Origin of the sequence: Sphingomonas glacialis, assembly GCF_014653575.1 — a bacterium.
Lineage (GTDB): Bacteria > Pseudomonadota > Alphaproteobacteria > Sphingomonadales > Sphingomonadaceae > Sphingomonas > Sphingomonas glacialis.
Map to the genome: position 1 here is coordinate 229,554 of NZ_BNAQ01000006.1, position 56,496 is coordinate 286,049.

Consider the following 56,496-nt stretch of genomic DNA (forward strand, 5'->3'; position numbering starts at 1 on the left):
GTTTGGCGCGCAACAGACGATAGCCCGCATCCGCGCCGGTCACGAGCGCACTTTCAATCCGACCCTGTGCGATATCCGCGCAGGCCGTCGCGATCAGCGACTGTTGTAGAACACCGACGCTCGACACGATGGTCTTAGCGTGCAAGGCGCCAATCGCGCGTGCAATTTCTCCGGCGGGATTGCGGTAGCGCCAGCGTCCCCGTGGTACTGCGATCGTGTCGATATCGGCCAGCAAGGCAGGCGTGCTGCAATCCTCACCTGCGCAGCGGACCGCCTCCAACATTAGGTCAATCGGCTCAACCGCGATCGCAGGATCCTCCTCTCGGCGCATTGCGACGCCGAGGCCGACCAACACCGGTGTACAGGGATCGACACTCACGCCGCCCGCTCCGACATAGCCGCCGTCGTTAGCCGCGCCGCTCGTTCACGTAGGTCAGCCTTTTGAATTTTGCCATTGGCGTTGCGCGGCAACGGTGTCGTCCCCACTATCACCTCACCCGGCACTTTGTAGTCTGAGAGACGTTGTACGCACCAATCATGCACGACGGCGGGCGTGATGCTATCGCTGTTGACCGTGACGAATGCGACTACCGCTTCCCCCAGCATCACATCATTTCGCCCTACCACTGCCGACTCAATCACGCCCTCAAGACCTGCGATCACGCTTTCAACTTCCGCCGGGTAAATTTTGAAACCGCCGCGGATCACCATATCCTTTTTGCGATCCGCAATGCGGACGTACCCGTTGGCATCGATATTGCCGATGTCGCCTGATTTCCAAAAGCCGCCGGTAAATGCCGCCGCAGTCGCCTCGCGGTTTTGCCAATAGCCAGGACTGACCATCGGTCCCGCAATCCACAATTCGCCGTCCGCGCCCGGCGGAACTTCACGACCCTGCTCGTCCATCGCCCGCACGTCGCCGCACACGACGACTTGCCCAATACTGTCAAGATGCATTAAGCCTTCACCCGGTGGCATAATCGTTACCGGCGAACTAGTCTCGGTCGCGCCGTAGGCATTGCACATCGCGACGCTTGGTACCGCGGCAGAAAAGCGCGTGATCGTCGGCTCAGGCATCGGCGCACCTCCATAGGCCGCAATACGCCAGGTGCGCAGATCGAACTCGGCAAGGTCAGGTTCGAGCAGGCACAGCCCGTACATCGCCGGGACCATCAGCGCATGGGTGATCCTTTCATGGACAGCCATTTTAAGCGCCGCACGCCGTTTAAACTCGGGTAACATCACTAGTGTGGCGCCGAGATACAGGAATGGCATCACCACGCCGCACAGGCCGCTGACATGGGCCCACGGCACGCACATCAGCGTTCGGTCCGATTCATCAAGTGCAAAGGCATCGCGCCAATGGAGGCAGGAGTGGATCGCCCCTAGATGGGTAAGCATCGCACCCTTAGGGCGCCCCGTCGTACCCGACGTGTAGAGGATGGCGAATAGCGAATCTTCGTTAATGTCTGGGACCGGTGCGTCAAACGTGTCGTCCGTCATGGCCGCAAGCCAGTCCTTGCCCGAGACGTCATAGCGGATCGCCGGCAACGGCTCCGCCTGTTCAACCACGTCGGCGAACTCGTGCCCATGAAGAATCGCGACGGGGGTGCAGTCCGCGAACACGTAGGCAAGCTCCGGGCTACGCGATCGCGCACTAACCGCAACTAGCACTGCGCCAAGTCGCAGGATCGCGAGAATTGCTCGAACAGCATCAACCCCGTTCGCAAGCATGACCGCGACCCGGTCTCCTGGCGCAACGCCGCGCCGCGCGAGAACCGCCGCTATTGATGCCGCCTGCCGGTCGATCTCTGCGTAGCTAAACCGCTGCTCGCCTTCGATCACTGCGATCGCGTCGCCTCGGCTGGCCACGACTGCTGCCATCCGCTGACGCAAATCTGGTGCGCGATCGGTATAACACATCATAACGCGGTCCCAGTGTACCTCAGCGCGCAGCATTGGCCCTCTCCGAAAAGCGGCGCGTTTTGCGCCTTGTAGTCGTCTCAATCCGCCTGACGTGCCCAGTTCGACGCCGTCACCGCCGCTTCCAGCGCTAGCGCATAGGCTTGAACGTCGCGTTCGACACGCCGGCGCGCGAGCTCGGCATCACCTAACTCGATCGCTTCGAGGATACGATGATGGGCGCGGCAAACGCGCTGCCGAACCTCAGCAGTCGCAAAATTCGCGAGTTGTGACGCCTCAAACATCAGTACGCCAACCGATGTCGCAAGCGTGCCAAGCAACGGATTATGGCTCGCCGCAGCCAGCGCATCATGCCAGTTCGCATTTTCTTCGAGAAAAACGGCAGGATCGGAGTCCGCCGATTTATCAAGCCGTGCCGAGATCGCCCGCAGCGATATAAGATCCGCTTCGGTTCGGCGCTCCGCTGCAAGAAACGCCACCATCGGTTCCAGCGCTAGACGTACGTCGACCAAAGACTGCAGAGGCACACTGCGCCCCTTGGCGTAATGGCTGATATGGTTAGCAAGGTGATCGTCGGTCGGCTGCGAGACCGTCGTTCCGCCGTACCGTCCAGCGCGCGTGCTTACGAGCCCCTGTGCCTCAAGCATACGAAGCGCCTCTCGCACCGAACCCCGGCTTAGCCCTGTCGCCGACACAAGCTCACGCTCGGTTGGTAGCGACGCACCCGGCGGATAGGCATCACTGAGAATTTCCCGCCGCAGCCGGTCGGCCAGCACATCGCTTGATTTTGGGACTTTAAGGCGGGTCAATCCCTCAAGCATTGCGCCCACCTGCGGGCTTGGCAGGGGCTGGCCTATCGGCGGCAAGCCCGGTTCGAGGGAAGAATCTGCGGTTGTCATAAGAAATCCTAACGCTACCATCTAGACAGGTCAATTGTTGGACCATAGAAAAAGCCAAAGCTGGAGAACAAAGCCGTGGCGAGAGAGGATGAGGAGCCCGAGGGGTTCAAACCGTTGGATGGGATTCGTGTACTTGATTTCACGAAGATTCTCGCTGGCCCTCTGTGCACACAGTACTTGGCCGACCTTGGCGCGGACGTCATCAAGGTTGAGCCGCTTACAGGCGACGACACCCGCGACTGGCCGCCATTCGAGGACGGCGTTGGCGCGATCTTTATGGCCGTTAACCGCAACAAGCGAGGCATCGCTCTCGACCTCCGCAAGCCCGAAGGCCTCGCGGTAGCCCACCAGCTGGCGCGAGCTGCGGATATCGCGATCGAGAGTTTCGGACCCGGCGTGGCCGATCGCCTGAATGTCGGATGGCAGGCGTTGTCGTCGCTGAACCCGCGCCTCGTATATGCTAGTATCTCAGGCTACGGAACGCAGGGGCCTATGAAGGATGGCAAGGGCTATGACCTGATCGCCCAGGCTTTTACCGGTATGCTGTCACTAACTGGCGAACCGGGCGGCCCGCCCGCGCGCTCGCCGTTCTCTCCCGTTGATCAAGCGACCGGCTTACATGCGGTGATCGGCATCCTAGGGGCACTACGCCAGCGCGACCGCAACGGTCAGGGTGTACGGATCGAGACTTCTTTGTTTGATTCGGCAGTCGGTTTCCTAGGCTATTTCCTGCAGAACTATTGGCAGCGTGGTACCGAACCTCAGCGACCGGGCTCAGGTCACGAATCCCTTTGCCCGTATCAATCCTTTCCGACCGCGGATGCGCCAATCATCCTCGGCATAGCCAATGACGCCTTTTGGCGCGCGTTCTGCGACCTAATTGACGAGCCGGGGCTTGCTACGGACGTGCGTTTCGCGACGAACAGCGAGCGTGTTGCTCACCGCGACACCCTAGTGCCAATGGTGGCGGAATTTCTCACCCGTCGAACGCGTGCCGAATGGCTCAGCGCGCTGACAACGCGCGGCATACCCTCGTCCCCGGTCCACACCTTGGGCGAACTTTCGGCGCACGCGCATACCGAACAATCCGGCATGATCCTGCACAATGAAGGGTTTCGAACTGTTGCGTCGCCGATTCGCGTCGATGGCGCGCGGCTGGATTTGCGGACGCGACCGCCCGCGCTCGGCGAACACAGTCGTCGGGTATTGTGCGAACTCGGTTTCACCAACGACAAGATCGACACGCTTATCGCGGAGGGCGTCGTCGGCTCCACAGCGACTACCGCACCATTAGATGTTCGGAGAGAGTCATGAGCGATACGGATACTGTCACGCGCGATTTCGACGCGCTGCACGACAAATATCTTGCAGAGCGCGACAAGCGGCTGCGCACCGAAGGCACAGCGCAGTATGTCCACGTCGAACATGCCTTTATCGGCGACGTCGATGATCCCTACGCCGGCGAGACGATTGCGCGTGACGCGGTCAGCGAGGACGTTGATGTCGTTGTGGTCGGAGGTGGATTTTCAGGGCTGCTCGCCGCGAGCAGCTTGCTCAAAGAGGGCGTTACCGACATCCGGGTAATAGAAAAGGGCAGCGATGTCGGCGGAACTTGGTACTGGAACCGCTATCCGGGCTGCCGTTGCGATGTCGACGCCTATACTTACCTTCCCTTGATCGAAGATCACGGTACTATGCCGACCGAGCGCTATGCCCGAGCACCTGAGATCCTGAACCACGCCAAACGGATCGCACAGCAGACGGGGATATATGATCGAACCTTGCTTCAGACCGGCGTTAGCGGAGCCACGTGGAACGAGGCGCACGGCCGCTGGATCGTCACCACCGATCGAGGCGACGAGATTCGTGCACGCTTCCTCTGCATGGCGAGCGGCATCCTAAGCCGTCCCAAGTTGCCCGGCATCCCCGGTGCGCGCGACTTTAAGGGCCACACCTTCCATACCTCACGGTGGGACTTCAACTATACCAACGGAGACTCCACCGGCGGCCTCACCGGTCTTTCGGACAAGCGCGTCGCGATCATCGGCACGGGGGCCAGTGCAGTCCAAGCGATCCCGTATCTCGGTGAATGGTGCAAACAGCTTTACGTTGTTCAGCGCACCCCCGCCGCGGTGGACGATCGCGAGAACGTCCCGACCGATCCCGAATGGTACAACAGCCAGGAACCCGGCTGGTGGGAACGTCGCGCACTCAACTTCGAGGGTTTCGTCAATTCAATCCCTCAGGACGAAGATCTGATCAAGGACGGCTGGACCCGGAACTGGGGAAAAATGACCGAGGCCATGTACAAGGGCAAGACGCCCGAAGAGATGGGCCGGCTGCGCCAGCTCGCGGACTTCGAGAAAATGGAAGCGATGCGCGCGCGGATCGGTTCGGTTGTCAAGGATCCGTCAACAGCCGAGGCGTTAAAGCCATATTTCAACTGGATGTGCAAACGCCCACTGTTTGTCGACAATTATTTCGAAACCTACAATCGGCCCAACGTAACGCTAATCGACACCAAGGGGCGCGGACTCGATCGGATTAGCGAAACGGGGATTGTGTTTGATGGTAAGGAGTATCCGGTCGACTGTATCATCTATGCGAGCGGCTTTGAGGTTGCCTCCCCGCCCGATCGCACCGCGGGCTTCGACATGAGAGGCATCGGCGGCATCACGTTGTCGGATTACTGGCGTGACGGTCGAAAGTCACTCCACGGCATCCTCGTTCACAACTTCCCGAACATGGGCGTGATCAGCGGTCTGAAACAGGCTGGTATCACCTGGAGCATCACCTTCATGAACCGTCGCCAAGCTGAGCATTATGCCGCGCTAGTGAAACGTAGTCTCGACCACGGCGTTAATTTCGATGTTACCGAGCAGGCTGAACAAGACTGGCTTGGCGTGCTCGCCGATAAAGCAATGAAGGACACGACATTCCTTCGCGAATGCACGCCCGGCTATTACAACAACGAAGGCCAGAACGAGCGCGATTCAATTTGGCTTAGCAATTACGGTGGTGGCCCGTTCGAATATATGGACGTGCTGCGCCAATGGATTGGCAGCGGCGACGCGGTAGAACATGACCTATCTCTGACACCCGCCAAATGAGCCTGTCGCAGGAAACCCAGGATCTCGTAAAGCGTGTCGAGACATTCGTGCGTACGATGATCGTACCTTATGAGCATGATCCACGCTGTGGCGAGCATGGTCCATCTGACGAACTCGTCGCTGAAATGCGCGGGCATGCGCGCTCTGCCGGGCTGATGACGCCGCATATTCACAGCGACGGCAGTCATTTGACCCAAGTCGAGACGGCAGCGGTGTTGCGGGCTTCGGGACTGTCGATGTTGGGGCCAGTGGCGCTCAACACGGCAGCACCCGACGAAGGCAACATGTTCCTGCTCGGCAAGGTTGGCAGCCCCGAACAGCAAGCTCGCTTTCTCACGCCGCTGGTTGCGGGTGACGCTCGATCGGCCTTCTTCATGACCGAGCCAGCGAGCGATGGCGGCGCCGGCTCTGATCCATCTATGATGCAGACGACCTGCCGGCGCGACGGAAACCACTGGGTGGTGAACGGTCGAAAGGCCTTCATCACCGGCGCCCTCGGTGCCAGTGTTGGCATCGTTATGGCGAAGTCAACCGAGGCGGATTCGGCGGACGGCGCGTGCATGTTCCTAGTCGACCTGCCCGATCCCGCAATCCATATTGAGCGGGTGTTGGAGACGATTGATTCCTCAATGCCGGGCGGCCATTCGGTAGTACTGATCGACGGGCTGCGGGTGCCTGCGGACCAGATGCTCGGCGCGCCGGGTGAAGGGTTCAAATACGCGCAGGTCCGCCTTGCACCAGCCCGGCTGTCGCACTGCATGCGCTGGCACGGTGCGGCGGTGCGCGCGAACGAGATCGCCACCGACTATGCCTGCCGTCGCCACGCCTTCGGCAAGCCGCTAGTCGATCACGAGGGCGTCGGCTTCATGCTGGCGGAAAATTTGATCGACCTGAAACAGTCCGAACTGATGATCGACTGGTGTGCCAGCGTGCTCGATACCGGCGCGCCGGGTACCGCGGAAAGCTCGATGACCAAGGTGTCGGTCAGCGAGGCGCTGATGCGTGTTGCCGATCGCTGCGTCCAGATGATGGGCGGCACTGGCGTTTCGCGCGACACGATCGTCGAACAGGTCTTCCGCGAGATCCGCGCCTTCCGGATCTACGATGGCCCGACCGAAGTGCATAAATGGAGCCTCGCCAAGAAGGTGAAGCGCGACTGGCGGGATCGGCAATCGTGACGGGTAGTGCCGATATCGACGTCGCCCGCCTTTCGGCATGGCTGGCGGAGAATGTCGCCGGTTTCGTCGGGCCGCTGTCGCTCAAGAGGTTCGCGGGCGGCCAGTCGAACCCGACGTTCCTGCTCACGACGCCGGACGCGCGCTACGTGCTGCGTCGCCAGCCATCCGGCCCCCTGCTGAAGGGTGCGCACGCGGTCGACCGCGAGGCGCGGGTGATGCGGGCGCTCGGGACGGCCGACTTTCCGGTCCCTCGGGTCCATGCGCTGTGCACCGATGCGGACGTGATCGGGTCGTGGTTCCACGTCATGGATTTCGCCGATGGCCGTATCTTCTGGGACGGTGGCCTGCCGGACGTGCCTAAGAACCAACGCAGTGCCTACCAGTCGGCGATGGCGGCGACGCTCGCCGATCTGCATTCGCTCGATCCGGAGGCGATGGGCCTCGGCGACTATGGTCGTTCCGGGCGCTATTTCGAACGCCAGCTCGAGCGGTGGACCGGACAGTACCGCGCCGACGAAGCCGCCGGACGCATCGCGGACATGGACGCGGTCGCCGAGTGGCTACACGCGCACGTTCCGCCCGATGTTACGACCTGCCTGGTCCACGGCGACTACCGGATCGACAACATCGTCTTCCACCCGACCGAACCAAGTGTGGTCGCAGTGCTCGACTGGGAATTGTCGACACTCGGCGATCCAATCGTCGACTTCGCCTATAACCTGCTGATGTATCGCGTTCCCTCCGCGCTGCCCTGGGGGCTGGCGGATCGCGATCTCATCGCGCTCGGGCTGCCCGACGAGCAGGCCTATGTCGCCGAATATTGCAGCCGCACCGGCCGCACCGACATTCCCAATCTCGACACGTACATCGTGTTCAACCTGTTCCGGATGGCGGCGATCATCCACGGCATCAAGGGACGGATGCTCCGCGGCAACGCAGCATCGGCCGAGGCTGGCGCGATGGTCGCGCATCTCGACCTGCTCGCCCGCACCGCCCGCACGATCGCCGACCGCGCACGCTAAGGAGATATCAGATGGCGACGAAAAGCATCGAGGCCGACACCGGCCCCTACGCAAAATGGCAACGCGTGGTCGCAGATCGCTACACCGACAGGTCGTTCGTCGCGCGTAACCGCTCGGGCGTCGAGGTCGATCCCGTGTATTCCGGTCTCGACCGCGATGGCGGCGAGGCAGAGATGCCCGGTCAATACCCCTACACGCGTGGCATCTACCCGATCCATTACCAGTACCAGCCGTGGATGGACCTCCAGATCATCGGCTTCGGCCTGCCGTCGCAAACCCGCGAGCGGATGGACCTGTTGCTCCAGGAGGGCGGGTCAAAGGGCTATTTCGGGCGCGAGGCGTATAACTTCATCTTCGATATGCCGACTTCGATGGGGTATGATCCGGATTATCCAGGCGTGCGCGGTAGTATCGGCGACTGCGGCATCTCGGTCTGCAAAGCGCGCGATTACGAGGTCCTGCTCGACGGCAAGGATCTGGAGAAGACCACCGTCTCGATGGTCCTCAACGCCGGCTCGCCCGGTATGCTCGGGTTGTACCTTGCCGCGGCGAAGCGGCGCGGGTTCGCGTTCGACAAGCTCGGCGGCAACGTCACCAACTATATCTGGGATTTCTTCGGTCATAGCGGCGGTACGAACTTTTCGCCTAAGGGCAGCTACCGCCTGATCGCCGACATTGCAGCCTATTGCGCGAAACACGTGCCGCTTTGGAACACGCTGACGATCAGCGAGCACAATATCTGCGAGGCCGGCGCCACCAACGTGCAGGCCGTCGCCTATTCGATCGCCGCAATTATCGCGGTCAACGAGGAGTGCGTGAAGCTGGGCATTGCGCTCGACGACGTCGTGCCCCGCTTCGGCTTCCACGTCCGCTACGGCGAGAATTTCTTTGAAGAGATCGCCAAGACACGTGCGCTCCGCCGGGTCTATGCTAAGGTCAATCGCGAGCGGTTTGGCTGCAAGAAGAGCAGCGCCCTGCAGGCTCGCATTCACGCACAAACCGCTGGTTCGCTGCTGACCGTTCAACAGCCGCTCAATAACCTTGTCCGCAATGCCTATGGGGCGCTCTCCGCCATCCTATCCGGTGTTAACGGCATGACGATCAACGCCTATGACGAGGCGCTAGGCCTACCAACCGAAGAGGCGGTGACGCTGTCGCTGCGGACCAGCCAGATCATTGCAGAGGAAACCGGTGCGGTCCATGTCTCCGATCCGATGGGCGGCTCCTATTATGTTGAGGCGCTGACCGACGATATCGAGCGCAAGGTGTTCGAGATCATCGCCGACATTGACGACCGTGGCGGACTGGTAGCCTGCATAGAGTCCGGCTGGATCAAGCAACAGGTGTCTGCCGCCGCCTATAATTGGCGGCAGGAGGTTGAGAGCGGCGCGCGGACGATGGTCGGCGTCAACAAATACGTCACCGACGAACCCGAGCAGTTCAAGGTGTTCCAACCCGACCCCGAGGCCGCGCGGCTCGCGATCGAGGATCTCGAACGCCACCGCCGCGAGCGCGACGACGTGCGGTGCACCGCTGCGCTCGCCGCGCTGCGCCACGCCGCCGAGCGGGTCCGCGATGGACACGACATCGGCTCAGTAATGGCCAGTCTCGTCGAGGCCGCGGACGCCGACGCGACGCTCGGCGAGATGCAAGCGGTGCTGCACGACGTCTTCGGCCGCAACAAATAGGATGCATATGCCCGATACCTCGCCCCAGCCCCGGATCCTGCTGACCAAGAGCTTCATCGACAGCCACGACCGCGCGATCGCAACGATCGCGCTCGCGCTGCGCGATGCTGCGATGGAGGTCGTGCTGATCGATTACGAACAGCCCGAGGACGTCGTGAACGTCGCCTTGCAAGAGGATGTCGACGTAATCGGCGTGAGCTTCATGTCCGGCGGCCAGGTCGAGACGACGCAGAAAATCTTCGCCGAACTGCAACGCCGCGAGGTCGCCGGCCTGCCTGTGGTGGTCGGCGGGACGATCCGCCCGTTCGACGTGCCGCCGCTAGAAGCGGCGGGGGTCAAGGCGATCTTCCGCGGCGGTGCGCCGATGGCCGATGTCGTCGAATCGTTCCGCTCGTTGTCGCGCGCCTATCGGGGGCTTGCTTGATCGCAGTGCGCGAGACCGATCTGGCGGGGCTGCTTGACCGCGTGAGAAGCGGCGACTCGCTGGCTATCGCGCGCGCGATCACCGCGATCGAGAACGCCACGCCGCTGGGCGCTGATCTGCGCCTTGCCGTGCGCGGTGCGAGCGGACTGTGCCAGACGCTCGGCGTGACCGGACCGCCCGGCGCGGGCAAGTCTTCGCTGGTGAGCGCATTGATCAGCATCCTGCTTGAGCAGTATCCGCGGATCGGCGTGCTGACGGTGGACCCGTCCAGCCCGGTCAGTGGTGGCGCGGTACTTGGCGACCGCGTGCGGATGGCCGCGCACAGCCGCGACCCGAACGTCTTCATCCGCTCGCTCGCGGCGCGCGGGCATCTCGGCGGCGTGACACGGACGACGCGAGGGGTGATCGACATACTTGCGGCGGCCGGTTTCGACCTCGTCATCGTCGAGACGGTCGGCACCGGCCAGTCGGAGGTCGCGGTCGCGGGGATCACCGACGTCAAGCTGGTCGTCTGTCCGCCAGGACTCGGCGACGACATGCAGGCGATCAAGGCCGGCGTCTTGGAGATCGCCGACCTGCTCGTCGTGAACAAGGCCGACCTGCCCGATGCAGGCCGAACCGCGGGCTATTTGAAGGCGATGCTGTACCACCGCGGCCATGATGAGACGCGCGCCGTTCTGCTCGCGTCGGCGACGACCGGGGACGGATTGAAAGAGCTTGCGGAGGCGGTCGACGCCCGCTTTGCGGCGCTAGGCGCGGCGAACCCCGGCGAGGCGCATCTAATCGTCACGCGTGACGTTCTGGCCGACGATGCCGCCGACCTGATCCGCGCGTTCATCCGCCATGCCGATATCGACAGGCTTTGCGGCACCGTCGGTCGCGGCGAGCTGACGCACCGCGAAGGTGCCATCGCCGCGGTGAACCTCTTCGTGGATAGTCAAGGATCGAAGGAATGAGCGCAGACCTGTTTTCGCTGAGCGGCAAGATCGCGCTCGTCACGGGGGCGTCGAGCGGGATCGGCCGCGGCCTCTCAAAGGGGCTTGCGGGGGCAGGGGCGCGTATCGTCGCGGTAGCGCGCCGCGCCGACCGACTCGCCGACCTGGTCCGCGAGATCACCGAGGCGGGCGGCGAAGCGATCGCCGCGAGCGCCGACGTCACCGACGCCGCTAGCATCGAGCGCGCCTATGACGAAGCCGAACGCGCCTTCGGGGTGGTCGATGTCATCGTCAGCAACGCGGGCATCAGTTCTGCGGGCAATTTCCTGAAAGTCGACGCCGAAAATCGCGACGCGGTCTTCGACACCAACGTCCGCGGGGTCTGGAACGTCGGCCAAACCGGCGCGCGCAGGCTAGTCGCGGCGAAGAAGCCGGGCGCGATCATCAACGTAGCGTCCGTGCTGGGATTGGGCGCGCAGCCCGGCCTCGCGAGTTACTGTGCGTCGAAAGGCGCGGTGATCCAGCTAACCCGGTCGATGGCGATCGATCTCACACGCTACGGTATCCGCGTCAATGCGCTCGCGCCCGGGTGGTTTAGGACCGAACTCAATACCGATTATTTCGACAGCGACGCTGGCCGTGATTACCTTGCGCGCATGCCGGCGCGACGGTTGGGAACGATTGAGGAACTCGTCGGTCCGGCGATCATGCTTGCGAGCGAAGCAGGATCGTTCATCAACGGATCGGTGCTTGTCGTGGACGGCGCACTCAATGCTGTAGTACTGTGGGAATAGTAGTTATTTCACAATTTAATTTAACAATACTATGTATTGCAGCATTCGCCATTCGATCACTACATAATTCGTTGATCCTAAATCAGATCATCAATGTTTTCTTGCCATCCGTTTGACTGCACCTAAAGATTGGAAACGCAACAATGCAGATGCAGAGTATCATCGGCAAGGTAGCTGTTATCACTGGCGCTTCTAGTGGCATAGGAGAAGCTACCGCCAGACTACTAGCTGCTGAAGGCGTTCATCTCGTGCTGGTGGCACGACGCGCGGATCTGATTGATAAGTTAGCGGTGGAACTGGGCGAGAACACGTTGTCATTCGCGGCCGATGTCGGCGATGCGGCTCAGGTTACGAGCGTTTTTGAACAGGTGGGCGCACGCTTTGGTGGGATCGACCTGCTATTCAATAACGCTGGCGTTGGTATCAGTGATCGGTTCGAAAAAAGCGACCCGAGTGACTGGAAGCGGATGATTGATGTGAACTTGTACGGGGTCCTAAACTGCACCCAGGCCGCAATACCTCTGTTACGTGGACGCCCTGGGGCGATGATATCCTCTGTATCTAGTGTTGGTGGCCGGTATGGAACGGAATCGTGGTCCGTTTATAGCGCCACCAAATTTGCTGTAGTCGGGTTCCACGATGCTCTCAGAAAGGAATTGGGCCAGGATGGCATTCGCGTTTCTGTCATTGAGCCGGGGTCGGTATGGACCGAGTTTGGCGCGAACGTTGCGGATGCGATGACGGAACGGCGGAAAAGCCTTGATGCGTTGCGGGCGGAGGATGTCGCGCAGGCACTGGTCTACGCATTTGCCCAGCCACCCCGGGTCCTAATCGAAGAAATTTTGATTCGCCCGGTTAAGCAGGTGATTCCTTAAGATCCCATGGCCGATAGTGAAAGTGACCTGCTCCCCAGAAATCATGCCATTGGTAAGTTAGCTCGTCAGATTGTGGATAGGCGTCGAAACTGGCCCCCCCGTTGAAATGCGGCTAAGTCGTTGTAGCGGAGGACAGAATAAATATTCTCGTGGGGTCCCGATCGGCGCCGATCGCCCCCCCTTAAACTTCGTAATATCTAGCCTTTCCAGTGGCTTTCCTGTCAAATAATGCGATCGCGTTTCGACGCCTATCCACACCCATCGACATCGTGAAGCCATTTTTGACATTGCCGGAGACTGCAGCGGACGCAAAGTCCAACGGTGAGGCTCGTGACAAGGCGCCACCGGCCGCCGTTACCCGACGCGCGCCGCGGCATACCGAGCCCCGTCCGATCGCGCCTGATACTATCAGGTGTCGCCGACGAAAGAATTTCGTCAGAAATATCAGCCGACTGGCGATCTTCAGATGGAAATCGCGATGTTTACAGCACAAGAAATCAAGCACGGCATGACGGTACGCGATACCCACGGTCTTCATGTCGGTACTGTGGATCAAGTAAAAGACTATGTCGTCGAGTTGACTCGCGAAGGGTTTGCCGACGGCCTCCACCATTTCGTGCCGCTTGCCGCCGTGACGAACATTGACGGCAACACGATGCTCGTTGATCCCGGCCATGCCACGACGATCGAAGCGGTGGAAGGTGCGGTCGCGTATGCGCGCGGGCACACTTCGATGGCTGATAGAGGCACCGTCGTCTTCGGGATCCCCGGGGATGATAGTGGGATGGGCGGCTGGGGGCGCCCGTTGACGCAGTGACTATGCTGGCTGGATGTAGTTCGACGCCAAAACGGCAAAACGGCAAAACCATGAGATCGAGCAAGGCATCTACGATCTCGCGTAGATCATCGGCTGACGAAGCCGGAAGCGACACAGCTCAACACGTTCCCAAGACAAGATATTTGCTCAAGCTTTCAACAGCTCCACCAATACTTCTTATAAGTTCGCTTATAAGTATGAGCAAAAGTACGACTCGGCATGTCGCAAATCGGTGCGACAGAAGAGAGAGACGTACTATGAGCAAAGACACCTCCAAGGCATGCGCCCCCGTCATCGTGCTCGGGAAGGCCAAGGCTGCCACGCGCGGCAGTATCGTCGGCGCGATTCCCGACGCCGAGAATCTGGTGCGCCCAGCGTTCGGTATCAGTGCAGACTGAACCTATCGGGGAGGTGCGGATTCAGACCCGCACCTCCTTGTTGGGAGGGACAAACCGCATGCTTTGCTTCCAATCGACGAATATGGCGGCGTGCGTCGTCTACAATCACGTCGTCTTTCTCGATCTTCCGCACGACCGATATTTCTGCCTCGAGCCTCGCCTAGAGCCTGCGGCGTTGGCAATCCTCCGCCGAACAGCCGAATTGGACACATCGTCATCGGAATTCGCTGCTACCCAGGTGCTACGCTCAGAACATTTCCTACCAGTGACAGTCGAAGCGATCACCGCATCAGCTATCGACTCCGCCCTTCCTCAACCCCCTGCGCGGTCGGTAGCCGAAGCGCTGTTCAGCAATGCTCGAGCTTTGATCGAGCTGAAATTCTGCTCGCTGAGCAAATCTATCGAGCGTGTTCGCCAGGGCGCAGGCACACACGGACCGGTCGAAGGCCGTAAGAACGAACCCCTTCCCGCGATCCTGGCCGCTCATCTCGCAGCACACCGACTCCTCTCTGCGCATGACCGATGCCTTCCGCTGTCGATCGGTTTGGCCAAACGATTGCGGCATGAGCGGCACGCCGTCGATCTGGTCATCGGCGTAAGAATGGACCCCTTTGCGGCGCATGCATGGGTCCAGCAGGGCAACGTGGTGCTGAACGACGATCTTGACCATGTTCGCGCCTTTCAACCCATCCTGGTTGCGTGATGGCGACGCGCTTCCTGGCCGTGATACCTCACGCCGGTCGTGCATCAACCACTTTTGCCCAGGGCCTGAGGAAGAAGACCGGCTTTGCGGTTGCGGTCGATGAGGACGCCCTGACCCTGCTTGTCGAGCATATCGATGGCGTCGTCACGACGGATCAAGACGGTTGCGCGGTCGTCGGCTGGTTGTTCGGACGCGAAGATTACCGCGTCCGCACCGTGGTCGACAGCCTCACGAGCCAAGCCATGGCAAACGCCGATTTTAAGCGTCTGCTGAACCACTACTGGGGCGGATATATCGCCTTCGCAAAAAGGGCGGGAGATCGGGCGATATCGGTCCTGCGCGACCCAAGCGGCGGACTTCCCTGCTATTATCAGCGGACACCGCATGCGACATTTTTGTTCTCCGACATGGCGACGTGGCGTGCCGCGGAGATTGGCCACACCGAGATCGACTGGACCGGGGTCGCTTGGCGGCTGGCGGCAGCAAACCTGCCGACGTCACGCACCGCCCTCGACCAGATTGACGAACTCGGCGCGGGCTTCAATCTGCTCGCGTCGGATTATGACGCTATTCCCCAGATAGCTTGGACACCATGGGAGCACGTGGATCCGCCGTCCGGACCTGCCAGCTCGGATCTGGCCGGAGCGCTCCGTGAAACCGTCCTACGCAGCGTCGCAGCCTGGGCAGTCCCCTTTCGCAACGTCCTGCTTAACCTTTCCGGCGGCCTTGATTCCTCGATCATCGCCGCGGGACTCGCCGAGCGCTCGAATCGCGCCGCCGCCCTTACTATGGCGACGCGAAGTCCATCGGGCGATGAGCGGCGTTATGCACGCAGTGTCGCCCACGCTACCGACCTCAAACTGATCGAAAGCTTTTATGAGGCGGACGACGTCGATATTGCTCTCCCTTCCCTGCCCGATCTTCCGCGCCCGACCGGTCGCATCATCGGCCAAGCCTTCGAGGCGGCCCGGCGCCGGACCGCGGCGTTGCGCGGTGCGGACGCCTTCTTCACCGGCTTGGGTGGCGACAATGTCTTCTGCTTCCTTCAGTCGCCGACCCCGCTCGCCGATCAGCTCAAGGCGCAAGGCCTGACACCCGCGCTTCGCGAAACCCTCGACAGCGTCTGCATGCAAACCGGCTGCAGTATCACGACCGCGCTCTGGTGGGCGGTACAGCGCGCCTGGATGCGCCCGCCACGCTATCGCTGGCAACGTCATGCGCTATTTCTGGATCCGGCCTGCCTGCCGCGGGCAAGCGACCTCACCCATCCTTGGCTCACAGCGCCCACAGGGGCCCTGCCCGGCAAGGCAGCGCATATTGCGATGCTGATGCGGGTCCAGGCCGAGCGAGATTGTTTTGCCCGCGGCAGCGCCATTCCGATCATCGCGCCGCTCCTTTCGCAACCGATCATGGAATTGTGCCTGTCGATTCCAACCTGGCTCTGGTCCGCCGGCGGACGCGATCGTGCCGTCGCCCGCGACGCCTTTGCAGGTCTTTTGCCCGCGATGGTCGTTGACCGTCGCTCAAAAGCGGGACCGGAGGCCTTTTGTTACGAGATCATCGCCCGCGATCGGGATCGGTTGCGCGCGCATCTCCTCGACGGGGAGCTTGCCGCCAACGGAATCCTCGATCGATCAGCGATCGAGAACGTCTTGCGCGAGCCCGCGCCACCTTCCGGTGATCACTTCCTGCGACTGCTCGAACTTGCGGATGCCGAAGCCTGGGTTCGGCACTGGTCACGTGCGTCCTGATTGTGAGCCTTGTCGGCGACATGCCACGCTGCGCCTTCCACGCCGACCACCGCTGATATTGCTCCGTATCAATTGGGTTTGGATCCTCCCGATCACGCAACCAGAAATCGAACCACTGAAGACCGCGCTGATAAGTCGCAAGCCGGTGAGCGGGTTGCCACTTGAGATGATATTCGTCCGGATAGACATAGAGATCGACCGGCTTGCGCGCCTCGCGCAGCGCCGTCACCGCGTAGAGCCCCGCCAGATATTCGTGATCGGACGCCTGGATCAGCAGCGGCGTGTCGAGATGCCCCGCGGAGGCCGAGACGAAATAGCCCTTGGCAAAGCCAGGCGCCGGACTGCGGAGCGAAGGATACCCTGCGGAGCGATAGAGGTCGGCCATCGCCGTAGTGGGCCAGACCATCGCGTCGCGATCGAGACAGCAGGACGAGGCAGCCGCAGCCGCGAACACGTGACTGTGCAGCAGCGCGAACTGCACTGTCACCGCCCCGTCGCTCAGCCCAGTCAGGCCGACCCGGCGCGGATCGACGACGCCGCGATCGACCAACAGTTGAACACCGCGCTCGAGCGACGACAGCACGCTCCAGCGGTCGGCGAAATCGCGCATATCGGCGCGGAAGAATGTCTTGATATCCTGCGTGCCGGTCAGCTCGCCATAGTCCTTGGGCCGCTGAAAACTGAGCACGGCATAACCGCGCGCTGCGAAGAGCTGAATCGGATAGTCGTGGCCCGTACCGCCGCGCAGGAAACCGCGGGTCGAATATTGCACAACGATCAGCGGCAGACGGGTGCCGCGACGATAGTCGGGTGGCAGGACCAGATCCCCAAGTGTCTCGAAGCCAAGCCTGTTGCGCCAGTGAAGACGCTCGACTGCCCCTAGCCGCAACCGAGCGAATTCCGGGTTGGGGTCGAAAAGCATCGTCCGCTGGCCCGTCATCGCGTCGATCCGCTCGATATGCCGCGGCGTTGTCGATCCCTCGATCGCGCAGGCAAGCGCGTTACCAGCAATTTCACATCCGACCAGGGCATCATCGGTGAGCATCAGCTGCCGCGGCGGCTGTCCCGGCTCCCAACGATACACTCCAGTCTGTGCCAACGCCCAGCCTTCACGACGCGCATAGAGCAACGCGCCGCCGCTCTGCGTCCACCACACATTGGTCAGCCTCCCGGTGCACAGGATGGACGCACACCGCACCGTTTGCCCGGCGGAATTCCTGACCCAGAGATGCTTGGCGACGGGCAGCGAGGATCGCGGTGCTGTCCACGCCATCTGGCCATCGCTGCTTTGCGCTGTCAGTTCGGCACCCGGAGGATCTTCACCCTGCCGATCCGGAGTGATCAGCTGCCGTTCCGCAGCGGTCGCGCCGCGCACGCGACCGGTCGCTAGATCGGCAACGTCGATCGCGAGCGGCCCCTGATCGAGCGCGAGCGGAAGCGGACTAGCGCTCGGATAGAAACGTTCGTCATAATGGAACCCCGAAAGCGCTTCTTTGGCCAGACTTGCTCGCGCTTGGGCGATGCCGGGGTGCGTCGCATATACGAAAGCGCGGCCATCGGCGGACCAAGCGAAATCCGTCACATCCGAGATGGCGTGCGTCACCGGCTCAGCACGCGAGCCGTCGGCCTTCGCGCGCCAGAGCTGGGTCACACCATCGTCGCGCCGAAGATACGCGATCCACACTCCGTCCGGCGACCACTCCGGCCTGATCGCAGCCGGATACCCGCTCGACAGGGACGCAGTCCGCCGCCCTGCCATCGGCAGCCGATCAAGCATGAACGAGCCGCCTTGGTCGACCATCGTCAGACCCCCTGCCGCATTCACACGGACCACGAACATGCCGAGGCAATAGGCATTGGCGGCGGGGACCGCGCGGCGCAGCTGGAAGGCGATCAAATTGCCATCGGGCGACACCGCGATCGGGCTTTCCGCCTCTTCGGGCGCCGCCTGCCCGATATCACGCAGCGCAACGAGATCGCTTGCAATAATGTCGCGTTTCGTATGTTCCAAGAATGCCGGTGGCACCAGGTCGCGGCAATCCGGCGCCACCGCGCTAGCGGAAGCGCTCCAGATCAACGCGACAAGTGCCGCCACCGAGCCGAGCAAGCGGCGTGTCACAGCGTCTTCGAGAGCGTCAGGCTGAGGAAACGACCGACGACCGAATAGTTCGTGGAATCGTAGGTCGGCTCGTAGGCGCCGGTGTTCCGGATGATCGCCGGCTTTGCGTTGAACACATTCAGGGCCGACACCGTAACATCAAGACCCGATTTTGCTCGGCCGCCGAGATGATAGCGCACCGTCAGATCCAGCGTGGTCATGTCGTTCACCAAAGGTGCTGGAGTGTACCGCGTATCGCGCACCGGCCCGACATAGTTGGTGAAGCCGGAGAGCGTCATCCGCGATGTCTCCCAGCTAAGCCCGGTGCGGGCGCGCCAATGCGGCGGTCGAAAGATCGTGCCAGCGAGATGGGTCGACGGCTGGCCCGCCAGCAGCGTCTGGCTGGATTCCAGATAGCTTGCGAGCCCGGTCGCGATCAGCTTTTGGCCGTCGCGCAAGTCGAAGCGATAGGATCCTGCAATATCCACGCCCTTCAGCGTCTGCGCCTCGGCGTTGCGCACCCGGTCATCGACGATCGCGACGACCTGCGCTGGATCGTACGTCCCGCTCGTATAATTGCGCAGCCCACCAGGCGTCGCGGCGATGATCGCCTGCAATTGGGCAGGCGTCGGCGCGTAGCTGATGAGGCTCGCGTACGTCGAATTACCCAGGATACCTGCAAGCGAGACGAACGGCTCAATGATGCGGTCGCGATAGGCTATGTGAAAGTATGTGATCTGCAGGTCGGCGCCCGGCAGAGCCCGCGGATGCAGGTCGAGCGTACCGGACCAGGTCGTCGCATGTTCCGGCGCAAGGATCGGTCGGCCACCGGTCAGCAACAGTGTCGTCGCGCTTGCTGGATACGGGCCGTTGGCAAAGATCTGCGCGCCGAGCAGCAGCGCTGTCTGCGCTTGGAATTGCTGGTACAAGGTTGGCGACTTGAAGCTGCGGCCCCACGATGCCTTTATGTCGAGATCGTCCGACGGCGCGTAGACGAACCCGAGCTTGGGCGTCGCCAGGCGCGCGATCGACGCGTAATCCTCATACCGGATCGCGCCGTTGAGCGTCAGGCGGTGGATGCCGGGAACGTCGAGGTCCGGCGACACGACCGGGATCGAAAGTTCGGCAAAGCCGTAGCGACTGTCACGCGTCGCGTGGCTGTCGGTCGACAGGGTTTCTACCCCGTTGGCGAGCGAACCGAGCCGGGTCGTCAGGCCGTTGCTGCGATACCCGCCGCCGATCGCCAGGCGCACGTCGCCAGCCGGTAAGCGCAGCAGCGGCCCTTCGGCGCCGAGTTCAACGCTGCCGAGCGTGTTGGCATAGCCGAAGGTCGCCGCGAGGTAGCGTTGTCCACCCGAGAACGCGTCGGATTCACCGCGAACACGGTCTTCACTATAGGTCCCCGTCAGGTACAGGTTCCAGCGATGCGCGACGTCCACCTCGATCCGCGGCGAGATCGAGAACGCGCTGTCGTGCGGGCGACTGAGCGATCCATTGACGTCATAAGCGGCAACAGTCGTGCTCGGAAACTGCGTGCGCGACGTCCGGTGGCTGTAATTGGCATCGATACTCGCCCGCACACCGGCGCCAAAATCCTGATGCGCGGTCAACACGGCATTTTGCTGGCTGATCGAGGGCATCAGCGTCGTCGTGCGGTCAAGGCTGCGCGTGTACGAGCGCTCATCGGCATAGACACTGCTGACGTGGCCGACCTCCCCGGCCAGCATGAAGCCGCCCCCTGACCAGCGCGCGCCCGCGACAAGGTCGTAACGCTGCTGCACATTGCCGCCATCGGTCGATCCGCCGAACTGAGCACTGCCGGTCAGTCCGTCATAGTCCTGCTTCAGGATAATATTGGCGACCCCGCCGACCGCGTCCGACCCGTACACCGCAGACGCGCCATCGGCGACGACCTCGATTCGATCGAGCGCGCCGAGCGGGATTTGCGAGACGTCCACCGACTGATTGGCACCGTTATACGCGACCCGGTGACCGTTGATCAGTGTCAATGTCGCATCCGACCCCAGCCCGCGCAGATTGATCGTCGAAGCCGAACTGACATTCTCATTGTCGCCGCCTTGCACACCGCCGCCGGCCACTCCCGGATTCTGACCGCCGCCGAACGATTGCGGGAGCGCCCGGACGACCTCGCCGAGCGAACTCTGGCCCGCATCGCGCGCGCTTCGCTCGGTCACGACGGTGACGGGCGAGGTGCGCTGTCCGCCGCGAATCCGCGAGCCAGTAACGATGATATCCTTCGTGGATGGCGGGTCCGACGATATTGGCGCGCCGCCCGCGTCCGATCGCCCCCGTATCAGGATCGCACCGGCCTCCTCGACAGCTTGGAGGTCGGTACCGGAAAGCAGCCGCTGCATCGCCGTCGCTGTATCGAAGGTCCCGTCGAGCGCTGGCGACATCCTGCCGGCGACCGCGTCGGCGGGAAACATCACGTCGCGCCCGACGATGCGACCGGCTTCCCGAAGCGCCGGCCCCAAAGCCTGAGCGCGGATATGATATTCATGGACAGGGTCCGCTGCGATCGCTGGCGCGGCGGTCAGCAGCAGTGCGGTCGCAATGGCCAGGGTGGTGGTGCAGCGTCTGTTGAAACAGGACATGATTTTCTCCCCCCGTTCCCGGTCAGCACGACCGGGTTCGAAAGGGGACGACGCATCGGATCCTCAGTTTATGGGGGCATCTGCAACTTTATTCAGTAGGCGATCCGCGTTCGAGCACGATCCGAGCGTCACCTTCAGCATCCGCGTGAAGGCCAAAGACCGTCGCCACGCGGTCGGCGAGTAGCTGGGGGGCATCGATCCGGAATGCGCCCGACACCTTGAGCCTGCCGAGATCAGGATCGGCGAGGACGATCTGGGTGCGCGTGTAGCGATTGGCGCGCGCGACGAGATCGGCCAGCGCCATCCCGTCGCAGTCCAGGACGCCCTCGGGCCAGCGATCATCGGGTGTGACGACAGCCTGCGCGGGTGGCAGGATCGACGTGCTAAACGCGACCTGCTGGCCAGGGGTGAGCCGGCGTGTCGTCGCAGAGGCTGACGATCGAACGATGCCGCTCACCGGTAACGCGACATCGACACTGCCGCGAAGCAGGCGGACCGTGACGGCGCCGCCCGGGGCGAGGCCCACGTCGAAGACGGTGCCGTGTGCGGTGACCGTTCCACGGCCAGCGGCAACGACGAAAGGCCTACCTTCATGAGCCACATCGAACCGGGCGCGCCCGCGCACCAGCTCCAGTCGACGGATATCGCGTCGATAGGTAAAGGACACTGCGCTGTCGGTATCGAGCGTTATCCGCGACCCATCGGCAAGCCGCACCGCGCGTATTTGGCCGACTTTCGTGATGATAAGCCCACGCCCGGACATGACCGGCTGTGATGCCATCGAGACAGCACTGTCCGGCCGATGCATGAGCACTGCCCAGCCACCCACGCCCATGAGCAGCACGAGCGCGGCGACCAAAGCTGCCTGCAGCAGCCGACTTGGCAAAGGTTGTACCGTTGGTAGCGGGTCCGGCTCGATCTCAACCAGTCTTCCCAGACTGAACACCTCCGCGATCCAGTTATAGGCTTCGCGGTGCGCCGCGCGCTCCGTCAGCCATGCCTCGAAGGCGGGTCGCTCGGTTTCGGCGTCAGGGCCACGCATTCGCGCGAACCACAACGCGGCTTCATCGGACAGCGCATCGTCGGGCATGCAATCGGTCCTCATTCCGCCTCGGCCAACGCTCGAGCCACCTGGGAGAGCGCCCTGACGATATGATATTGAACACCCGGCACGCTGATGCCGAGTTCGACCGCGATTTGCGCGTATGTCAGGCCGCGCTGGCGGTGCAGGAGGAACGCGGTGCGGGTCCGCGGGGGCAACCGCGCCAGCGTATCCTCGTAGATTCGCCGCACGTCAGCGGCTTCCAGGCCGAGCAGTTGAGTGGGGGCCATGACAAGATCGGGATGCTCGTCCGCCGCGACATGCATCGCGCGGTTTGCAACTCGCCGCGACCGATCGATCAGCAGGTTGCGCGCGATCCGCTGGAGAAACGCCGCCGGTCGCTCCCGCGGGACATCCGTGGTCGACGCCGCGAAACGGACAAAGCTCTCCTGGACCAGATCCGCGACGTCGTCGTTTCCCCTTACTCTGCCCCGAAAGTAGCGCGCCAGCCGCGGCGCTTCGGTGCGATACAGGCGATCGAGATCCTCCCCGCCGCAGGGAGCGCCCTCCCAAGGTCTCGGGGCCGCGCTCACCAGCCCGGCCTTTGACAGATACGCCTTGCGCGAACCCCGGGCGCGCGCCCTCGCTCCACATGCGCCATCGACGCGCCTCGCAGGCGGCGAACCCGCTTGCCGCATCGGGCAAACGGGGGAATGCGCGGTGTGTCTCGGTCCAAAGGAGCGGCGCGAGCGCCACTGCTGACCGTGGGACCGCCCGGCCGATTGGTTCGGGCGTGTTAATGCCAGGCAGGAATATCCTACAGCGCGGCTGCCAGCCATTCCCGCGCTGCATAACAATCATGACGGATCGAACGGCGCTCGGCAAGACCGGCTTTTCAGTGCCTTGCGAGGCGCGCCAGCTCGTCGATATGGACTGTGCAGATCGCATGGACCGCAACGCCGAGCGCCTCGACCCGCGCGCTGAGCCACGTCAGTTCCTCATCCGAGATGCTGTAGTGCTTCGAATACCGCGCCTTCACATAGGCGTCCTTCAGTTTCTCGAACATCGCGCGATCCTTCCGCATCTCGCGCGGCCAGACTTCGAAGAGCCGGCGATCGAGCCGTTCCGCCTGCGTGCGCAGGAAAGCGAGATTGTGGTTGTAGGGCGTGTAAAAGGTCAGCGTGAGCAAGAGGCAGTTGTAGAGCCGCTCGGTCGCCTGATGAAGGTCGAACGCCGCTTTTTTGGCGTCACCATCGTCAACCGCATGACGAAAGCCACGAAAAAAACTCATAGAACTTGAAAAGCAGTCCTCGAAATACTCCCGCGCCGCCGCCAGCGCTTCGGTCGGCGTCTTGGGGCGCGGCTGGTGCAGTTCGCGGTCGTCGCTTTCGTACAGCGCAATGCCGTCGCGCGCGATCTCGAGGAAGAAGGTCCGGCCGTGCGCGAGGCCGTCATTCACCTGTTGCAGCGAGTGCACGATGAAATTGACCGGCGTGCCAAGCGTCTTTTCGATAACGTGCTCACGGATCAACCGCTCCTCCGCCGCCGACCAATAGGTCGCTCGGTCGGTCAAGTCCTTCTGGTTGACGATGATCAACAGGTCGAAATCGGACTTATAGCGGTTTGCCGCCATTGGCGCGTCGACCCAGTCGTCGCGCGCATACGACCCGAACAATATGATCTTCAAGATACGCCCGCTCTTGCGCTTGCCGGTCGCTTCCGCCGTCGCCGCGCGAAAATCCTCGAACACGCTCGCCACGACGCGGTCGAGTTCCTCGCGCTTGTTCGCCGGGAGATGATCGAGGTCGGTTCGCATGGAATGTGGACTTTAGTCGGCACGAATGGAGATTGCCACTGGCGCGGCGCGGCGGCGGCACGAAGTCACTGGGCAAGCCGCACTTTTCGGCATCAATCCGTTCGTCGATCGAGCTGGTGCACTTTGTACACAATCGCCGAGGCCGTTCGCATGCGTCGACGCCTATATCGAGCGAGGCGCCGGCGCAGCGCTGATCGGTCCTCCGCCAGCACCGCGCGACGTAAGTCAGCAACCTCCTCCTCGACCCCGTCAAGGATGCCGAGTTCCGCCCGCCGCACGGGATGAAGGCGCAGGTTCATGCTTCCCATTGCCTCCCGACACTCAACGTTTCGCGCTGCATTAACGATCGCTTCGAAGAGTTCGCCGGTTGCCTCGACCGGCTCGATGTTTTCCCCCACCGGTCCTATCCGGCCAGCGCCCTGCAAACCAGCGAGCAGCAACTGCTGAACCCAGTCATAGCGATCGATCAGGTCGGCTTCGGTTAGCGACGGCATGCAAAAGCCGTCGCCATCGCCGTCCATCAATAATCGTTCGCCGCGTAGTCGATGCAAGGCGTCGCGCACAGGCGATGGACTTGCGTCCAGCAGGTCGCATAGCGCGGCCAATTCTATCCGCTGACCCGGACGCCACTGGCCCGCTGCGATGCGATCGCGGATCGAGGCGTAGACACGATCGAACACTGGCGCGGGATTCATCACCTCGTCACCGGCCTGCGGGCGGCCGGATCGCCCGCAGCTTTCGTAATGAAAAAGCAAAAGCGCTGAAGCCTTTCGCCAACACTGCAGCTCGGTGGCATAGCCCTGTCCTCCCACTATCCGAACGCAGGATGTAGGCGACGCGGCGAGACGGGCTATCCCGTGGACACGGGATGGCCAGCGTTTAATTCAGAAGGGTTGATGACGCCAGACGCGAGTGCGCAAACCACCAGCAAAAAGCTCTTATGGACACCGCACCGCTCGCGGGCATGTTTCAGATGATCGTTCACGGTCACCGGAGTGATGCGCAGCAGGCGCGCGATCTGCTTTTCCTGATATCCCTGTCCGAGCAGAAGGACGATTTCGCGCTCCCTTGGTGTGAGCTGGCAATGAAATTGGCGTCGTCCGCACGCTCCGATGAGCCGCCGCGCTGCGTCGAACGCGAAGATGCCAAGCCCCTGTGCCAACGGGATGAAAGATTTCGGAAACGTGATGCCCGGCGCCACCGCGAAGGAGCACGAGCCACTCGGTTCGCCTGCCATATGCACCGGAACCGTGTAGCCATCTCCGATACCGGCATCCTCTGCCCGGTCAAACAGCTCCTGGTCGGCGCGCGTTCTTGGTAACAGCGAACATTGCGCCGACCACATAAAGCCCGTGTTGCGGGATTGGCTCATGCGATGAACCGGGTCGCGCGTGCCCAGCCCATTGCCATCATGGAACGCTGCGAAACGCGCCGGGTAATTATGAAGGTGTAGCGCTCCAGGCTGAGAGCGACTGAAATCGACATGATGCGTGACCGAGAGAAAGGGTATTCCGGCACCCTTACAGATCGACGTCAGCGCTGCGAGCAGGCTATCGAGCGTATCGATACGGTCAATTTCACCGTAGAAATCGCCTATCCGTTCGAGCAATTCCATGCGAGCCCGATATCCGGCCGCAGGCCGCGCGTAGCAACCTCATCGACCGCCTTCCCTACCCGCGGTGGCTCGCCCATCGGGCTGAATCACCGACTTGTTGATGGGATGGTCCGCCAACGGCGGGATCCAGTTGCCAGCATAGCGATAAAGGACACGCCACTTCAATGATTTCGTATGTTTAACCACTGATTTGGATCGACTTTCTGTGACCGGAAGATTCCGCCGTCGTCTATCCCGCGTCTACGGTGGCTACAAAGCCGTCGAATATGTGAATGATAGGCAGTGCGAATTTTCGGGGAGACTCGGAATGCTTCCAGGCAAACACGGATATTTCTACCGGATTGTAACTGCCGCCAGGCGCGCTTGCGGCACTGATCGAGCCGGAAGACTCCAATGATAAATGTGGACCTTCTTCGGTACGCGGTTGCCGCTGCCGATACTGGCAGCTTCAGCCGAGCCGCCACTCGGTTCGGTGTAAAACAATCGACACTGAGCAAGCGGATCCAGTTTCTAGAGAACGGACTCGGCCTACCGCTCTTCCGGCGATCGACGCGAGGAGTCGCACCGACCGAGTCCGGCGCACACGTTTTATCGCGCGCGCGCCGAATTCTCGAGGACATCGACACCCTCGCCGGCGAGGCCCGCGCGTTATCCAGCGGAGAAACGGGGACGCTTAAAATCGGTTTCCATGGGTCGCTCGTCGGCGGAGATTTATCGGCTGCGATACATGCTTTTCGCGCGGCATGCCCTGATATTGAAATCCAGGCATCGCAACGCGGCCGGCACACATTGGTCGCGGCGCTGCAGGACGGAGCGCTCGACGCGGCAGTACTCGCAGGACAAACGCTGCTGCCGTCCCTGCGATCTTTATGCTTCTGGAGCGAGCCGGTTACGATCTCTCTACCGGCGGATCACGCGCTGGCTGCGCGTGAACCACTTTACTGGACCGACCTCAGAGAAGCGATTTTCCTCGTGACTGCCTCCGATCCCGGGCCCGACCTACGCGCCATGGTGATGGCCCGGCTCTCGGTGCCGGGCCATCACCCCACGGTGCTCGTGCAAGATGTCGGGCGCGAAAATCTTCCATCGCTGATTGGCGGTACACGCATCGCCATCACTGCCGGTGTGATCCTCCTTGCCGACCAAACGGATGGCTCGGTCTGCCGCGAAATACACGACGCGTCCGGCCACACCTGCCTTGAGCAGGGTGTTTACTGGAAGGTTGGCAACGGCAATCCTGCGCTCCGGCGCTTTCTCGAACTGCTGGCACACCGTTATGCGCGCATTGTCCCCGCGATTTAATCAAAGACCATCATGTGACGCATGGGCTGCAGGGCGTGCGGCAACGCCAAACAAGAATTGACGGATTCTGGATGACACTTCGAAAGGCCGCCATGCCCGGGGGGAGACATGGCAGCCTTTCCCGCTTCCCGGCTGGCCTGGGGCGTAGCTTTCCGGGAACGGATGCCGTCAGCGCGTCGGCGCCTATTGATCACCCTCCGATCGACGCCGCGCTTTGGCAAAGCCGCGATCGGTCGCCATGAACCGTGTGAGCATCGGCGCGATCAGCTTTTCTGGTCGGGCTTGAGGCTGTCCGGTCTCCGCAGCGTGCGCCACCGCATAAGCAAGCAGATCGCGATGCACCGCTGCCGGTAGTTCGATCGTGATCTTGACCGGGCGATCCTCGACCAGCGGCCCAAGTTTCAACGTCGCCATTATCGCGCTCCCCTCGGTGTCGGTGCGAGAATTAGATCGCGCGTCACGATGACGCGAACCGGATAGCCGGGCCGCACGGTCAGAGTCGGCTGGACATTGAGCTGCCTGCGGACGAGTTGCTGCCCGCTTTGATTGATGGTGTCGGAGGTTCCGCGCCGCAAAGCCCTGACCAGATCGTCGTCGTTGCTGCTTCCCGCCTCGGCACCGACCGCGAGCAAGGTCGAGAGCACCGCAGCCTTGGCCATGCCGCCCCAATGATTGTTGATCCCGTCCTGCAAACCAGCGAACCCGGCGGGATCTGCCCCCGGCTGCCGGTCCAGCGTTAGGGATTGCCCGCTCGGCAGGATCAATCGATCCCAGGCGAGCAGGACGCGGTTCTGCCCAAATGATACCTGCGAATCATACTCTCCGATCAGTTTCGCCCCCTGCGGAATCAGCAGGAAGCGACCGGTCGGACTATCGTATACATTCTCGGTAACCTGCGCCGTGATCTGTCCAGGCAAATCGGACCGGATCCCCGTAATTAGAGCAGCGGCGATGATACTGCCGGCCTGTACGACATAGGGAGATGTCGGCGCGCCCAGCCGATCCGTCGTCTCAGTGCGCCGATCCACATCCGCCTTCAGAAAAGCCCGCTTGCTCGTCTGTCCATTCTGCAGAGAATCTTCTGATTGCGCGGGCGCGGCAGCAGCGGCCTCGCCGCCTCCCATTTTCGCATTGGCGACGGTCGCAGGACCAGCAGCCGAAGCCGAAGCGTCGCTACCACCCGCGCTCGCGGCGGCCGAGCCTTGGAAGAGCTTGCTCGTTCGGGCCGCATCGCGCTCCTGAGCTGCGCGCTGCCGCGCCGCCTGCGCCGCATTGGCGGCGGGACCGGGCCCGCGCTGTGATGATGATCCCATCGCCGGGGGTTGTACGTCGACGCCACGCTGCTGTGCCGACACGATTGGCCGACCGAGATCTCCGGGCAATGGCGGTCCGAGCTTCGGCGTCTGACCATAGTCTTTCGGCGCTGTCGCAACGGTGTCGGCGGTCGTCCGACCTTCCGTGTTCAGAAGCTCGGCGGGCGCTGTTTTGTGGCCGGACTGCAGGCCATAAAGCAGCGCCGCGCCCAGAGTGATGCCGCCGCCCAGCCCAAGAGCGCCGAGCGCTTTACGCGACAGCCGCATGACCCGTGGCGGATCGGGGCGCAATCGCAGATCGGGCGCGGGCGGTGCCACGTGGGGTTCGCGCGCCTCGGTGTCGGTCATTGCCGATCCTTTCCGACCTTCGTGCCGTCGGCACGCACGATACGGACGCGGGCTTCGGATTTTTTGTCGCCTAGCCGGAGCTCGGCCGCCGCGAACAGGCGATCTACGACGAGATAGCGACCCTGCGCCCGGTAGTTGACGAGTTCGCCCTGCCCGCTCGCTCCTACCACGAACAGGGGCGGCAACTCGCCTTGGGCTATGCCGCTGGGGAATTCGATGAACACCTGGCGACCATCGTCGAACGCCCGCAACGGGCGCCAGGGCGGGCTATCGCCCTCGATAGCGTATCGGAAGTTGAGCGTGGCCAGATCCACGCCGCTGGCGATCGGCGCCGCCGCTGTGGCGAGAGCCGATTGTCCGCGAAGCGCGATCAGCCGATCCTGCGGATAGGTCCAGGAGATGGAGGCCATATAGGTCGCCGGTGTCGCGCGCAGCTCGAGATGATACGTGCGGCGATCGGTATTGATCACGAGGTTGGTCACGAGATCAGAGCGGGTCGGTTTCACCAGAATGTGGACACGCTGCGCGGCACCCGTGCCGCTGAGCGTGTCACCGATGATCCACCGGACCGTGTCGCCCGCGGCAACGGGTCCGGCGCCGACGAGCTGCTCGCCTTCCTCGAGGGCGATGTCGGTGACTTGCCCCGGCGACGTGTAGAGCTGGTAGAGAGCGCCGTCGCTCCACGGGTATTGCTGGATCGCATTGAGGAAGCCGTCGCGGACAGGCTGAATGCGCGCGGCCGCGTTGGCCGCACCGACTCGGATCTTCGGATCGGAGACATCGGATTGGCCACCGGGAGCAAACAGAGGTTTGAGCTGGCCCGGCAGCGGGAGTGGTGTCGGAATGGCCACGACCTCGACCTTCGCCGGTGGCTCCACCGCCTTCACCGCGGGCACCGCATCATCGTAGCGGATCGCAGGCGGCTTGATCGAAGGGGTCGCGCACCCCGCGAGTGCCGCAGTGCCGGCCAAAAGCGAGATCATCTTTGACGCACCAAAGGAGATGCCATTCATTGTGCCAGTTCCTTCGACCAGTTGATGGCGGTGATGAACACCCCGAGCGGGTTTTTGCGCAGCGCATCCGCGGTCGTCGGGGCTTGGACGACGACCGTCAGGATCGCGGACCAGCGCTCGGTGGCGGACAGGCTGCCGTCGAGATAATGGCGCTCGGTCCAGGACACGCGAAAGCTGCTTGCCGACGCGCGGATCACGCTCGAGACGTCGACCGCGACCTGCTCCTTGCCGATATTGGTGAAAGGGTCATTGGTCCGCGCATAGTCGTTGAGCGCGAGCGCACCCTTGTCGGTGGTGAAATCATAGGCGCGCAGCCAGTTTTGCCGCACCACCACCGGATCGGCGGCGATCCCCCTCACCTCCTCGATGAAGCGGGCAAGGTGGAAGGCGATCTGCGGATCGGTCGGCTGATAACCAGCATCGGCGGGACCAACCGCTTGCGCTTCGCCGAGCTTGTCGATCTGGATGACCCACGGCGTTACTGTGCCGCGCGCACCCTGCCACACGATACCGGCCACCAGCCCTCCGGCCAGAGTGAGCGTGCCGAAAAAGGCCAGACGCCAGTTGCGCGCCTGCACACGCGCCGATCCGATCCGATCGTCCCAGACTTGGGCTGCGCGCTGATAGGGCGTCTCGGGCTCTGGTGTCGTCCCGTAGCGAACACTTGATCGTCGAAACATGTGGCTCAATCCTCCTGACTGACATCGACACCGGCACCCGCGCCGCCGCCGTCTCCGGCGCGCAGCGTGTGAGCGCCGACGGTTGCGCCATGGCTCACGGTCTGACGGCGCTTCATCGCAGTGGCCCATGCGGGCGGCGTGGCATCGGTGCCGCCACCGGCGCCGGCAGCACCTGCAGCCGCAGGTTGCGAAGCGGTTTGAGCGGCCGCCGCCGCACGCCGCAGTGGAGACGTCGCGCTAGCGACCGCCGCACGGCCGACACCGCCCAGCCCGCCCGCAACACCGGCTGCGCCCGCTTTGCCGGCGGCGCCCGCCTGATAAGCGCTCGACGCGCCAGCGGCGGCGCGCGCGGCCCCGCCGGCCAAAGCGCCGGCTGCGCCGGTTGCGGCGCCCGCCGCGAGGCCGGCCGCCGCAACGCCGCCAGCGACGACGCCTCCGGCCGCAAGCGCGGTGCCGGCCGCCGCACCGGCCCCAAGCTGCGGTCCGCCCGAGACGATACCGCTGGCGATGCCCGGACCGAAAATGCCCAGACCGAGCAAGGCAAGTGAGGCCAGCACGATGGTCATCGCATCCTCGATCGTCGGCTGGGCAGTCAGCGGCGTGGTGAACTGGCTGAACAGCGTCGAGCCGATGCCGACGATCACCGCGAGGACCAACACCTTCACGCCGGACGATATGACGTTGCCGAGCACGCGCTCCGCCATGAACGCCGTCTTGCCGAACAGGCCGAACGGGATCAGCACGAAGCCGCACAATGTGGTAAGCTTGAACTCGATCAGCGTGATGAAGAGCTGGATCGACAGCACGAAAAACGCGAGAATGACCACGATCCAGGCGAACAGCAGCACCGCGATCTGAATGAAATTCTCGAAGAAGCCGACATAGCCCATCAGACCCGAGATCGAGTTGAGGATCGGCCGACCGGCATCAAGTCCGACCTGCGCGACACGACCCGGTTGGAGCAACTCGGCAGCGGTGAAACTGGTACCCGACGCCTTGAGCCCGATCCCGGCGAAGCTGTTGAAGACGATCTTGGCCAGCGCGTTCCAATTGCCGATGATATAGGCGAATATCCCGACGAACAGCGTCTTCTTGACTAGTCGTGCGAGGATGTCGTCCCCCTCTCCCCACGACCAGAAAAGCGCCGCCAGTGTCACGTCGATGACGATCAGCGTGGTCGCGATGAAAGCGACCTCGCCATGCAACAGCCCGAAGCCGGAATCGATGTAGCTGGTGAAGACCTCGAGGAAGCGGTCGATGACGCCAGTGCCTTCCACGTCAGTGCCCTCCACTCGTCAGCGCGTTGGCAAAAGCGCCGGCTGGCGGCATGACCTGGGCCGACGAGACCGTCGACACGGCCGACTTCCCGCGAGGATGGCCAGCCCCGGCCGCACCGGATTGCAGGAAAAAGCGCCGGCGATTGGCCGCCCATGCGCCGAGACAGGCGGCATCGGTTGCGCCCGCCTGACCGATCGCCTGACACCGAAGCAACTCTGCCCGGAGCGGATCGTCTGCGGGTGGGGGTGTGATCTGGGTCACATCGTCCGAGCGCCGGCCGGGCGATGCGGTGTACGCGTCGACCATGGAGACGGTGACGACGGTGGCGGCAAAGCCGATGGCGCCGATGCGGACGACGGTTCTGGTCTCCACGACCCGCTCCTCAGTTGTGAAACATGCTGACAGTCGCCGGCTGATAGCCGGTGCCGGCGGTCAGAAAGCGGCGCAGTTGTTCGCGCGCCTGGTCCTGGGCCGCGGCACGCTGGGCGGCGTCCAGCGCCTGCGCCCTTCCCTGCGCCGCCAGCAAGCCGGTCAGGTCGGAGAGTTGCTGCGACTGCAGCGCCAGCAGCTGATTGCCGGCCTGCGCCGCCTGCAGCGCGCCCGACGCCGACTGGCTCGAGGAGACCAGAGATGTCATGGTGGAGCGTGCGCCGTCGATGTTGCCGACGACGCCGGCCTGCACCTTCAGCGCATCCTCGAACGCCGCGACCGAATTGGCCCAGCGGCTCTGCGCCCCGCTGATCAGCGCCTGATCGCTCGTCGATACGCTCACCCCGCGATATTGCGTGCTGAACGCCTGGTCGATCGACTGGACGTCGTAGGCGATCCGCTCGGCGCTGGTGAGCAGCGACTGGGTTCGCTGGATCTGCGCCTGAAGCTGGGCGACGCTGGAAAATGGCAGGGACGCCAGGTTTTTCGCCTGATTGATCAGCGATGTCGCCTGGTTCTGAAGCGCCTGGATCTGATTGTTGACCTGCTGCAGCGAACGGGCCGCGGTCAGCACGTTCTGCGCATAGTTGCTCGGATCATAGACGATGCCGCCGAACTGAGCGCCCGCCGGCACCGACGCGCCGATCAACGCACATGCCGCGATGCCGGTCACGAGACCGCGGCGAATGGAAAGGCGGGTCATAGAAACGTCTCCTTTGGGGGGGGCGGAATAAGATCGGCGGCCCAGGCGACACCGCTTTCGCGCAGCCAGGCGCGCGCGAAATCGTGTCGCCCGGCTTTGTCGAGCACATCGGCGATGCGGATCTGGTCCTGCTTCGCCGAGGCGGCGACGAAGGCGAGCGCGACCTCGCCAAGCCCGAGCTCGAACAGGCGATTGCCGCGACGCGACTGGCAGTAATAATCGCGCTTGGGCGTGGCGCGGGCGAGGATATCGATCTGCCGATCGTTCAGGCCGAAGCGCCGATAGATCGCGGTGATCTGCGGCTCGACGGCGCGCTCGTTCGGAAGAAAAATCCGCGTCGGGCAGCTTTCGACAATTGCCGGCGCGATCGCGCTTGATTCGATGTCGGCGAGGCTCTGAGTCGCAAAGACCACGCTCGCATTCTTTTTGCGGAGCGTCTTCAGCCACTCGCGCAGCTGCTGCGCGAAGGCGGGGCTGTCGAGCACCAGCCAGCCTTCATCGATGATGATCAGCGTCGGCGAACCGTCGAGCCGTCCCTCGATGTGGTGGAACAGGTAGGAGAGAACCGCGGCGGCAGCGCCGGTGGCGGTCAGGCCCTCGGTCTCGAACGCCTGGACGCGTGCCGCGCCGATCCGTTCATATTCGGCATCGAGCAACTGGCCGTACGGCCCGCCAAGGCAATAGGGTCGCAGCGCCTGCTTGAGCGGTTGCGCCTGAAGCAGCACGGCGAGCCCCGTTATCGTGCGCTCCGACAGTGGCGCGGATGCAAGCGACCCGAGTGCCGACCAGAGACATTCCTTGGCTTGAGGATCGACCGTGACACCTTCGGCGGCGAGAAGGGACGCCAGCCATTCCACCGCCCACGCGCGCTCGGAGGGATCGTCGATCCGGGCAAGCGGCTGCAGAAACACGCTCGGCGCCGCCGCGTGCAAACCTTCGCCCAGATCCTGCCAGTCGCCGCCCATGGCGAGCGCCGCAGCGCGGATCGAACCGCCGAAGTCGAACGCGAACACCTGCGCACCCGCATAGCGCCGGAATTGCATCGCCATCAGTGCCAGCAACACCGACTTGCCGGCACCGGTCGGCCCGACGATCAGCGTGTGCCCGACATCGCCGACGTGGAGCGAGAAGCGGAAGGGGGTGGATCCCTCGGTGCGCCCGTAAAGTAAGGGCGCCGCCGCTAGATGCCCGTCGCGTTCGGACCCGGCCCACACCGCAGACAGCGGAATCATATGCGCGAGGTTGAGCGTCGAGACCGGCGGCTGACGAACATTGGCATAGACCTGGCCGGGGAGACTTCCGAGCCACGCCTCGACCGCGTTCATGCCCTCGGCGATGACCGTGAAATCACGCCCCTGGATGAGCTTCTCGACTTGGCGACGCTTTTCGCCGGCAACGCTCGCATCGCGGTCCCATACGGTGATCGTCGCGGTGACATAGGCGTGCCCGACCACGTCCGACCCGAGTTCCTGCAGCGCGAGATCGGCATCCGCCGCCTTGTTGGCGGCGTCGCTGTCGACCAGCGTCGATGCCTCGTTGGTCATCACCTCCTTCAGGATGGCGGCAACCGATTTGCGCTTGGCAAACCATTGTCGCCGAATGCGGGTGAGCGCTTTGGTGGCGTCGGTCTTGTCGAGCATGATCGCACGCGTCGACCAGCGATAGGGAAAGGCGAGCCGATTGAGATCGTCGAGCAGCCCCGGAAACGTCACGGTAGGAAAGCCGGTGACCGTCAGCGTCCGCAGATGGTGATCGCCGAGCCGTGGCTCGAGGCCACCGGCGAGCGGCTCGTCGGCGAGCACCGCATCGAGATGCATCGGCGTCTCGGGGGTGCGGACGCGCTGACGCTTCGTCGACACACAGGAATGCAGATAGCTGAGCGTCTCGTCGTCGCTCAGCCAGGCGATCTCGGGCACGAAGCCTTCGACCAGATGCAGCAGACGATCGCTGCGATCGACGAAGCCGACCAGTGCGTCTCGGGCGTGGCTGCCGCTCTCGGCGCGTCCCTCATACAACCAGCCCTCGGCGCGCGCCGCGTCCTCGACCGGCGGCATCCACAGCAGGGTGAGGAAATAGGCGCTCTCGAAATGTACGCCTTCCTCGGCGAATTGCGCGGCGCGTTCCCGCTCGACCAGCGCCGATGCCGCGTCGGGAAAGACGTCGTCGGGATAGTGCTGCGCAGTGAAGCGTTGTGCCTCGACAAACAGCGCCCAGCCCGACCCCAGGCGGCGAAGCGCATTGTTGAGCCGCCCGGTGGTGGCGACCAGCTCGGCGGGAGTCGCTGAATCCAGATCCGGGCCGCGGAACCGCGCGGTGCGCTGGAACGACCCGTCCTTGTTCAAGACAACGCCTTCGTCAACCAGAGCCGCCCACGGCAGATAGTCGGCAAGACCAGCTGCGTGCCCGCGATATTCGCGCAAGGACATCATGATCGCCTCACACGCGCAGATAGGAGGGATAGAGAAGATGCCGTCGCGCGACATCGACGAACTGCGCATCGCGCTTGGCCGCCCACACCGCCGCCATATGACCGACCGCCCAGATCGCGATGCCCGCCAGCCACAGGCGAAGGCCAAGTCCTACCGCGCCGGCGAGCGTGCCGTTCACGATCGCCACGGCGCGCGGCGCGCCGCCGAGCAGGATCTGCTCGGTCAGCGCGCGGTGCACCGGCGCATAATAGCCGGGGATATCCTGAGCCGGATTGATCGACATCAGACCAGCGCTCCGCCGCCGAAGCTGAAGAAGCTGAGGAAGAAGGAACTCGCGGCAAAGGCGATGCTCAGGCCGAAGACGATCTGGATCAGCCGCCGGAAGCCGCCGGACGTATCCCCGAACGCCAGGCTGAGGCCGGTCATGATGATGACCATCACCGCGATGATCTTGGCGACCGGTCCCTCGATGCTTTCGAGGATCGATTGCAGCGGCGTTTCCCACGGCATGGACGAGCCGGACGCGGTCGCGGGCCGGATGAAGGCGAAGGCGCACAGCGGCAGCAGGACCAGGCGGATGCTGCGTGGCTGCGGGAGGATGGCGATTGGTTTCATTCGGTGTCTCCAAGGCTGGTGTCGGACAGATCGATGAGGCGGTACTCACCCCGGGCATCGAGGCCTTCGACGCGGGCGAGTTCGGCGAGCCGCCGGCCGTGGCCATCGCGCACGAGGACGGCGATGAGCCCGATGGTCTCGGCGATAAGAGCGCGTGGCACGGTGACCACGGCCTCCTGGATAAGTTGCTCGAGCCGACGAAGCGCGCCGAGCGCGCTCCCCGCATGGATGGTGCCGATGCCGCCGGGATGCCCCGTACCCCACGCCTTCAACAGGTCGAGCGCCTCGGCACCGCGGACCTCGCCGATCGGAATCCGGTCAGGGCGCAGGCGTAGCGAGGAGCGCACCAGGTCAGAGAGCGTCGCAACACCGTCTTTGGTCCGCATCGCCACCAGGTTGGGCGCGGCGCATTGCAGCTCTCGGGTATCCTCGATCAGCACGATGCGATCGTCGGTCTTGGCGACCTCTGCGAGCAAAGCGTTGGTCAGTGTGGTCTTGCCCGTACCCGTACCGCCGGCGACCAGGATGTTGAGCCGGGCTGCCACGCCCGAACGCAGCACGTCGGCTTCAACCGGACTCATGATGTGCGCGCGGACATAGTCGCCGAGACTGAACACCGCGACCGCAGGCTTGCGGATCGCGAAGGTCGGCGCAGTGACGACGGGGGGCAACAGTCCTTCGAACCGCTCGCCTGTGCCGGGCAACTCCGCCGAGACGCGCGGCGCCCGGCCATGGACATCGACACCGATGTGATGGGCGACGAGGCGTACGATCCGCTCGCCATCTTCTGGCGCCATAGTTTCACCGGTGTCGGCAAGCCCCGCGCCAAGCCGGTCGATCCATAGCCGCCCGTCGGGGTTGAGCATGACCTCGATGATGGCAGCGTCTTCGAGCCACGCCGCGATCGACGGGCCAAGCGCGGTACGCAGCATGCGCGCGCCCCGTGTCGATGCTTCGGATCGGATCGAATAAACGGCCACATCAGTCCCCAGCGATGCGCCGGAGACCTTCGCCCGGCGTCGGGGACGATTAAGAGAGCCAGAAAAGGCGAGACTTCAACAGATAGGTGCCGCGATCGTACCGTAGCGTAGAAAGACAGGGAATATCGTAGAGTACCAAGCCGAACATGCGGGACTACGCGGTTTGGATATTTTCGCAGCACGCTGGCTGGAAGCGAATACGAATCGTCGAAGGTCCGCTCCTTGCCCAAGCCGACGGGCGTGCCGTCGCGGCCTCTCTGGCGACCACTCGACGAAAGGGAATGATCTTATTGAAGCGGTCCGTTGCTCAGTCGCATATAGTCGGACTCGGTAATCGTGATCGACAGCATCTTGCCGGTCATGTCCTGGACATGGCCGGTCTCATAGGTTTCCACGCCTTCAAGGATGAACCCACCCAGCATGACGAACCCGTCAAGGGTATATTCCTGCCATTCAATATTGAAGGTGCAGATACCGCACGGTCCATGACTCGCGAACGGCTTGTCGAAGTGCGGCAGGTTCGGCGCATTATTGCCCAGAGTCGTGAAAGGATTGAAGGCGTCTTCAATCCTCCCGTCGTCATCGAGAGGAACGCGCCCGCCCTGTTCAAGCGCGCGAAGCGCCGTCGCAAATTCCGGATCGTCAACCGGCCGGAACCAGCCCGAGGATGTCGCGATCGCAAAGTTTCCCGCGACGGCTCGAGCTGCCGCCAGTGCCTGCAGCATCTCGGTGTCAGGCTCGTCTCCGTCCATGCGCGCCCCGCCGCGCGTGAAGAAGGTGATCTTGCCGTCGAAAAGGAGACCCGTCGCTCCGTTCGCGTCGCTGAACGCCACCCGCTCGGTATCGAACGCCATGCCCATGTGCCGCATCATCTCGAAAACGATCGGTGCAAACATATACCGACATCCTCCCTTGAGAGATCGCCGCCGACTCGGAACCCGTTGAATGATATCACGACTTTTCGAAAATTTCGTCCAGAGTCCCGAAGACCCGGCATCGTGACAGGTCTGCCGGTCTGGCCACCGCGGGAGACTGGCGCTAAGCGCCCGCGCTCCTTTTGACTGAGAGCGCAATCATGAACACCGCAGATCTGATCGACAAAGTCGCCGCCGCCAATGCCTTGTCCAAGCCTGACGCCAAGGGCATCGTCGACAGCGTGTTCGCCAGCATCGCCGCCGCTGCAGCGGCCGGCGAGGAGGTTTCGGTGAACGGCTTCGGCAAGTTCAAGGTCAAGGACAGCCCGGCACGCGAGGGTCGCAACCCGTCGACGGGCGAGACGATCCAGATCGCCGCATCCAAGAAGATTGGCTTCACGGCTGCCAAGGCGCTCAAGGACAGCCTGAACGCCTGACGGTATCGGTATCGGTGTCGGTGTAGCGGCCAGCGAACTCCGACACCGCCCCGCCAGGCGGGACCCGGTCGGCGGTCCGGTACGAGGGCCGACCTTATCGCCCCGGAATGTCGCGGGACATTTCCTCCATGATCCCCTTGCCGGTCTCGATCCGGGATCGAATGATCTCGATCAGACCATACCAGCGTTCCCAGGCCTGGGCCTCGGCACTCGCACGATCCCCTTCGGGCACGGGCGGCGTTGCCGTCAGCCACGACAGGACGAAGATCGCGAGCGTCTCGCTCGCGACCTCGAGGCGCCAGGAAAGCCGTTCGGCCTGTCGGGTCATGCGATCGAGCCTCCGTCCCAGCGCCGCTTCGATCCGTTCCGATCCGTCGGGCGAAAGGAAGGACGCGATCGCCGTCTCGACAATTTGCGCCTGCGATACGCGTTTGGCGCGGGCGTAATCGGCGAGCTGGCTCGACAGTGTCGGCGGCAGCCGGAAGGTATGCTTGATGCGGTTGGCGCCGGTCATAATTCCACTCCGTCCTTGGGATCGAGCGACGCCTGACGCGCTACCTTGGTCATGCGCTCGGCGAGCTTGCGGTCGAGGATCGCATTAGTCTCGGGGTCCGCACGCGGATCCCTGAAATCGAATTCGCGACGTTTTTTCGGCGGCACCACCTCTTCGTGTTCGCCAAGATCCGGCTCCCGCCGGATGCCGGCATTGGCGGGCTCCCCGCTGCCTTTCGCGTCGGTCGCAGCGACCTTCGTGGCGGTCGGCACGTCATCCGCTGCGACCTTTGGCGTCGCGGTGCGCACTGCAGCAATGCCTTGATCCTGGGTGAATTCGGGCGGTTGAGCCGACGCCGGGTTCGGTGTGAAACCTGAATTTGAAGCTTTATCGGACGCGGGCGGATCGATCGGCGCCGGCAATCGAAGGAGCGTGATCGGGCCCTCTGGCGCCGGAGTCCAATCATCGCCGGGCGGGCCACCGGGATCATCGCCGCTCGCCATGGGTCCAGGCACGATGCGGTCGGCGAGCTGCCGATCCTGATAATACCGCGCTTTGGTCGCCCGGATCGGCTGAACTCCCGAGACCAGCACGACCGCATCGGTCGAGGGCAGTTGCATGACTTCGCCGGGGGTCAGCAATTGTCGCGCAGTCTCGGTGCGCGACACCATCAGGTGGCCAAGCCACGGTGAAAGCCGATGCCCGGCATAATTCTTCATCGCGCGCATCTCGGTCGAGGTGCCGAGCGCATCCGACAGACGTTTCGCGGTGCGTTCGTCATTGGTCGCAAAGGTCACGCGGACATGGCAATTGTCGAGGATTGAATTGTTCTGCCCGTACGCCTTTTCGATCTGGTTGAGCGACTGGGCGATCAGGAACACCTTCATCCCGTAGCCCGCCATGAAGGCGAGCGCGGATTCGAAGAAATCGAGCCTGCCAAGCGCCGGGAATTCGTCGAGCATCAGCAGCAACCGGTGGCGCCGTGCCTTCGGCGTCAGCTCCTCTGTCAGCCGCCGGCCGATCTGATTTAGGATCAGGCGCACGAGCGGCTTGGTGCGGCTGATGTCGGAAGGCGGCACGACCAGATAGAGCGAGATCGGCCGCTGCCCTTCGACCAGATCGGCGATGCGCCAGTCGCATCGGCGCGTGACGGTGGCGATGACGGGATCACGGTAGAGCCCCAGGAAACTCATCGCGGTCGAGAGTACGCCCGAGCGCTCGTTGTCGCTCTTGTTAAGCAGTTCGCGCGCCGCCGACGCCACCACCGGATGCACGCCCCGCTCGCCCAGGTGACGCGTCCGCATCATCGCGGCGAGCGTGCTTTCGATCGGCCGCTTCGGGTCGGACAGGAAGCTCGCGACGCCGGCGAGCGTCTTGTCGGGCTCGGCATAGAGGACGTGCAGGATCGCACCGACCAGCAGGCCGTGGCTGGTCTTCTCCCAATGATTGCGCTTTTCGAGCGAGCCTTCGGGGTCGACGAGCACGTCGGCGACATTCTGGACATCGCGCACCTCCCATTTGCCGCGGCGCACCTCGAGCAGCGGATTGTACGCCGCAGATGCTGGGTTGGTCGGATCGAACAGCAGCACCCGGCTGAACGCGGAACGGAACCCCGCGGTCAGACTCCAATTCTCGCCTTTGATATCGTGCACGATCGTCGAGCCGGGCCAGGTCAACAATGAGGGGATGACCAACCCGACGCCCTTGCCCGAGCGGGTCGGCGCGAAGCACATCACATGCTCGGGGCCGTCATGGCGCAGATAGTGTGGCCCGAACCGGCCGAGCACCACGCCCTTGTCGTCGAGCAGTCCGGCAGCCTTGATGTCGGGCAGGTTCGCCCAGCGTGCCGAGCCATAGGTCTCGGAGGTCTTGCGCTCCCGTGCCCGCCACACCGACATGGCGATTGCGACGAGAATGGCAGCGAACCCGCCCCCCGCGGCGATATAGCCGCCGGTGAGAAAGATCCGCGGCGCATAGGCGTCGAAGCTGAACCACCACCAGAAGAAGGCAGGCGGTGCGTAGATCCGCCATCCAAACAGGATGAACCACGGATCGCCGAGCTCGCTCTGATAGGCGAGCGCCGCGGCGGTCCACTGTGTCGCGCTCCAGACCCCGATCAGAACGACCAAGGCGACGACGAGAATTTGACCCCACAGAATCCTGGTGGCCGACATTCAAACCTCCTGCCGAAATGAACCTGCGCGCATCACAGACCGAGCCCGCGCTGCCTGCCGATACTCCAGTCGACGCCGCCGCCGACTGCTATCGTGCCGGTAATGTGGCGCCCCAGATGCTGATCGAGCGCCGGGCGCCACGGCACGAGCTGAAAGCTGAGACCATCGTCGATCATTGCGAAGCGCCCCGAACCCAGGGTGACGCGCTCGCGATAGACGCCGCTGACGAATTCGCCGGGCTTGGACGGCACATGCGGCAGACCGGTGCGTTCGGCGATCCGCCGGGTCGCCTCGTCCAGTTCGCCGCCCTTGAGCGTACCCAGCATCTGCTGCGCGAACACCGTGCGCTGCCCCTGCCGCACGGCGAGCCCCTGCCCTACCAGATGCTCGGTCCGGGCGCCTAACGCTTCGCGCACGTCCTCGCCGAACCCTTCGCCAAGCGGCATCGCGTCGCGCGCGACCAATTGGCGGTCGAGCCAGGTCGCACCCGAGGCCGAGATCTGGTCCGCGAGCGAGAGGTCGGACCGGGTGGCGAGCGACAGCCGCTGCCGGCCCTTGCCATCATCCCAGGACCTGAGCTCCACGATCGCGCCGGGTCGCGCGTCACCCGTCATGTCGATATCGGCGAACCGCACATGATGCGTACGGCCATCGACGCCATCGATGACGGCGTAGGCGGTGCCGGTAAGTTCGTCGTGCAGGCCGCGCTCGACCAGCCGACCCAGCACCGGCTCCGGGTCCGTGTCGCGATGCAGCGCAAAGCGGGTCATGTCGGGCGCCGCACCACCCGCCGACATGGCACGATGCATGGTCTTGATGATGTCGCCGCGGATCGAGAGATCGCGCAGCGTCGTTTCCACATTCGGCTGCACCGTCCAGCACGCTGGCCCGCCGCTCTCGAACAGCCCCAACCGCTCGAGCTTCATCGCCCGCCCGACCAGCTGCCGGCGGTAGTCGGGATCCGCATCGGACGGGTCAGGACGCAGGTCGACCAAGCCCCCGGCCCGATCCGCCTGGCGCAGCAACTGGCGGTCGAGGCTGGTAAATCGATCGGCGTCGATCTCGCGGTCGAGCGCGGCGCGTATTTCGCGCTCCGAACGTGGTCCCAGCTCGAGCGTCGCGCGTTCCTCCGCGCGGGTCCGCAGCCCCGCGCGGATATAGTCGCGGTCGATCACCAGATCCTGCCCATCGCCCATGCGACCGCGCACGAGAATATGGACGTGCGGATTGTCGGTATTCCAATGGTCGACCGCGACCCAATCGAGCTCGGTGTCGAGATCATGCGCCATGTCGGCCATCAACTCCCGGGTGAAGGTCCGGAGGTCCTCCAGCTCGGTCGCATCCTCGGGCGAGACGATGAAGCGGAAATGATGGCGGTCGTCCTCGCAGCGCCCCGCAAAGCCCTCGCTGTCCACTGCGTCAGTCGACGGACCGAACATGGCCGCATCGCGACCGTCTCGCGTCACGCCATCGCGCTCGAGATAGATGACGTGCCGTGCAAGCGGCGCCGAGCGGAATCTGGAGCCGGTGTGGCGCACGACCCGCGCCTTGACGACGACCCGGCGGCTGGTCGCGCTCGGCCGACGCAACAGCGCAGCGCTGCGGCCTCGACCGAGATGACCGGTGCCGCCGCCGCGCCCGCTCATCCGCCGATACAACGCGCCCGAGCGCATGGCGGAGGTCTTGACCAGAGCGGCGAGCGACTGGAGCCGCCGCCCACTGCCGGCACCGCGCGCCTTGCTCTTGCCCGGTCGAACCCGGAACAGATCCTCGACCTTGCTCATGACGGCCGCAAGTCGCGAAAACGCAGCCAAGACGGCGCTGTTCGCGTTGAATTTACACGATACTTTTGCCCAAACGCCGGCTGCGCAACCTGCGTGACGGCGCAAAATACAGAATAAAACCAACCACATGCACCCCGGCCGACGGCGGTGCTTTTATCTCGCCATCGCTTCTTCAAGGCACAGTTCGGCCCCCACACCCCACACATCACGGCGGGCGAAGGCGAGCGGACCCGCCGCAAAGCGCAGGGCCCGCTCATCGACCGACCACGACCGAGCGCGCGATGAAGAGGCTTGGTGCGACGGCCGGAGGCGCCACCGAAGGCCTGGGCGATCGCCGGTCCGGCGGAAAGTCGGATGCGCTCCCGGCGCCATCCGAAGGCGCAGTGGTTCGCGTGGTGAACAGTGCGCCGCGCGTCCACGCCAGCGGGTCGGGAAGAGATTCGGCCGGAGCGCTGTCAGCCCGTCCGCCGACCAACGGCGCGAGGCGACGCGCATAGGCGGCCGTTTCCGACGGCAGTGCGCGGCCCGTCGTCAGATACGCATCGTAGCGACCGGGCCCGGCATTATAAGCCGCGAGAAAGCCCGCCGTACCGTAGCGATCGTGCATCTCGCGAAGATAGGCCGCGCCAGCGAGAATGTTGTCGTGCGGGTCGTAGATGTCGTCGCCGAGCCCATAGCGAATGCGCAATTGCGACCAGGTCGCGGGCATGATCTGCATGAGCCCACAGGCCCCGCGCGGCGACACGGCGCGGGGGTTGCCGGCGCTCTCGACGCGCATCACCGCATAGATCCAGCCCTCGGGGATGGCGAACCGGCGCGCGGCCTCGGCGACATAGTCGTCGACCGGGGTCGGCGCCTCCGCTGCCGCCCGTGCGTGCGCAGACGGCAGCGGAGCCGCGACCAGAACGATCAGAACTCCGACCGCGACGGTGCGAAGGCTGCGCATTACCGTCAGCCTTCGCGGTGCTGCCGCGCCGGGCGGGTCCAGAGCAGATAGTGCGCACCATCCACGTCGGAATGCAGGAGATTTGCGCGGATCGGCCGACTGAATGCCGGGTCATCGATCAACAGCGAAACATAGGCGCCGGCGCGCTCCCCTACCTTTTTCCAAGCGGCGCCGACCTCGGCGCCCTGATCGTCACTGCCGATGTAGATGCGGTAATCGGGCATGGTCTCGCCACCGCCTGGTGCCACCGCGACCAGGCAGAGGTCGGCATGCAACGTGAGAGTCCAGAGTTCGCCGAGATAGCCTTCGGGCGTCGCGACGAAGCGGTCGATCTGCGTCATTGGTCGGATCCTTCCTTGGTGTGGGTCAGAGGGGAATTCGCGCCTGTCGCCGACCGTTCGGTCGCGCGCGGGTGCGCGCCCACGATCCAGACCGGCGTCAGCCGGCCGACGATCGTGGAGGCGGGAAGCGGCCCGAAATAGCGCCCGTCAAAACTGTCGGGCACGGACGCATTCATCAGGAAGACGTCGCGCGTGCCGAGCGTCCGGCAGCCATGCCAGACTGGCAGCGGTCGGCCGCGATGATCGCGGTGGAGCGCGGACCCCAGCGTCACGCCGTCGACGGTGACGCGCGTGCCCGGCCGGCAGACGCGTTGACCGGAGATGCCCGCGACATGCTTGAGCAAGGGCACGTGCAGCGGCAGGTAATGGCGGCCTGCAAGATAGCCGGCGAGCGCCGTTGGCGGCACGACGGCGACCAGGTCGCCGCGCCTGGGCTGTGCCGCTGCTCGCACCGCATAGAGTCCGATCGGCACGCTCTCGCTCGCGTTCCAGATCAGCCGGGCGGCGGGATGAAGGAAGGCGGGGACCACCGTCGCCATGGTCGCGAAGGAGGCGACCATGACATAGCCGAAGCGGGTCATGACAGCAGCCTCCGCCGCAGCAGCCAGACGCTGTGACGGGCGCGCGAATAGTCGCGCGGTGACTGGCCGGCGGCGATGCGGTTGTGCAAATGGCGCCAATAGTCCGGCGCCACCTCGCCCGGATCGATGCTCAGCGCCTCGATGGCGTCAATCGCGCGCAGCACGATCTGAACTTTGGGCCATCCGCGAACCGAGAGCAGACTGTCGCCGCCGGGACGGACGAACGGCAACGTCGTATAGCCCTCGTCCGCAGTGGGCGCCCGAACGATATCGATGCGCGATGCGGTCGTCCCATAGTCGTTCGACGACCAGCGCACCAAGGCGAACAGTGTGCCGGCATCGAAGCCGACGATCCGCGTGCGCCGCGAGACGATGACGTTTTCGACCTCGGCGCCGAAGCGAATCCAGTGCTCGATCTCGCCCTCGATCCAATGGAGCTCGGCATAGGTGCGGCAGCGCGAGGGCGGTGGCACCGCCGGCGGATCGGGGATGCGGCGGGGCGCGCTCAGCTTACTCATGGCTCTCTCCGGACAAGGGGAACTCGCGGGCGAAGAGCGCGCGGAGCATGTCGGCGACGCTCACATTCTGCTCGAGCGCCGCGCGTTTCAGGTGCCGACGCATCGCCGGCGTGACATCGATCGTCAGGCGCGCGGTGAAGCCGGTGGTCACCGGCAACGCCGCACCGTCACGCGCCTTTACCCAGCGCTCGGCCGCGCCGGGGCGTGTCGCAAAGCCCGCGCGGCTCATGGCGCCAGGCTCGCGACGCTTGCGGCGAATGCAGCCAGTTCGCGTGCGGCGGGGCCGTCGGGATCCTGTTCGAACGCAAGCCGTCCCTGTCCGATTGCTTCGGCATACAGGACGCGTTGCGCGATGCGCGCGCGGAGCAAAGATGGCACCTGGCCCTCCAGCGCTGCGGCAGTTTCGCGCGCGATGACGGTGCGGCCCACGCACCGGTTGAGCACGAAGCGCGCAGCAAGGTTCGGGCGAAACGACTGGGCTTCCGCCAACAAAGCCAGCATCTCCGCGGACGCCCACCCGTCCAGTGGCGAGGGCTGGACCGGGATCAGCACGAGATCGGCGGCGAGCAGCGCCGACCGCATCAGCGAAGCGATGCGCGGCGGGCCGTCGATCACGACATGATCGGCGCCCGCTGCCAAGTCCGGCACCTCGCGAAAGAGCGTATCGCGCGACAGGCCAAGCACGGCGAACAGCCTGGGGCAGTCTGTATCCCCGCGCGCCTGAGACCAGTCGAGCGCCGACCCTTGCGGGTCTGCATCGACCACGACCACGCGCCGGCCCTGCCGCGCCCAGAGGCCGGCCAGGTGGAGCGCGAGCGTCGTCTTGCCGACGCCGCCCTTCTGGTTGAGCAACGCGACGATCATGTCGCCGCCCCGGCGGGCTGCACGATATCCACAGGGCGTGGTCCGGGCACACGCGTTAGAAAGAATCCGTAGGATTCTAAGTTAGCACAGTTAAGGCGCCGAATTCCGTTTCTGAAACAACGCATTACCGCACATTTCGGTTTCCGATAGCACGAGCTTTCGGTTTCCGATGGCACGAGCCTGCCGGTCAACGATAGCACGAGCGTCATCGGTCGATATCCACAGGCTTAAGGCCGACGCGGCGCATCGCGACGTCGAACGGATCGGGGGGAATGGCGACGAAGCGCAGCCGCTCGCGGCCCATCGCGAATTCGAGCGCGAGGCGGTATCCCGGCAGCGGCTGACGCCGCACGATATCTCGCAGCGCGAATGCGAACTGCTTGCGCGGCGAGAGCACGCCGGACTTCAAATGCAGGTGTGCGAGATCGAAGCTCCAGCCGCCGCGCTGACGACCGCCATGCTTGCGCACGATGCGGTAAAGCCAGCGCTCGAGGCCACCGCTCAACTCGAAATAGGCGCGGTCGATCGTCAGCACGAGCGCCTGGTCGAGCACGCCGGCATAGAACCAGTCGGGCACGATCAGCTCGATGCCGAGCGGTCGCCCGTGCGCGTCGAGCCGCTCCTTCCACTCGTTGATCCAGGAAAAACGATGACGCCGGCGCTGCAAGGGCTGGCGGATGGTGGTGGCGACGGTGGTCGATTGCAGCCGGTCGAGCGCCGCTTTGAGCCGCTCATAGTCGCGTAAGCCCACGCCGCGCGAAATGAAGGTCAGGATGGCATGCGGCGTAGTCGCCATAAGCCGCGATGTCGGTCTCCCGCGATCGCGCGCCTCGACGATCTGGCTGGCCGCCCAGATCAGGATATCGGCGTCCCAGATCGTCGCCATGCCGTGTTCGGGCGTCGCCTCGACGTTGATCGAGACGTCGCCCAGCCTGAAGGCGATCGGCTTGACGCGGCGCGACTTGGCGAGGCTGAAGAACGGCCAAGCCATCAGATCCTGCGCATCGCGCGGCGCGAGGTCGCCGGGGATCGCGCGAAACAGGTCGAGCTGGCCATCGGCGTGGCGCGCGGTCATGACCGGTCTTCCGAGGCGACGGTCACCGGCGCACCGGCCCGGCGGTCGCCGGCACGTTCTGGAAGCGGCGTTTGGCTGGATGGATAACGTCGTGCCCGGCGTCGGACGTCGAGCGGCGAATGCCGCGATCGGCCCAGTTGCGCAGATCGTCGAGCGTATAGACGATGCGGCCGCCGAGCTTGTGATAGACCGGGCCCGTCCCGTAGCTGCGATGCTTTTCGAGCGTCCTGGCCGATAGACCGAGGATCAGCGCGGCATCCGGGGTGCGAAGATAGCGTTCGGGCGGCTGGGTGCGTGCAGGCATGGTCGTCTCCGGGCGGACGATCGGCGGCTTTCGCCAGCTCTGTCCGGTTGCCGGTCGTTCTGGCGGACATTGGGCGAGGCGAAGGAGTGGCCAAAACCCACCCCCATGAAAATGTCGCAGCCGGAGCCCTCACCGCCCGGACAGGAGAGCTCGGTAGCCGCCTTGCATCAGACCGCGGGCCTCGGCGATCATGCGCTGCGTGCGTCGCCGTTCGCTCGATGCCGTCCAGGCGAGAGCCGGAATATCGGCAAGCCAGGGATAAAGCAGCGTGGTCGCGACCTCGCGCGTCGAGGCGCCAGCGAGACGCGCGTCCAGAATGTCGAGCAGCAACACGAGCCGACGATGCTGAAGGCGGGTCGGGCTGAGCGCGGCCGTGCCGAACAGACGCGGCACGCCCGCCATCAGGCAGCGCGCGGCGTCCGCCGCCGCGACGCGCACCGGGTGACGCGTCGGCGCCAGCAGGATCACCAGCGCCGCGCCCGGCTCGGTGCCGAGCAGCCAGAGGCGGTTGCGGCAGGACGGCGTGTCGATCACGAGATGGCGGCCGCCAGCGTCGGTTGCGTCAGCGATCGGCGCTATGGCGGGCGGTAACGGCGCCGCCGCGGCGAAGCCGGGCGGCGCGGAGATGAGCGTGACGACGCTCGCCGCGGTGTCGGCGCGCCATAGCGCCGGCGCGGCGCGCGGCGGGCGATCGGGATCGAAAGAGACAGGCCAGCCCCCACTGCCGGGCCAGCCCTCCCGTGTCGGAGCTGACGTGGGGCCGACCGCGCGCGCGCCGTGCGGCGTCCCACGCCGTACGATAGGCCGGATTGCGTCGCAGGAACTCTTGCGCGAAATCCGCCAGATCATGACTGGCGTAGCGGTCAGGCCGGCTCGGGCGTGATGGCGGCACAGTCGCGATGATCGGGCTCCCGGCCCACTCGGCCTGGCGTCAGGCTGACCGGGTGCCCGAAAGGGCAGAAGACCCGGATTCGGCATGACCATGGCCCGTTCGGGCGGGAGCCGGCGGCAACGCCGCCGCCAGAATTCGGGGTATTGAAGAGCTGCGCGGTCTCCACCCTTCGAAAATCGTGGAGCGGATCCCGCGCGGCTGTACGTTGCGCTGCAGATCGCTCTCCCCGCGTACGACCAACCAATGGCGCGTCCTTGCGTACAATCGGATCTGCACGCTTCCGCAAATACGCCTTTGTCCAATTACGGAAATCCGTATCTGCGATCTTCCGCAGATGCGAAAAAGGCGCCCCGCCCGGTTTGGGCGGGGCGCCGTGTCGGCTCAGTCGTTGGTGGCGCGACGCCCCCGCGACCAGATCAGCGTGTAGCCCGCGCCGTCCGCGTCATCGAAAAGATTGGCGAAGATGGGAGCGGTGAAGCTCGGATCGTCGAGCTTGACCGAGAGATAATCGCGCTGTTCGGCGGAGCGCTTGGCCCAGGCGGCCCCGATCTCGGCGCGGCCGACGTAGATGCGGTGGCTGGGGGCAGCGTCGTTGCTGCGGCTTTCCTCCGGCACGATCCGGACGCCCTTGGTCTGGACGCTGAGGGTAACGATCTGGCCCTGAAATTCCGAGCCGACTTTCTTGAAGCTGCCGATGTTCGCCATGATGCTAGTCCTTCGTTTGTCGGGGCCGCCCAATGCGGTCTCGATGGCGTCGAGGAGCCGGAGGCGAGCGCCGCCGCAGCTCTGCCCGCAGCACAGCGAAGGACCGCGCGACCGCCGCTTTCTTGTCTCGCGAGGAATGGGCTTTAGCCCAGGGGAAGAAAGGGGCGGGCGCGCGGTTGCGGCTCAGGCGCTCGAGGCGCAGCCGTCCTCCGGCTAGACAGCCATCAACGAGACCTCAGGCGGCCTCGATCCCCCGAAAGACGGCGCGTTGTGCGACAGCAGATCCGAGAAGGGCCTCGCGGACTGGGGCGACATCACCCTGCCGGCCAGCCGGCGCCCCGAGCGTGACGGACCCGCACCATCCGCTCTCCTCCCACCCTCCCCCTCGAGCGGCGCGTGGCGCTGGCCGCCTGCTCCGAGCCGATACCCGACAGCGATCAGTCTCGAAGCGGGCGGCCTCCAGGTTCGGCGAACTTTCGCCACGCGATCGATCCTGCGACGAGGGCCGACCCCGCTGCCGCGACGCACCCGAGCGCGCTGCCGACGACCGGCGCGGACAGGCCCCAGACCATAGGGAAGGCGATCACCGCGACCGGGCCTGCGAACGCGATCAGGATCAGCCCCCGCGCCAGCGGGGTCGAACTGCGCTCGATTGCGACGCGACCGAGCGCGGTCACCGCGAGCGCGACGCCGCCACCGGCAAGGAGCGCTTGCACAAATGAGCCGTCCGCGCCGCGGACGACGAAGAACGCCGCCAGCCCGGCCAGGAGCGGCAGCGCGTTGAGGGTGACGGTGAACATCAGCCGCATCATATAGAATGCGACGATCATCAGGATCGGTACAGCCAAGAACACGAGCGTCCTCCTTACGACCAAGGTCGTCGAACGCGCTCTCCACCGCCACCACAGCGCCAATGTTTTCCTTCTCTACAACATCTTGGCCGCTCGCAAAAGACCCGCCGATCCTGAGACACGGAACGCTGCGGATACGGACCTACTGATTTCCGGATCGCCGCGCCGCGTGCCGCAGGCGCGCGGCGCGGCCGGATTTGGGCACCAAGAGACGGCGGGCGGACCCGCCGTCTCGCATGGGTTCAGGCCGCGACCGCCTGCGGCTGTTCGTCGTTGTCGGGTTCGGCACCGCTCGCTTCGTCCTCCGGCGCGACGGGACCGGGTTCGAGCGCATCCAATGCCGCGATGACCTTGGCATGGGCCGCGACCGTGCCGACGCCACCGCGCGCGGTATAGGCGCACGGCGGGAAGGTCATCCAGCGCGGCACCCAATGCTCGCGTTTCGCGCGACCGTCGACGCCGCCGAGATGGTCGGCGATGATGCGCCGCAGCGTCTTGCCTTTTTCACCCGCATTGGCATCGGCAACCGCCGGTCCCGCGACTTCGGCGACCATGCCGAGCAGCACGTCCCGATCGCGGATCAGGTCGAGCAACGCCGCATCGGCCTGCCAATAGTGCTCCATCCGCACGCCCAGATGCAGGCCGACCGCTTCGACCGCCGCGCTGCCCGCCGCAAGGCTCTCGCCCATGACGATCGCAACCACATCGAGCACCGCCGTGTCGGGCAGGTCGAGCAGGCGGAGGAACAGACCTGCCGGGCCGGACGGATCGCCATGACCTCCCAGCACATGCGGCTCCTCGGGCGAGAAGCCGAGAAGACCGAGGACGGCACGCCGCCGTGCGTCGAAATCGGCTTCCCCGCGGGCATTCTCGACGCTCTCCGTCACGGCATCGTTGCGCGCGAGCTGCGGCTCGGGCCGCACCGCCCACAGAGGCGAGCCAGTGATCGCATGCGCGACCATCAACCGCAGCGCGACGCCGGGCGTGTCGGTCAGCGCGGCGCGCACGGCGGCGTGCCGATGGAGATCGACATAGGTCTGAATGGTCCTGGTCACTTCCGGACGCGCGGGCTTAGGCGCGGCAGCCGCCCCCTCCCCCTTGGCGATCCGTGCGGCATCCTTGCGGCTGATATAGCCTTCGTGAAACACGACCTCGCCGGTGGAACGGACATCGACATAGATGCGTCCGCCTTTGCGCTTGCCCGCCTTCTCATAGTCCCAAGAGGCGAACTGCTCGGACGGCGGCACGATCACGACATCGCGCCAGCCTGCGTCGCGATAGGCGGCACGGCGCGTCTCGATCTCGGCATTCTGGGCGGTCCAGAACGCCTCGCTGTCGGCGAAATAGCGCTCCTCGCCGAACAGGTCGGTGACGATCGCATGCGGGTAGGACTCGACGTCGAACAAGGCGCGGGAGACGGCGATCGAAGTCCCACCGAACAGCCAGGCCTTCAACTGGTGGCCGACAGGCGCGCGGGCGTCGGGATCGTCGAGCAAGGCCAGCCATGCCTTTTGCTGGCTTTTGCTGGCGAGCGTCAGATGGCGGACGGTGCAGCGATCGATCTTCTCGGCCGCGTACAGGCTGCGGATGCGCGGCAAGAGGTTGCCGAGCGCCAGCACGCGCTTGATGGTCAGATCGGGCAGGCCGAAGGTCGTGCCAATCTCGTCGATCGTGCGACCCTCGCGAACCAGCCGCGTGAAGGTTGCCCACCGGGTCACCTCGTCGGCGTCGAGCCGCGCCATGTTCTCGATCAGCGACGCTTCGATGGCGGCGGCATCGTCGCCGTCATCGAGGATCGCGCACGGCAGGGGCTCGGCCTCGCCGCGCTCTTCCGCAACGATCTGCGCCGCATGGAAGCGGCGGCTTCCAGCGACGATCTCAAATGCGTCAAGCGCTCCGTTGGGTCGGACCAGCAGCGTCTGGAGCACGCCCCGGCTGCGCACGGTCGGCAGGATGTCGGACACGTCCGGGGCTTTCTTCGCGTAGCGCATGTTGGTCCTGCTGACGGACAGCTTGTCGAGCGCAATAAAATCGAGTTTCATCGGTCTACTCCTTGTGAGTGCCGGTCCCGTCCTTGTTGATCGCTGGGGTAGCGGGACCGGTTTGGATTGCGGCGAAAACGCGCCGCGCGTCAGCCGTCCGTGGGATCGGACGAAAGCTCGGGGTCGGGCGCGGGGTTCTCGCGCCTCAGGATGGCTTCGGCCCTCAGGATCGAACCCGTCACGCGTGCGGCATGCGCCCAGCGCGACAGCGGAAAATCACTGGCGAAACCGATATCCCGCTCGATGCCGAGGCCGAAGGGCAGGCGGACGCGCGCCAATTCGCACAGGCTGAAATAGCCAAGCTCGGGACAGCCGAAGCCGAGATCGGCAAGGCCAAACAGCACGTCGCCGTCGTCGTCCAGCTCGGTCGCCAGCCATGTGGCGTGACCAACGGGATTGAACAGTTTGAGGACGGGCGCGGGATCGTATCCGGGCAAGCCCGCGCTCGTCGCATTGGCGCGCAGCGCCGCGCGCAGCGCAGGGGTCAGCAGTTCCATAACTGGGATCCTTTGCTCTGAGAGGAAGGCGCGGCGCTCACGCCGCCTCGTAAAGCGCGACGCCCGGCGCAGCGGCTTCGTGATGACGCGCGAGCAGCCACTCGGCGGCCTTGCTCGCGGCACTGGCAGCCCGAAAGATCGCGCGCGCATCGCCGCGCAGCACGTCCAGCCACGAGGCGAGATAATCGGCGTGCCGCACGGTCGGCACGATGCCGAGCGCCGCGCAGAGGAAGGCCGAGCCGAGTTCGGCGACCAATTCCTCGCGGGCATAGCCTTCCGATCCGAAGGCATTGGCCAGATCGCGGGCGAGCCGCGTCTTGTGCCCGGTTGCGTGCGTCAGTTCGTGCAAGGCCGTGCGATAGTAATTGATCGGCTCGAAAAACGCGGACTGCGGCGGCACCACGACCAGGTCGGGACCGGGCGCGTAGAAGGCGCGCGACCCACCGACCTGAAACGCGATACCGCTGGCAGCGATGACCGCCGCGGCAAGCGGCACAGCGCAATCGTCGGGGAGAGGCGCGGGATCGGCCGCCCGCCCCTCGCGCAGGCCTTCGCATTGCGCCACGTTGAAGACGGTAAAGCGCTTGAGAAAAGCGACCTGCCGGGGCTGACGGGGTTCGCTGCCCCGCAGCGAACCCTGACCGCCATCCCCCTCGCCGGTCTCCGCCGCGCGCGCCTTTTCGCCTTCGGGCGTGAAGCGATCGGCATAGACCACGGTGGTCCCGCGCTCGCCCTTTCGAACGCATCCGCCCGCTTCGAGCGCCTGCCGGAAGGTCAGCCAGCTCTGCGAGGGATAACCCCGCTCGATGACGGTCGCCCACAGGATCAGAACATTGATGCCGGAATAGGCCCTGCCCGTCAGTGCATTGCGCGGCATGCCGGGCGCGACCGCGCCGCCTGCCTTCCACGGCTGGACCCAAGGAAAACGGCCTGCCTCCAGTTCCGCGACGATCCGGCTAGTGACCTCTTGATAGAGGTCCCCGCGTGGACTGACCGGCTCGGGCGAAGCGACCGCCCCCTGCCCCTTGCTATTTCCCGACCGCCGACCCTTGGCACGCGCTGTGTTGCTCGACCGCATGGCTCACCTCCAACACCGCCCAAAACCACCATGGCCACCCCCGGAAAGCGGGGGTTGGGCGGCGAGAGCGACTGGAGAGGCCCGCTTGAGCGGCGGCTGCACCCGAAGGGGCGAAACGTCAGTGGAGCAGTCGGGCATAGCCCGACTTGCGGCCGCCGCGGGCGGGCCTAGCAGGGAGCGCCGACCATCCTCCGCTTGCTGGGAGTGGCCACACAAAGACGCCGTCGCGCGAGCGCGGCGCCCATATCTCGGACGGCAGTGCCGGCCGGCCCAGCGATCGTTACCGCATGGCCGAGACCCGTTAGGGACTCCGGGGGTGCGCTTTGGCGCAGCCTAGAGCGCGGTCGCGCGTCAGCGCGCAGGGCCCTCGTAATGTTTCCGCCAACGGGCTTTCTTCGCTTTCAAAACGACTTGATCGCCTGACCCACACGTCATGAGCTTCGCCCATTTAGATTTTGAGGTAATCTCGGCACGGCCCCACGCGACCCGGTGCGGAAGCGTGGGTAGAAATTAACCCGCGCCGAAGATAGGAACGCCACAATTGCCGATGCCTGGAGAGTGATATTGTCCGACGAGAATGCAATCAACGCGGTTGAACTGGCCACAGACCTCACGATCGCCTGGCTCTCCAACCAGAACAATCGACTGTCGCCTGAAGACGTGCCAGCATTTCTGCGGACGATGCACGCAACACTCACCGAACTGGCGACCGGGGCGACAGGTCCTGACACTGCCTCCGATCACGCAGCAGCGGACCCGCAGTACACGCCCGCCGTCACCGCGCGCCGCTCGCTGTCGTCGAAGGATCACATCGTTTCGATGATCGACGGCAAGCCGTACAAGACGCTCCGCCGACACCTTTCGACGCACGGCATGACGCCCGAGGAATACCGTCAGCGCTACAATCTCAAGGCTGACTATCCGATGGTCGCCGAGAATTACTCGGCCGCGCGTCGCGATATGGCGCTGAAGATTGGCCTGGGCGCGAAAGGTCGGCAGGCCAAAGCGACCGTCGTCCCCGCGCCCGCCGAAAAGGCGCCGGCAAAGCGCGGACGCAAGCCAGCGCAGCCGGCCTGACGAGAAGCGCGCGGCGCAGCCTCGTCGGGTGCCCCGCGCCGTCGGCCATAGAAGCCTTCTCCGGCAACCATGCCATACCGGAGGCCGTTACTGTTTCACCCAAACTCGGTCGCCTACGGCACCATCAAAGCGTGCCGACTTTCATTGGTCAGGTCGGTTTCTAGCTTGCTTCTCCCACTGTCGGCACTCCCAAGGCGGCCGGCCGATCGGTGGGTTGCGTACAGCGATATCCGAGACCTGCGGCCACAGCCCCAAGACGCGCCCGACCTTCCCAAAGTGCGAGAGTCGATCGAACGCCGGAAGGACCATTCCGCGGACCAGCACCGTCGAGCAAGCACCGTCATGACCGTGGGGAGCAAGGGTAGAAACGGCGAGGATGACACCGCGCGACGCCGCCCGTCCTGAGTAGTTTCCGACGCTTATTGACGCGCAGCAACCGCGATAGCGCTGTCAACGAGAGGCATCGGCGGATCGTCCGGTGCACCCGTCGACAAGGAACGCCGCATGAATCGCGTCAAAGACAAAGTTGCCATCGTCACCGGCGGTGCGCTCGGACTCGGCAAAGCCGATGCACTGCTGCTGGCGCAAGAGGGTGCGAAGGTCGTCGTCACCGACATCAAGGCCGAGGAAGGCGCCGAAGTCGTCGCTGCGATCGAAAAAGCCGGCGGCGAGGCGCTGTTCATCACGCACGATGTCGGATCGGAAGAGGATTGGGCACGCGTCATCACGCAGACCGAAAAGGTCTTCGGTCGGGTCGATGTCGTAGTCAACAATGCCGGGCTCGGCACCAATGGCACGGCAGAGAACACCTCGCTCGAGCAGTGGCACAAGATCTTGCGCGTAAACCTCGACGGCGCCTTCCTTGGCACCAAATCCGCGATCGAAGCGATGAAGAAGAACGGCGGCGGGTCGATCATCAATCTGTCGTCGATCGAAGGCCTGGTCGGCGACCCCAATCTGGCGGCGTACAATGCCAGCAAAGGCGGCGTTCGGCTGTTCACCAAATCGGCCGCACTGCATTGTGCAAAGTCGGGTTATGGTATCCGCGTCAATTCGATCCATCCGGGCTATATCTGGACGCCGATGGTCGAAGAGGCGCTCGGCTCGCAAGGCGACGTCGAGACCGGTCGCAAGGCGCTCGACGCGCTCCATCCGCTCGGCCATCTCGGCGAGCCCGACGACATTGCGTGGGGCGTCGTGTTCCTCGCGTCCGAAGAGTCGAAGTTCATGACCGGGTCCGAACTGGTCATCGACGGCGGCTACACCGCACAATAACCCGAACGACTGCTGCGTGATCAGGGAACATATGCGTGTTGCCGCAGCCGCCGCCCGTCGACTGTTCGACGCTTGGGGCCTTGGCTTGAAGCGGCCCTCACCATAGAGCGAGCTGCGTCTTCGGCGCTACACGACATCTCGAGAGAGCCAGCATGCAGATCATCGTACGCGACAACAACGTGGACCAAGCGCTCCGCGTCCTGAAGAAGAAGCTGCAGCGCGAAGGGGTCTATCGTGAACTGAAGCTCCGGAAGCACTACGAGAAGCCCTCGGAAAAGCGCGCCCGTCAGCATGCTGCCGCCATCCGTCGCGCGAAAAAGGCTGATCGCAAGCGCGCCGAGAAGGACGGCTGAGCAGCCTTAGTTTCGGCCGTGTCGCCGCGATCCGAATAAAAGGTCCACGGTGATCGCGCTTCATTACGCTGATGCCAACAGGCCGCAGGGGGCTGGAGTCAAGCGTGTCGATGCGGCTCTGACTGCGCAGTGATGACCACCGCAAGCGCAGGGAAGTCGTCAGCGGCCGTTCACCTGAGCTGGCCGATCAGGATCGCCTGCCGGAGACGATAGATGCCGATCCTCATTGTGCTCATGCTTGCTGCGCCACCCTTGCCCCTGCCACCCTGTCGGGTAGCTCGGCTTCAAGTCTCCCTCGACGGACGCGGGGGTGACTTCAACGGGATGTCGCATTCAGGAACCAAGCTTTCGATCCGCAATATCGGGCCCGACTGCATGCTGGTCGCCCTACCCACCATCCAATTGGGCGACGCACGCAATCGCATAGTTCCGGCAGTGCGTCAGGCACCGCGTGGGATGCACCCCGGACCGGTTATGGTGCCGGTTCGCCTTGCCGCCGGCC

General features: G+C 64.2%; 58 protein-coding genes and 1 pseudogene (2 of these 59 running past the window's edge). 19 read left to right on the forward strand and 40 right to left on the reverse strand.

The features are described from left to right. The 3 genes from IE187_RS17885 to IE187_RS17895 all read right to left on the reverse strand — a co-directional run. Positions 1 to 379, reverse strand: partial view of an acetyl-CoA acetyltransferase gene (locus IE187_RS17885; RefSeq protein ID WP_189677377.1) — the beginning only. Its footprint begins 1,094 nt before the window's first position; only the first 379 of its 1,473 coding nucleotides appear in the window; its start codon is at positions 377 to 379; its stop codon lies off the left edge, out of view. Then, positions 376 to 1,926 (reverse strand): class I adenylate-forming enzyme family protein, encoded by a 1,551-nt coding sequence (locus IE187_RS17890; protein WP_229839487.1) that lies wholly within the window; start codon positions 1,924 to 1,926, stop codon positions 376 to 378. The genes IE187_RS17885 and IE187_RS17890 overlap by 4 nt, the downstream gene beginning before the upstream one ends. Positions 1,927 to 2,003: 77 nt before the next feature. Beyond that, the gene (locus IE187_RS17895) at positions 2,004 to 2,822 is read right to left on the reverse strand and encodes a FadR/GntR family transcriptional regulator (RefSeq protein WP_189677379.1); all 819 of its coding nucleotides are present in this window, start codon (positions 2,820 to 2,822) and stop codon (positions 2,004 to 2,006) included. 75 nt (positions 2,823 to 2,897) lie between these two features. Here IE187_RS17895 and IE187_RS17900 point away from each other — a divergent pair, with 75 nt between their 5' ends. From IE187_RS17900 to IE187_RS21420, 13 genes are all read left to right on the forward strand, one after another. Then, positions 2,898 to 4,136, forward strand: a complete 1,239-nt coding sequence (locus IE187_RS17900) for a CaiB/BaiF CoA transferase family protein (RefSeq protein ID WP_189677380.1) — start codon at positions 2,898 to 2,900, stop codon at positions 4,134 to 4,136. Further along, a complete protein-coding gene (locus tag IE187_RS17905) occupies positions 4,133 to 5,932 on the forward strand; it encodes a flavin-containing monooxygenase (RefSeq protein WP_189677381.1) in 1,800 nt (599 codons plus the stop codon). Before IE187_RS17900 ends, IE187_RS17905 begins: the two co-directional genes overlap by 4 nt. After that, positions 5,929 to 7,110: an acyl-CoA dehydrogenase family protein gene (locus IE187_RS17910; protein WP_189677382.1), complete on the forward strand. Its 1,182-nt coding sequence runs from the start codon at positions 5,929 to 5,931 to the stop codon at positions 7,108 to 7,110. The genes IE187_RS17905 and IE187_RS17910 overlap by 4 nt, the downstream gene beginning before the upstream one ends. Further along, positions 7,059 to 8,132 (forward strand): phosphotransferase, encoded by a 1,074-nt coding sequence (locus IE187_RS17915; protein ID WP_189677383.1) that lies wholly within the window; start codon positions 7,059 to 7,061, stop codon positions 8,130 to 8,132. Before IE187_RS17910 ends, IE187_RS17915 begins: the two co-directional genes overlap by 52 nt. A gap of 11 nt (positions 8,133 to 8,143) precedes the next feature. Further along, positions 8,144 to 9,820 (forward strand): methylmalonyl-CoA mutase family protein, encoded by a 1,677-nt coding sequence (locus tag IE187_RS17920; RefSeq protein ID WP_189677384.1) that lies wholly within the window; start codon positions 8,144 to 8,146, stop codon positions 9,818 to 9,820. Between the two features lie 7 nt (positions 9,821 to 9,827). Further along, entirely contained in the window at positions 9,828 to 10,244 is a 417-nt protein-coding gene (locus tag IE187_RS17925) for a cobalamin-dependent protein (RefSeq protein WP_189677385.1), read from the forward strand. Positions 10,245 to 10,249: 5 nt separating this feature from the next. Continuing rightward, positions 10,250 to 11,200 carry a methylmalonyl Co-A mutase-associated GTPase MeaB gene (gene meaB, locus IE187_RS17930; RefSeq protein ID WP_229839500.1) on the forward strand — a complete coding sequence of 317 codons (951 nt, stop codon included), beginning with the start codon at positions 10,250 to 10,252 and terminating at the stop codon, positions 11,198 to 11,200. Then, positions 11,197 to 11,973 (forward strand): SDR family NAD(P)-dependent oxidoreductase, encoded by a 777-nt coding sequence (locus IE187_RS17935; RefSeq protein ID WP_189677387.1) that lies wholly within the window; start codon positions 11,197 to 11,199, stop codon positions 11,971 to 11,973. The genes meaB and IE187_RS17935 overlap by 4 nt, the downstream gene beginning before the upstream one ends. A gap of 143 nt (positions 11,974 to 12,116) precedes the next feature. Further along, positions 12,117 to 12,848 carry an SDR family oxidoreductase gene (locus tag IE187_RS17940; protein ID WP_189677388.1) on the forward strand — a complete coding sequence of 244 codons (732 nt, stop codon included), beginning with the start codon at positions 12,117 to 12,119 and terminating at the stop codon, positions 12,846 to 12,848. 412 nt (positions 12,849 to 13,260) lie between these two features. After that, the gene (locus IE187_RS17945) at positions 13,261 to 13,665 is read left to right on the forward strand and encodes a DUF2171 domain-containing protein (protein ID WP_189677389.1); all 405 of its coding nucleotides are present in this window, start codon (positions 13,261 to 13,263) and stop codon (positions 13,663 to 13,665) included. Between the two features lie 257 nt (positions 13,666 to 13,922). Then, a complete protein-coding gene (locus IE187_RS17950; protein WP_189677390.1) occupies positions 13,923 to 14,063 on the forward strand; it encodes a hypothetical protein in 141 nt (46 codons plus the stop codon). 82 nt (positions 14,064 to 14,145) lie between these two features. Beyond that, positions 14,146 to 14,766, forward strand: coding sequence for a lasso peptide biosynthesis B2 protein (locus IE187_RS21635; protein ID WP_268249530.1), 621 nt, complete (start codon positions 14,146 to 14,148; stop codon positions 14,764 to 14,766). Further along, positions 14,766 to 16,517, forward strand: a complete 1,752-nt coding sequence (locus IE187_RS21420) for an asparagine synthase-related protein (RefSeq protein ID WP_229839489.1) — start codon at positions 14,766 to 14,768, stop codon at positions 16,515 to 16,517. The genes IE187_RS21635 and IE187_RS21420 overlap by 1 nt, the downstream gene beginning before the upstream one ends. 106 nt (positions 16,518 to 16,623) lie before the next feature. Here IE187_RS21420 and IE187_RS17960 read toward each other — a convergent pair. From IE187_RS17960 to IE187_RS17990, 7 genes and pseudogenes are all read right to left on the reverse strand, one after another. Beyond that, positions 16,624 to 18,636, reverse strand: a pseudogene (locus IE187_RS17960) (Atxe2 family lasso peptide isopeptidase); the annotation flags it as partial. Beyond that, positions 18,633 to 21,230, reverse strand: a complete 2,598-nt coding sequence (locus IE187_RS17965) for a TonB-dependent receptor (protein ID WP_189677393.1) — start codon at positions 21,228 to 21,230, stop codon at positions 18,633 to 18,635. The pseudogene IE187_RS17960 and the gene IE187_RS17965, both read right to left, overlap by 4 nt. An 88-nt stretch (positions 21,231 to 21,318) precedes the next feature. Then, positions 21,319 to 22,320, reverse strand: a complete 1,002-nt coding sequence (locus tag IE187_RS17970; RefSeq protein ID WP_189677394.1) for a FecR family protein — start codon at positions 22,318 to 22,320, stop codon at positions 21,319 to 21,321. Positions 22,321 to 22,331: 11 nt separating this feature from the next. Further along, a complete protein-coding gene (locus IE187_RS17975) occupies positions 22,332 to 22,865 on the reverse strand; it encodes a sigma-70 family RNA polymerase sigma factor (RefSeq protein ID WP_229839490.1) in 534 nt (177 codons plus the stop codon). Positions 22,866 to 23,167: 302 nt separating this feature from the next. Beyond that, positions 23,168 to 24,088 carry a nucleotidyltransferase and HEPN domain-containing protein gene (locus tag IE187_RS17980; protein WP_189677395.1) on the reverse strand — a complete coding sequence of 307 codons (921 nt, stop codon included), beginning with the start codon at positions 24,086 to 24,088 and terminating at the stop codon, positions 23,168 to 23,170. A 92-nt stretch (positions 24,089 to 24,180) separates the two neighbouring features. Then, positions 24,181 to 24,843: a GntR family transcriptional regulator gene (locus IE187_RS17985; RefSeq protein ID WP_189677396.1), complete on the reverse strand. Its 663-nt coding sequence runs from the start codon at positions 24,841 to 24,843 to the stop codon at positions 24,181 to 24,183. Between the two features lie 95 nt (positions 24,844 to 24,938). Beyond that, entirely contained in the window at positions 24,939 to 25,703 is a 765-nt protein-coding gene (locus IE187_RS17990; RefSeq protein ID WP_189677397.1) for a helix-turn-helix transcriptional regulator, read from the reverse strand. A gap of 393 nt (positions 25,704 to 26,096) precedes the next feature. On the opposite strand from IE187_RS17990, the gene IE187_RS17995 reads away from it, so the two are divergent. Next, the gene (locus IE187_RS17995; protein ID WP_189677398.1) at positions 26,097 to 27,005 is read left to right on the forward strand and encodes a LysR family transcriptional regulator; all 909 of its coding nucleotides are present in this window, start codon (positions 26,097 to 26,099) and stop codon (positions 27,003 to 27,005) included. A gap of 183 nt (positions 27,006 to 27,188) precedes the next feature. Here the strand turns inward: IE187_RS17995 and IE187_RS18000 are convergent, their stop codons facing one another. The 12 genes from IE187_RS18000 to IE187_RS18055 form a co-directional block, all read right to left on the reverse strand. Further along, complete coding sequence (locus tag IE187_RS18000) at positions 27,189 to 27,419, reverse strand: DUF2274 domain-containing protein (RefSeq protein WP_140852379.1); 231 nt, start codon at positions 27,417 to 27,419, stop codon at positions 27,189 to 27,191. Further along, positions 27,419 to 28,666 carry a TraB/TrbI/VirB10 family type IV secretion system protein gene (locus IE187_RS18005; RefSeq protein ID WP_189677399.1) on the reverse strand — a complete coding sequence of 416 codons (1,248 nt, stop codon included), beginning with the start codon at positions 28,664 to 28,666 and terminating at the stop codon, positions 27,419 to 27,421. Before IE187_RS18005 ends, IE187_RS18000 begins: the two co-directional genes overlap by 1 nt. Next, positions 28,663 to 29,679 carry a P-type conjugative transfer protein TrbG gene (gene trbG / locus IE187_RS18010; protein ID WP_189677400.1) on the reverse strand — a complete coding sequence of 339 codons (1,017 nt, stop codon included), beginning with the start codon at positions 29,677 to 29,679 and terminating at the stop codon, positions 28,663 to 28,665. Before trbG ends, IE187_RS18005 begins: the two co-directional genes overlap by 4 nt. Further along, the gene (trbF, locus tag IE187_RS18015; RefSeq protein ID WP_189677401.1) at positions 29,676 to 30,359 is read right to left on the reverse strand and encodes a conjugal transfer protein TrbF; all 684 of its coding nucleotides are present in this window, start codon (positions 30,357 to 30,359) and stop codon (positions 29,676 to 29,678) included. The genes trbG and trbF overlap by 4 nt, the downstream gene beginning before the upstream one ends. 5 nt (positions 30,360 to 30,364) lie before the next feature. Beyond that, entirely contained in the window at positions 30,365 to 31,636 is a 1,272-nt protein-coding gene (gene trbL / locus IE187_RS18020) for a P-type conjugative transfer protein TrbL (protein ID WP_189677402.1), read from the reverse strand. Between the two features lies 1 nt (position 31,637). Continuing rightward, on the reverse strand, positions 31,638 to 32,009 hold the full coding sequence (gene trbK-alt, locus IE187_RS18025; RefSeq protein ID WP_189677403.1) for a putative entry exclusion protein TrbK-alt: 372 nt from the start codon (positions 32,007 to 32,009) through the stop codon (positions 31,638 to 31,640). 10 nt (positions 32,010 to 32,019) lie between these two features. Beyond that, entirely contained in the window at positions 32,020 to 32,769 is a 750-nt protein-coding gene (gene trbJ / locus IE187_RS18030; protein WP_189677404.1) for a P-type conjugative transfer protein TrbJ, read from the reverse strand. Further along, positions 32,766 to 35,198 (reverse strand): conjugal transfer protein TrbE, encoded by a 2,433-nt coding sequence (trbE, locus tag IE187_RS18035; protein WP_189677405.1) that lies wholly within the window; start codon positions 35,196 to 35,198, stop codon positions 32,766 to 32,768. Before trbE ends, trbJ begins: the two co-directional genes overlap by 4 nt. 7 nt (positions 35,199 to 35,205) lie before the next feature. After that, the gene (locus tag IE187_RS18040) at positions 35,206 to 35,481 is read right to left on the reverse strand and encodes a VirB3 family type IV secretion system protein (protein WP_229839491.1); all 276 of its coding nucleotides are present in this window, start codon (positions 35,479 to 35,481) and stop codon (positions 35,206 to 35,208) included. Beyond that, positions 35,481 to 35,813: a TrbC/VirB2 family type IV secretion system protein gene (locus IE187_RS18045; RefSeq protein WP_268249528.1), complete on the reverse strand. Its 333-nt coding sequence runs from the start codon at positions 35,811 to 35,813 to the stop codon at positions 35,481 to 35,483. Before IE187_RS18045 ends, IE187_RS18040 begins: the two co-directional genes overlap by 1 nt. After that, on the reverse strand, positions 35,810 to 36,793 hold the full coding sequence (gene trbB / locus IE187_RS18050) for a P-type conjugative transfer ATPase TrbB (RefSeq protein ID WP_189677406.1): 984 nt from the start codon (positions 36,791 to 36,793) through the stop codon (positions 35,810 to 35,812). Before trbB ends, IE187_RS18045 begins: the two co-directional genes overlap by 4 nt. 287 nt (positions 36,794 to 37,080) lie before the next feature. Beyond that, the gene (locus IE187_RS18055) at positions 37,081 to 37,689 is read right to left on the reverse strand and encodes a hypothetical protein (protein ID WP_189677407.1); all 609 of its coding nucleotides are present in this window, start codon (positions 37,687 to 37,689) and stop codon (positions 37,081 to 37,083) included. A 179-nt stretch (positions 37,690 to 37,868) separates the two neighbouring features. Between IE187_RS18055 and IE187_RS18060 the strand changes: the two genes are divergently transcribed. After that, positions 37,869 to 38,144: an HU family DNA-binding protein gene (locus IE187_RS18060; RefSeq protein ID WP_189677408.1), complete on the forward strand. Its 276-nt coding sequence runs from the start codon at positions 37,869 to 37,871 to the stop codon at positions 38,142 to 38,144. Between the two features lie 94 nt (positions 38,145 to 38,238). Here the strand turns inward: IE187_RS18060 and IE187_RS18065 are convergent, their stop codons facing one another. The 18 genes from IE187_RS18065 to IE187_RS18145 all read right to left on the reverse strand — a co-directional run bounded on the left by IE187_RS18065 (position 38,239) and on the right by IE187_RS18145 (position 53,289). Then, a complete protein-coding gene (locus tag IE187_RS18065) occupies positions 38,239 to 38,658 on the reverse strand; it encodes a CopG family transcriptional regulator (RefSeq protein WP_189677409.1) in 420 nt (139 codons plus the stop codon). Further along, positions 38,655 to 40,811, reverse strand: coding sequence for a conjugal transfer protein TraG (locus IE187_RS18070; RefSeq protein WP_189677410.1), 2,157 nt, complete (start codon positions 40,809 to 40,811; stop codon positions 38,655 to 38,657). Before IE187_RS18070 ends, IE187_RS18065 begins: the two co-directional genes overlap by 4 nt. Positions 40,812 to 40,843: 32 nt before the next feature. Further along, positions 40,844 to 42,595 (reverse strand): relaxase/mobilization nuclease domain-containing protein, encoded by a 1,752-nt coding sequence (locus IE187_RS18075; protein ID WP_189677411.1) that lies wholly within the window; start codon positions 42,593 to 42,595, stop codon positions 40,844 to 40,846. Positions 42,596 to 42,848: 253 nt separating this feature from the next. Next, entirely contained in the window at positions 42,849 to 43,541 is a 693-nt protein-coding gene (locus tag IE187_RS18080; protein ID WP_189677412.1) for a lytic transglycosylase domain-containing protein, read from the reverse strand. Positions 43,542 to 43,546: 5 nt separating this feature from the next. Next, the gene (locus IE187_RS18085; protein WP_189677413.1) at positions 43,547 to 43,882 is read right to left on the reverse strand and encodes a DUF736 domain-containing protein; all 336 of its coding nucleotides are present in this window, start codon (positions 43,880 to 43,882) and stop codon (positions 43,547 to 43,549) included. Beyond that, positions 43,879 to 44,463 carry a S26 family signal peptidase gene (locus tag IE187_RS18090; protein WP_189677414.1) on the reverse strand — a complete coding sequence of 195 codons (585 nt, stop codon included), beginning with the start codon at positions 44,461 to 44,463 and terminating at the stop codon, positions 43,879 to 43,881. The genes IE187_RS18085 and IE187_RS18090 overlap by 4 nt, the downstream gene beginning before the upstream one ends. Next, positions 44,460 to 44,981, reverse strand: coding sequence for a DUF2840 domain-containing protein (locus IE187_RS18095; RefSeq protein WP_189677415.1), 522 nt, complete (start codon positions 44,979 to 44,981; stop codon positions 44,460 to 44,462). The genes IE187_RS18090 and IE187_RS18095 overlap by 4 nt, the downstream gene beginning before the upstream one ends. Next, positions 44,974 to 45,210, reverse strand: coding sequence for a hypothetical protein (locus IE187_RS18100; protein WP_189677416.1), 237 nt, complete (start codon positions 45,208 to 45,210; stop codon positions 44,974 to 44,976). The genes IE187_RS18095 and IE187_RS18100 overlap by 8 nt, the downstream gene beginning before the upstream one ends. Continuing rightward, complete coding sequence (gene parA / locus IE187_RS18105; RefSeq protein ID WP_189677417.1) at positions 45,207 to 45,845, reverse strand: ParA family partition ATPase; 639 nt, start codon at positions 45,843 to 45,845, stop codon at positions 45,207 to 45,209. Before parA ends, IE187_RS18100 begins: the two co-directional genes overlap by 4 nt. Positions 45,846 to 46,050: 205 nt before the next feature. Further along, positions 46,051 to 46,920: a replication initiator protein A gene (locus tag IE187_RS18110; RefSeq protein WP_189677418.1), complete on the reverse strand. Its 870-nt coding sequence runs from the start codon at positions 46,918 to 46,920 to the stop codon at positions 46,051 to 46,053. Between the two features lie 22 nt (positions 46,921 to 46,942). Continuing rightward, positions 46,943 to 47,224, reverse strand: coding sequence for a helix-turn-helix transcriptional regulator (locus IE187_RS18115; RefSeq protein ID WP_140852399.1), 282 nt, complete (start codon positions 47,222 to 47,224; stop codon positions 46,943 to 46,945). A 129-nt stretch (positions 47,225 to 47,353) separates the two neighbouring features. Further along, the gene (locus tag IE187_RS21735; protein WP_498050264.1) at positions 47,354 to 47,851 is read right to left on the reverse strand and encodes a DUF2285 domain-containing protein; all 498 of its coding nucleotides are present in this window, start codon (positions 47,849 to 47,851) and stop codon (positions 47,354 to 47,356) included. Beyond that, positions 47,787 to 48,116, reverse strand: a complete 330-nt coding sequence (locus tag IE187_RS21740) for a transcriptional regulator domain-containing protein (RefSeq protein ID WP_368855615.1) — start codon at positions 48,114 to 48,116, stop codon at positions 47,787 to 47,789. The genes IE187_RS21735 and IE187_RS21740 overlap by 65 nt, the downstream gene beginning before the upstream one ends. 381 nt (positions 48,117 to 48,497) lie before the next feature. Beyond that, a complete protein-coding gene (locus tag IE187_RS18125; protein ID WP_189677420.1) occupies positions 48,498 to 48,821 on the reverse strand; it encodes a DUF736 domain-containing protein in 324 nt (107 codons plus the stop codon). A gap of 437 nt (positions 48,822 to 49,258) precedes the next feature. After that, entirely contained in the window at positions 49,259 to 49,675 is a 417-nt protein-coding gene (locus tag IE187_RS18130; RefSeq protein ID WP_189677421.1) for a hypothetical protein, read from the reverse strand. Positions 49,676 to 49,914: 239 nt separating this feature from the next. Further along, positions 49,915 to 51,714 carry a ParB/RepB/Spo0J family partition protein gene (locus IE187_RS18135; protein ID WP_189677422.1) on the reverse strand — a complete coding sequence of 600 codons (1,800 nt, stop codon included), beginning with the start codon at positions 51,712 to 51,714 and terminating at the stop codon, positions 49,915 to 49,917. A gap of 89 nt (positions 51,715 to 51,803) precedes the next feature. Then, positions 51,804 to 52,211 carry a DUF2958 domain-containing protein gene (locus IE187_RS18140; protein ID WP_189677423.1) on the reverse strand — a complete coding sequence of 136 codons (408 nt, stop codon included), beginning with the start codon at positions 52,209 to 52,211 and terminating at the stop codon, positions 51,804 to 51,806. Positions 52,212 to 52,248: 37 nt separating this feature from the next. Continuing rightward, entirely contained in the window at positions 52,249 to 53,289 is a 1,041-nt protein-coding gene (locus IE187_RS18145; protein ID WP_189677424.1) for an ArdC family protein, read from the reverse strand. 564 nt (positions 53,290 to 53,853) lie between these two features. Here IE187_RS18145 and IE187_RS18150 point away from each other — a divergent pair. The 4 genes from IE187_RS18150 to IE187_RS21745 form a co-directional block, all read left to right on the forward strand. Then, positions 53,854 to 54,366, forward strand: coding sequence for a Ros/MucR family transcriptional regulator (locus IE187_RS18150; protein WP_189677425.1), 513 nt, complete (start codon positions 53,854 to 53,856; stop codon positions 54,364 to 54,366). Between the two features lie 504 nt (positions 54,367 to 54,870). Next, a complete protein-coding gene (locus IE187_RS18155) occupies positions 54,871 to 55,641 on the forward strand; it encodes an SDR family oxidoreductase (protein WP_189677426.1) in 771 nt (256 codons plus the stop codon). A gap of 152 nt (positions 55,642 to 55,793) precedes the next feature. Then, positions 55,794 to 55,994 (forward strand): 30S ribosomal protein S21, encoded by a 201-nt coding sequence (gene rpsU / locus IE187_RS18160; RefSeq protein WP_010160813.1) that lies wholly within the window; start codon positions 55,794 to 55,796, stop codon positions 55,992 to 55,994. 234 nt (positions 55,995 to 56,228) lie between these two features. Further along, on the forward strand, positions 56,229 to 56,496 hold the 5' portion of the coding sequence (locus IE187_RS21745; RefSeq protein WP_368855616.1) for a DUF4232 domain-containing protein. 203 nt of this gene lie beyond the right edge of the window; the window shows 268 of its 471 coding nt (coding positions 1-268); it begins with the start codon at positions 56,229 to 56,231; its stop codon lies off the right edge, out of view.

Excerpts from the sequence above, each read along its gene's own strand:
- IE187_RS17890 (WP_229839487.1), bottom strand. The coding sequence starts at position 1,926 with ATGATGTGTTATACCGATCGCGCACCAGATTTGCGTCAGCGGATGGCA.
- IE187_RS17895 (WP_189677379.1), bottom strand. The coding sequence starts at position 2,822 with ATGACAACCGCAGATTCTTCCCTCGAACCGGGCTTGCCGCCGATAGGC.
- IE187_RS17905 (WP_189677381.1), top strand. The coding sequence starts at position 4,133 with ATGAGCGATACGGATACTGTCACGCGCGATTTCGACGCGCTGCACGAC.
- IE187_RS17910 (WP_189677382.1), top strand. The coding sequence starts at position 5,929 with ATGAGCCTGTCGCAGGAAACCCAGGATCTCGTAAAGCGTGTCGAGACA.
- IE187_RS17915 (WP_189677383.1), top strand. The coding sequence starts at position 7,059 with ATGGAGCCTCGCCAAGAAGGTGAAGCGCGACTGGCGGGATCGGCAATC.
- IE187_RS17920 (WP_189677384.1), top strand. The coding sequence starts at position 8,144 with ATGGCGACGAAAAGCATCGAGGCCGACACCGGCCCCTACGCAAAATGG.
- IE187_RS17925 (WP_189677385.1), top strand. The coding sequence starts at position 9,828 with ATGCCCGATACCTCGCCCCAGCCCCGGATCCTGCTGACCAAGAGCTTC.
- IE187_RS17935 (WP_189677387.1), top strand. The coding sequence starts at position 11,197 with ATGAGCGCAGACCTGTTTTCGCTGAGCGGCAAGATCGCGCTCGTCACG.
- IE187_RS17940 (WP_189677388.1), top strand. The coding sequence starts at position 12,117 with ATGCAGATGCAGAGTATCATCGGCAAGGTAGCTGTTATCACTGGCGCT.
- IE187_RS17950 (WP_189677390.1), top strand. The coding sequence starts at position 13,923 with ATGAGCAAAGACACCTCCAAGGCATGCGCCCCCGTCATCGTGCTCGGG.
- IE187_RS21635 (WP_268249530.1), top strand. The coding sequence starts at position 14,146 with ATGGCGGCGTGCGTCGTCTACAATCACGTCGTCTTTCTCGATCTTCCG.
- IE187_RS21420 (WP_229839489.1), top strand. The coding sequence starts at position 14,766 with ATGGCGACGCGCTTCCTGGCCGTGATACCTCACGCCGGTCGTGCATCA.
- IE187_RS17965 (WP_189677393.1), bottom strand. The coding sequence starts at position 21,230 with ATGTCCTGTTTCAACAGACGCTGCACCACCACCCTGGCCATTGCGACC.
- IE187_RS17970 (WP_189677394.1), bottom strand. The coding sequence starts at position 22,320 with ATGCCCGACGATGCGCTGTCCGATGAAGCCGCGTTGTGGTTCGCGCGA.
- IE187_RS17980 (WP_189677395.1), bottom strand. The coding sequence starts at position 24,088 with ATGCGAACCGACCTCGATCATCTCCCGGCGAACAAGCGCGAGGAACTC.
- IE187_RS17990 (WP_189677397.1), bottom strand. The coding sequence starts at position 25,703 with ATGGAATTGCTCGAACGGATAGGCGATTTCTACGGTGAAATTGACCGT.
- IE187_RS17995 (WP_189677398.1), top strand. The coding sequence starts at position 26,097 with ATGATAAATGTGGACCTTCTTCGGTACGCGGTTGCCGCTGCCGATACT.
- IE187_RS18000 (WP_140852379.1), bottom strand. The coding sequence starts at position 27,419 with ATGGCGACGTTGAAACTTGGGCCGCTGGTCGAGGATCGCCCGGTCAAG.
- IE187_RS18005 (WP_189677399.1), bottom strand. The coding sequence starts at position 28,666 with ATGACCGACACCGAGGCGCGCGAACCCCACGTGGCACCGCCCGCGCCC.
- trbG (WP_189677400.1), bottom strand. The coding sequence starts at position 29,679 with ATGAATGGCATCTCCTTTGGTGCGTCAAAGATGATCTCGCTTTTGGCC.
- trbF (WP_189677401.1), bottom strand. The coding sequence starts at position 30,359 with ATGTTTCGACGATCAAGTGTTCGCTACGGGACGACACCAGAGCCCGAG.
- trbJ (WP_189677404.1), bottom strand. The coding sequence starts at position 32,769 with ATGACCCGCCTTTCCATTCGCCGCGGTCTCGTGACCGGCATCGCGGCA.
- trbE (WP_189677405.1), bottom strand. The coding sequence starts at position 35,198 with ATGATGTCCTTGCGCGAATATCGCGGGCACGCAGCTGGTCTTGCCGAC.
- IE187_RS18040 (WP_229839491.1), bottom strand. The coding sequence starts at position 35,481 with ATGTCGATCAATCCGGCTCAGGATATCCCCGGCTATTATGCGCCGGTG.
- IE187_RS18045 (WP_268249528.1), bottom strand. The coding sequence starts at position 35,813 with ATGAAACCAATCGCCATCCTCCCGCAGCCACGCAGCATCCGCCTGGTC.
- IE187_RS18055 (WP_189677407.1), bottom strand. The coding sequence starts at position 37,689 with ATGTTTGCACCGATCGTTTTCGAGATGATGCGGCACATGGGCATGGCG.
- IE187_RS18060 (WP_189677408.1), top strand. The coding sequence starts at position 37,869 with ATGAACACCGCAGATCTGATCGACAAAGTCGCCGCCGCCAATGCCTTG.
- IE187_RS18065 (WP_189677409.1), bottom strand. The coding sequence starts at position 38,658 with ATGACCGGCGCCAACCGCATCAAGCATACCTTCCGGCTGCCGCCGACA.
- IE187_RS18070 (WP_189677410.1), bottom strand. The coding sequence starts at position 40,811 with ATGTCGGCCACCAGGATTCTGTGGGGTCAAATTCTCGTCGTCGCCTTG.
- IE187_RS18075 (WP_189677411.1), bottom strand. The coding sequence starts at position 42,595 with ATGAGCAAGGTCGAGGATCTGTTCCGGGTTCGACCGGGCAAGAGCAAG.
- IE187_RS18080 (WP_189677412.1), bottom strand. The coding sequence starts at position 43,541 with ATGCGCAGCCTTCGCACCGTCGCGGTCGGAGTTCTGATCGTTCTGGTC.
- IE187_RS18085 (WP_189677413.1), bottom strand. The coding sequence starts at position 43,882 with ATGACGCAGATCGACCGCTTCGTCGCGACGCCCGAAGGCTATCTCGGC.
- IE187_RS18090 (WP_189677414.1), bottom strand. The coding sequence starts at position 44,463 with ATGACCCGCTTCGGCTATGTCATGGTCGCCTCCTTCGCGACCATGGCG.
- IE187_RS18095 (WP_189677415.1), bottom strand. The coding sequence starts at position 44,981 with ATGAGTAAGCTGAGCGCGCCCCGCCGCATCCCCGATCCGCCGGCGGTG.
- IE187_RS18100 (WP_189677416.1), bottom strand. The coding sequence starts at position 45,210 with ATGAGCCGCGCGGGCTTTGCGACACGCCCCGGCGCGGCCGAGCGCTGG.
- parA (WP_189677417.1), bottom strand. The coding sequence starts at position 45,845 with ATGATCGTCGCGTTGCTCAACCAGAAGGGCGGCGTCGGCAAGACGACG.
- IE187_RS18110 (WP_189677418.1), bottom strand. The coding sequence starts at position 46,920 with ATGACCGCGCGCCACGCCGATGGCCAGCTCGACCTGTTTCGCGCGATC.
- IE187_RS18115 (WP_140852399.1), bottom strand. The coding sequence starts at position 47,224 with ATGCCTGCACGCACCCAGCCGCCCGAACGCTATCTTCGCACCCCGGAT.
- IE187_RS18125 (WP_189677420.1), bottom strand. The coding sequence starts at position 48,821 with ATGGCGAACATCGGCAGCTTCAAGAAAGTCGGCTCGGAATTTCAGGGC.
- IE187_RS18135 (WP_189677422.1), bottom strand. The coding sequence starts at position 51,714 with ATGAAACTCGATTTTATTGCGCTCGACAAGCTGTCCGTCAGCAGGACC.
- IE187_RS18140 (WP_189677423.1), bottom strand. The coding sequence starts at position 52,211 with ATGGAACTGCTGACCCCTGCGCTGCGCGCGGCGCTGCGCGCCAATGCG.
- IE187_RS18145 (WP_189677424.1), bottom strand. The coding sequence starts at position 53,289 with ATGCGGTCGAGCAACACAGCGCGTGCCAAGGGTCGGCGGTCGGGAAAT.
- IE187_RS18155 (WP_189677426.1), top strand. The coding sequence starts at position 54,871 with ATGAATCGCGTCAAAGACAAAGTTGCCATCGTCACCGGCGGTGCGCTC.
- rpsU (WP_010160813.1), top strand. The coding sequence starts at position 55,794 with ATGCAGATCATCGTACGCGACAACAACGTGGACCAAGCGCTCCGCGTC.